At 64.5% G+C, this 57,671-nt stretch carries 49 protein-coding genes and 1 pseudogene (1 of these 50 running past the window's edge); 30 read left to right on the forward strand and 20 right to left on the reverse strand.

Annotated features, from left to right (window positions below):
- From ACP15R_RS14885 to ACP15R_RS14895, 3 genes and pseudogenes are all read left to right on the forward strand, one after another.
- Positions 1-788 (forward strand): IS3 family transposase (locus tag ACP15R_RS14885; protein ID WP_424987228.1); only part of this gene is annotated, 788 nt, incomplete at its 5' end.
- Between the two features lie 22 nt (positions 789-810).
- A pseudogene (locus ACP15R_RS14890) lies at positions 811-912 on the forward strand (IS5/IS1182 family transposase); the annotation flags it as partial.
- Positions 913-1,223: 311 nt separating this feature from the next.
- Entirely contained in the window at positions 1,224-3,092 is a 1,869-nt protein-coding gene (locus ACP15R_RS14895) for an EAL domain-containing protein (protein ID WP_424987230.1), read from the forward strand.
- 458 nt (positions 3,093-3,550) lie between these two features.
- Here the strand turns inward: ACP15R_RS14895 and ACP15R_RS14900 are convergent, their stop codons facing one another.
- Both ACP15R_RS14900 and truB read right to left on the reverse strand, forming a co-directional pair.
- On the reverse strand, positions 3,551-4,138 hold the full coding sequence (locus ACP15R_RS14900; protein ID WP_424987231.1) for a DUF1643 domain-containing protein: 588 nt from the start codon (positions 4,136-4,138) through the stop codon (positions 3,551-3,553).
- Between the two features lie 208 nt (positions 4,139-4,346).
- On the reverse strand, positions 4,347-5,255 hold the full coding sequence (gene truB / locus ACP15R_RS14905; protein ID WP_424987233.1) for a tRNA pseudouridine(55) synthase TruB: 909 nt from the start codon (positions 5,253-5,255) through the stop codon (positions 4,347-4,349).
- 195 nt (positions 5,256-5,450) lie between these two features.
- On the opposite strand from truB, the gene chrA reads away from it, so the two are divergent.
- Positions 5,451-6,668 (forward strand): chromate efflux transporter, encoded by a 1,218-nt coding sequence (chrA, locus tag ACP15R_RS14910; RefSeq protein ID WP_424987235.1) that lies wholly within the window; start codon positions 5,451-5,453, stop codon positions 6,666-6,668.
- Between the two features lie 5 nt (positions 6,669-6,673).
- Here chrA and ACP15R_RS14915 read toward each other — a convergent pair whose 3' ends face one another.
- Together ACP15R_RS14915 and rbfA are read right to left on the reverse strand one after the other, a co-directional pair.
- Positions 6,674-7,414 (reverse strand): phosphodiester glycosidase family protein, encoded by a 741-nt coding sequence (locus ACP15R_RS14915; RefSeq protein ID WP_424987236.1) that lies wholly within the window; start codon positions 7,412-7,414, stop codon positions 6,674-6,676.
- Complete coding sequence (gene rbfA / locus ACP15R_RS14920; protein ID WP_424987237.1) at positions 7,411-7,806, reverse strand: 30S ribosome-binding factor RbfA; 396 nt, start codon at positions 7,804-7,806, stop codon at positions 7,411-7,413. The genes ACP15R_RS14915 and rbfA overlap by 4 nt, the downstream gene beginning before the upstream one ends.
- Positions 7,807-7,889: 83 nt before the next feature.
- On the opposite strand from rbfA, the gene dapB reads away from it, so the two are divergent.
- Entirely contained in the window at positions 7,890-8,705 is an 816-nt protein-coding gene (gene dapB, locus ACP15R_RS14925) for a 4-hydroxy-tetrahydrodipicolinate reductase (protein WP_424987238.1), read from the forward strand.
- 459 nt (positions 8,706-9,164) lie between these two features.
- Here the strand turns inward: dapB and ACP15R_RS14930 are convergent, their stop codons facing one another.
- Complete coding sequence (locus ACP15R_RS14930; protein ID WP_424987239.1) at positions 9,165-9,758, reverse strand: hypothetical protein; 594 nt, start codon at positions 9,756-9,758, stop codon at positions 9,165-9,167.
- Positions 9,759-9,868: 110 nt separating this feature from the next.
- On the opposite strand from ACP15R_RS14930, the gene ACP15R_RS14935 reads away from it, so the two are divergent.
- The gene (locus ACP15R_RS14935; protein ID WP_424987240.1) at positions 9,869-10,213 is read left to right on the forward strand and encodes a hypothetical protein; all 345 of its coding nucleotides are present in this window, start codon (positions 9,869-9,871) and stop codon (positions 10,211-10,213) included.
- Positions 10,214-10,303: 90 nt separating this feature from the next.
- Here ACP15R_RS14935 and ACP15R_RS14940 read toward each other — a convergent pair whose 3' ends face one another.
- Positions 10,304-10,486 (reverse strand): DUF1674 domain-containing protein, encoded by a 183-nt coding sequence (locus tag ACP15R_RS14940; protein ID WP_424987241.1) that lies wholly within the window; start codon positions 10,484-10,486, stop codon positions 10,304-10,306.
- A gap of 84 nt (positions 10,487-10,570) precedes the next feature.
- Between ACP15R_RS14940 and ACP15R_RS14945 the strand changes: the two genes are divergently transcribed.
- The 7 genes from ACP15R_RS14945 (at position 10,571) to ACP15R_RS14975 (ending at position 19,227) form a co-directional block, all read left to right on the forward strand.
- The gene (locus ACP15R_RS14945; protein ID WP_424987242.1) at positions 10,571-11,842 is read left to right on the forward strand and encodes an RsmB/NOP family class I SAM-dependent RNA methyltransferase; all 1,272 of its coding nucleotides are present in this window, start codon (positions 10,571-10,573) and stop codon (positions 11,840-11,842) included.
- Between the two features lie 118 nt (positions 11,843-11,960).
- Complete coding sequence (locus ACP15R_RS14950) at positions 11,961-13,676, forward strand: heparinase II/III family protein (protein WP_424987243.1); 1,716 nt, start codon at positions 11,961-11,963, stop codon at positions 13,674-13,676.
- Positions 13,677-13,812: 136 nt separating this feature from the next.
- Positions 13,813-15,402, forward strand: coding sequence for a bifunctional phosphoribosylaminoimidazolecarboxamide formyltransferase/IMP cyclohydrolase (gene purH, locus ACP15R_RS14955; RefSeq protein ID WP_424987244.1), 1,590 nt, complete (start codon positions 13,813-13,815; stop codon positions 15,400-15,402).
- A 3-nt stretch (positions 15,403-15,405) separates the two neighbouring features.
- The gene (gene lspA, locus ACP15R_RS14960; RefSeq protein WP_424987245.1) at positions 15,406-15,906 is read left to right on the forward strand and encodes a signal peptidase II; all 501 of its coding nucleotides are present in this window, start codon (positions 15,406-15,408) and stop codon (positions 15,904-15,906) included.
- Positions 15,907-15,944: 38 nt separating this feature from the next.
- A complete protein-coding gene (locus ACP15R_RS14965) occupies positions 15,945-16,457 on the forward strand; it encodes a DUF3035 domain-containing protein (RefSeq protein WP_424987246.1) in 513 nt (170 codons plus the stop codon).
- Between the two features lie 104 nt (positions 16,458-16,561).
- Positions 16,562-17,917 (forward strand): M16 family metallopeptidase, encoded by a 1,356-nt coding sequence (locus tag ACP15R_RS14970; protein ID WP_424987247.1) that lies wholly within the window; start codon positions 16,562-16,564, stop codon positions 17,915-17,917.
- The gene (locus tag ACP15R_RS14975) at positions 17,917-19,227 is read left to right on the forward strand and encodes a M16 family metallopeptidase (protein WP_424987248.1); all 1,311 of its coding nucleotides are present in this window, start codon (positions 17,917-17,919) and stop codon (positions 19,225-19,227) included. Before ACP15R_RS14970 ends, ACP15R_RS14975 begins: the two co-directional genes overlap by 1 nt.
- A gap of 45 nt (positions 19,228-19,272) precedes the next feature.
- Here the strand turns inward: ACP15R_RS14975 and ACP15R_RS14980 are convergent, their stop codons facing one another.
- Entirely contained in the window at positions 19,273-21,609 is a 2,337-nt protein-coding gene (locus ACP15R_RS14980; protein WP_424987249.1) for an aldehyde dehydrogenase family protein, read from the reverse strand.
- A gap of 50 nt (positions 21,610-21,659) precedes the next feature.
- Positions 21,660-22,649 (reverse strand): deoxyribose-phosphate aldolase, encoded by a 990-nt coding sequence (gene deoC, locus ACP15R_RS14985; RefSeq protein ID WP_424987250.1) that lies wholly within the window; start codon positions 22,647-22,649, stop codon positions 21,660-21,662.
- A 309-nt stretch (positions 22,650-22,958) separates the two neighbouring features.
- On the opposite strand from deoC, the gene ACP15R_RS14990 reads away from it, so the two are divergent.
- The 4 genes from ACP15R_RS14990 to ACP15R_RS15005 are packed head-to-tail and all read left to right on the forward strand — an operon-like array spanning position 22,959 to position 26,867.
- The gene (locus ACP15R_RS14990; RefSeq protein ID WP_424987252.1) at positions 22,959-23,921 is read left to right on the forward strand and encodes a metal ABC transporter solute-binding protein, Zn/Mn family; all 963 of its coding nucleotides are present in this window, start codon (positions 22,959-22,961) and stop codon (positions 23,919-23,921) included.
- A gap of 1 nt (position 23,922) precedes the next feature.
- Positions 23,923-24,732, forward strand: a complete 810-nt coding sequence (locus ACP15R_RS14995; protein ID WP_424987253.1) for a metal ABC transporter ATP-binding protein — start codon at positions 23,923-23,925, stop codon at positions 24,730-24,732.
- A 3-nt stretch (positions 24,733-24,735) separates the two neighbouring features.
- A complete protein-coding gene (locus ACP15R_RS15000) occupies positions 24,736-25,941 on the forward strand; it encodes a metal ABC transporter permease (RefSeq protein WP_424987254.1) in 1,206 nt (401 codons plus the stop codon).
- Positions 25,938-26,867 carry a metal ABC transporter permease gene (locus ACP15R_RS15005; RefSeq protein ID WP_424987255.1) on the forward strand — a complete coding sequence of 310 codons (930 nt, stop codon included), beginning with the start codon at positions 25,938-25,940 and terminating at the stop codon, positions 26,865-26,867. Before ACP15R_RS15000 ends, ACP15R_RS15005 begins: the two co-directional genes overlap by 4 nt.
- 4 nt (positions 26,868-26,871) lie before the next feature.
- Here ACP15R_RS15005 and ACP15R_RS15010 read toward each other — a convergent pair whose 3' ends face one another.
- Positions 26,872-28,911 carry a DEAD/DEAH box helicase gene (locus ACP15R_RS15010; protein ID WP_424987256.1) on the reverse strand — a complete coding sequence of 680 codons (2,040 nt, stop codon included), beginning with the start codon at positions 28,909-28,911 and terminating at the stop codon, positions 26,872-26,874.
- 87 nt (positions 28,912-28,998) lie between these two features.
- Positions 28,999-32,574 carry a hydantoinase B/oxoprolinase family protein gene (locus tag ACP15R_RS15015; protein ID WP_424987257.1) on the reverse strand — a complete coding sequence of 1,192 codons (3,576 nt, stop codon included), beginning with the start codon at positions 32,572-32,574 and terminating at the stop codon, positions 28,999-29,001.
- A gap of 125 nt (positions 32,575-32,699) precedes the next feature.
- Between ACP15R_RS15015 and mutL the strand changes: the two genes are divergently transcribed.
- Together mutL and ACP15R_RS15025 are read left to right on the forward strand one after the other, a co-directional pair.
- Complete coding sequence (mutL, locus tag ACP15R_RS15020) at positions 32,700-34,544, forward strand: DNA mismatch repair endonuclease MutL (protein ID WP_424987258.1); 1,845 nt, start codon at positions 32,700-32,702, stop codon at positions 34,542-34,544.
- Positions 34,541-35,767 (forward strand): DNA recombination protein RmuC, encoded by a 1,227-nt coding sequence (locus tag ACP15R_RS15025; RefSeq protein WP_424987259.1) that lies wholly within the window; start codon positions 34,541-34,543, stop codon positions 35,765-35,767. The genes mutL and ACP15R_RS15025 overlap by 4 nt, the downstream gene beginning before the upstream one ends.
- A 55-nt stretch (positions 35,768-35,822) precedes the next feature.
- On the opposite strand, the gene ACP15R_RS15030 is transcribed toward ACP15R_RS15025, so the two are convergent.
- Positions 35,823-36,755, reverse strand: coding sequence for a ketopantoate reductase family protein (locus ACP15R_RS15030; protein ID WP_424987260.1), 933 nt, complete (start codon positions 36,753-36,755; stop codon positions 35,823-35,825).
- A gap of 244 nt (positions 36,756-36,999) precedes the next feature.
- On the opposite strand from ACP15R_RS15030, the gene ACP15R_RS15035 reads away from it, so the two are divergent.
- Positions 37,000-37,590: an outer membrane protein gene (locus ACP15R_RS15035; RefSeq protein ID WP_424987261.1), complete on the forward strand. Its 591-nt coding sequence runs from the start codon at positions 37,000-37,002 to the stop codon at positions 37,588-37,590.
- A gap of 70 nt (positions 37,591-37,660) precedes the next feature.
- Here the strand turns inward: ACP15R_RS15035 and ACP15R_RS15040 are convergent, their stop codons facing one another.
- Together ACP15R_RS15040 and ACP15R_RS15045 are read right to left on the reverse strand one after the other, a co-directional pair.
- On the reverse strand, positions 37,661-39,952 hold the full coding sequence (locus ACP15R_RS15040) for a heavy metal translocating P-type ATPase (protein WP_424987262.1): 2,292 nt from the start codon (positions 39,950-39,952) through the stop codon (positions 37,661-37,663).
- A 109-nt stretch (positions 39,953-40,061) separates the two neighbouring features.
- A complete protein-coding gene (locus ACP15R_RS15045) occupies positions 40,062-40,586 on the reverse strand; it encodes a glutathione peroxidase (protein ID WP_424987263.1) in 525 nt (174 codons plus the stop codon).
- 156 nt (positions 40,587-40,742) lie between these two features.
- Between ACP15R_RS15045 and msrB the strand changes: the two genes are divergently transcribed.
- Positions 40,743-41,192, forward strand: coding sequence for a peptide-methionine (R)-S-oxide reductase MsrB (gene msrB / locus ACP15R_RS15050; RefSeq protein WP_424987264.1), 450 nt, complete (start codon positions 40,743-40,745; stop codon positions 41,190-41,192).
- The gene (msrA, locus tag ACP15R_RS15055) at positions 41,189-41,695 is read left to right on the forward strand and encodes a peptide-methionine (S)-S-oxide reductase MsrA (protein WP_424987265.1); all 507 of its coding nucleotides are present in this window, start codon (positions 41,189-41,191) and stop codon (positions 41,693-41,695) included. The genes msrB and msrA overlap by 4 nt, the downstream gene beginning before the upstream one ends.
- Here the strand turns inward: msrA and ACP15R_RS15060 are convergent.
- The 4 genes from ACP15R_RS15060 to mtgA all read right to left on the reverse strand — a co-directional run bounded on the left by ACP15R_RS15060 (position 41,692) and on the right by mtgA (position 46,447).
- Positions 41,692-43,698, reverse strand: coding sequence for a hydantoinase/oxoprolinase N-terminal domain-containing protein (locus ACP15R_RS15060; protein WP_424987266.1), 2,007 nt, complete (start codon positions 43,696-43,698; stop codon positions 41,692-41,694). The genes msrA and ACP15R_RS15060 overlap by 4 nt on opposite strands.
- 68 nt (positions 43,699-43,766) lie before the next feature.
- On the reverse strand, positions 43,767-44,801 hold the full coding sequence (queG, locus tag ACP15R_RS15065; RefSeq protein WP_424987267.1) for a tRNA epoxyqueuosine(34) reductase QueG: 1,035 nt from the start codon (positions 44,799-44,801) through the stop codon (positions 43,767-43,769).
- 74 nt (positions 44,802-44,875) lie between these two features.
- The gene (locus ACP15R_RS15070) at positions 44,876-45,541 is read right to left on the reverse strand and encodes a glutathione S-transferase family protein (protein WP_424987268.1); all 666 of its coding nucleotides are present in this window, start codon (positions 45,539-45,541) and stop codon (positions 44,876-44,878) included.
- 153 nt (positions 45,542-45,694) lie between these two features.
- Complete coding sequence (mtgA, locus tag ACP15R_RS15075; protein WP_424987269.1) at positions 45,695-46,447, reverse strand: monofunctional biosynthetic peptidoglycan transglycosylase; 753 nt, start codon at positions 46,445-46,447, stop codon at positions 45,695-45,697.
- A gap of 151 nt (positions 46,448-46,598) precedes the next feature.
- Here mtgA and ACP15R_RS15080 point away from each other — a divergent pair, with 151 nt between their 5' ends.
- The 7 genes from ACP15R_RS15080 (at position 46,599) to ACP15R_RS15110 (ending at position 54,565) form a co-directional block, all read left to right on the forward strand.
- A complete protein-coding gene (locus ACP15R_RS15080) occupies positions 46,599-47,051 on the forward strand; it encodes a GAF domain-containing protein (protein ID WP_424987270.1) in 453 nt (150 codons plus the stop codon).
- A gap of 92 nt (positions 47,052-47,143) precedes the next feature.
- Complete coding sequence (locus ACP15R_RS15085) at positions 47,144-47,716, forward strand: helix-turn-helix domain-containing protein (RefSeq protein ID WP_424987271.1); 573 nt, start codon at positions 47,144-47,146, stop codon at positions 47,714-47,716.
- Positions 47,717-47,720: 4 nt separating this feature from the next.
- Positions 47,721-48,344 carry a LysE family translocator gene (locus ACP15R_RS15090; protein WP_424987272.1) on the forward strand — a complete coding sequence of 208 codons (624 nt, stop codon included), beginning with the start codon at positions 47,721-47,723 and terminating at the stop codon, positions 48,342-48,344.
- Positions 48,345-48,346: 2 nt separating this feature from the next.
- Positions 48,347-48,727 (forward strand): GFA family protein, encoded by a 381-nt coding sequence (locus tag ACP15R_RS15095; protein WP_424987273.1) that lies wholly within the window; start codon positions 48,347-48,349, stop codon positions 48,725-48,727.
- A 13-nt stretch (positions 48,728-48,740) separates the two neighbouring features.
- Entirely contained in the window at positions 48,741-51,188 is a 2,448-nt protein-coding gene (locus tag ACP15R_RS15100) for a GcvT family protein (protein ID WP_424987274.1), read from the forward strand.
- Positions 51,185-52,081 (forward strand): homocysteine S-methyltransferase family protein, encoded by an 897-nt coding sequence (locus ACP15R_RS15105; RefSeq protein WP_424987275.1) that lies wholly within the window; start codon positions 51,185-51,187, stop codon positions 52,079-52,081. Before ACP15R_RS15100 ends, ACP15R_RS15105 begins: the two co-directional genes overlap by 4 nt.
- A gap of 45 nt (positions 52,082-52,126) precedes the next feature.
- Positions 52,127-54,565 carry a GcvT family protein gene (locus tag ACP15R_RS15110; protein WP_424987277.1) on the forward strand — a complete coding sequence of 813 codons (2,439 nt, stop codon included), beginning with the start codon at positions 52,127-52,129 and terminating at the stop codon, positions 54,563-54,565.
- An 84-nt stretch (positions 54,566-54,649) separates the two neighbouring features.
- Here the strand turns inward: ACP15R_RS15110 and ACP15R_RS15115 are convergent, their stop codons facing one another.
- The gene (locus tag ACP15R_RS15115) at positions 54,650-55,060 is read right to left on the reverse strand and encodes a nuclear transport factor 2 family protein (protein WP_424987278.1); all 411 of its coding nucleotides are present in this window, start codon (positions 55,058-55,060) and stop codon (positions 54,650-54,652) included.
- A 109-nt stretch (positions 55,061-55,169) separates the two neighbouring features.
- On the opposite strand from ACP15R_RS15115, the gene ACP15R_RS15120 reads away from it, so the two are divergent.
- Positions 55,170-55,823, forward strand: a complete 654-nt coding sequence (locus ACP15R_RS15120; protein ID WP_424987279.1) for an RluA family pseudouridine synthase — start codon at positions 55,170-55,172, stop codon at positions 55,821-55,823.
- Between the two features lie 6 nt (positions 55,824-55,829).
- Here the strand turns inward: ACP15R_RS15120 and ACP15R_RS15125 are convergent, their stop codons facing one another.
- Both ACP15R_RS15125 and ACP15R_RS15130 read right to left on the reverse strand, forming a co-directional pair.
- Entirely contained in the window at positions 55,830-56,669 is an 840-nt protein-coding gene (locus ACP15R_RS15125) for an alpha-1,2-fucosyltransferase (protein WP_424987280.1), read from the reverse strand.
- Positions 56,670-56,735: 66 nt separating this feature from the next.
- On the reverse strand, positions 56,736-57,671 hold the 3' portion of the coding sequence (locus ACP15R_RS15130; protein ID WP_424987281.1) for an aldehyde dehydrogenase family protein. It continues 504 nt past the right edge of the window; 936 of the gene's 1,440 nt are visible here — the last part of the coding sequence; its start codon lies beyond the right edge, outside the window; the stop codon is at positions 56,736-56,738.

Here is a 57,671-nt window from a genome sequence, read left to right on the forward strand (position 1 = left end):
CATGGGTTAAAGAACGGTTAAGCCAGCGCGCGTTGGAGGATAAACGTCAAACCAAGCTGGTCAAAGACGCCTGGAACGAGAGCGGCAAGATTTATGGCTACCGCAAAATCTATGACGACCTGATCGACATGGGCGAGGCCGTGTCCGAGAACCGGGTTGCCCGTCTGGCGCGCCTTGCAGGTATTCAGGCGCAGATCGGCTACAAGAAGAAGCCTGGAGTGTACGGCAGTAAGCCATCCGTCGTGGTCGACAACACGCTGGATCGTCAGTTCACGGTCGTTGCGCCAGACAGGGCTTGGGTGACAGACATCACTTACCTGCGCACGCACGAAGGATTTGCGTATCTCTGTGTCGTCATTGATCTGTTCTCAAGGCGTGTCGTGGGTTGGGCCATCCAGTCTCGCCAGACCTCAGAACTGGCGGTGCAGGCTTTGCTCATGGCGATCTGGAGGAGAAAGCCCGGATCGGGCCTGTTGATCCACTCAGATCAAGGCGTCCAATTCACCAGCCGTGAATGGGCTGCCTTCCTGCGAGAACACAATCTGGAACATTCCATGAGCCGTCGCGGCAATTGCCATGACAACGCTGTTGCCGAGAGCTTCTTTCAGCTCCTGAAGCGGGAAAAGGTCAGACGGCGGAAATACCGGACACGCGAGGAAGCCCGGCGAGATGTCTTTGAATACATCGAGCTGTTCTACAACCCAAAGCGAAAGCATACGAATAACGGAATGCTGTCACCCGTTGACTTTGAAAAAAGACAGCTCAAACTGGGAAAGGCAGGTGTCTAGGAAACTAGGGGCACCTCAGGAGGGTCGAGATTTCGACCGCCAGGTCGCGGAGCTGCAGGTTTGTATCGCCGTACTCAACAGCTACACCGCGCTTGGCATACCCGTCACAGTGGCCGTAGGATAAGTCCGTCCGGGGAAAGGGGAACTCCGCTCAGAACCTGATTTATGCAACAAGGCCATCGCAACCTCTTCGAGAGCTACCCTTCCCGGTGTTTTTTCCAAACCGATCTCTACAGCACGTTTTTTGGCATACAGGTGAACGATGAGATTGAGCGGAAGCTCTTTGGCGATATCGATGCCGGTGGATCAAATGCTGTTCGAGCGTTTCTTGGAGACGACATCTCCGCGTGGCACGAAAACTTCCAGAACCTCTTCATATACCTTGTTTACACATTCCCAATTGTTTGAGTGCCATAAGGGAATGAACCTATGTAGATGATGCTCGTGATACCTGCCCAGATATACGATCAAATCAACGATAAGTGCACCGAAGGGCTCGCGCTTGCCCTGGCCTCGAATGAGGACGGGGCGATCATGGAGTTTCAGTGGTGCAACAAGGCGTTCACCAAGATTACCGGTTACGCAGTTTCCGAGGTTATTGGTCAACGCGGGACCATTCTGATAGGTCCTGACCTGGGGCAGGATATACACCTGTATATCATCGAAAAACTGATGAACTGGGAGAATTTTTCGACAAAGGCGCTCAATAACCGCAAGAACGGCGAAGTCTATTGGCAACGGATGAGCTGGATACATCTGTCCGATACCGAAACGGGCGATCACTGGTGGCTGTGCTCGATCATCGAAGAGGAGAACGAGCAGGCCAAGTCCGACAAGCCGGAGGTGGAGGAACCTACGACTTCCGACCAGGAAAGCTATGCCAGAGTTTTCGACAAGGTTCAGCGGCTAGAGAAAGAAAACACACGTCTGCACCAACTCGCCAAGTCGGTGGCCAAGGACGCCAATGAAGATGCGCTGACGGGCCTTTCAAACCGGCGGCATTTTGAGGTTGAAGTCAAGACCTGGATTGAAAATCTCAAGACCCGCGGGACAGAATTTGCCGTTCTCTATATCGACCTGGACCGTTTCAAGTTCGTGAACGACACGCTTGGTCATGAAGCGGGGGACCGGTTGTTGGTCTCGGTCGCCAACATGCTGCGCGAGATGACTTGCAAGACCGATCTGGTTGCGCGTCTCGGTGGAGACGAATTTGTCATTCTAAAACCTCTGGGCAAGAGCGCTCTCAACATCAGCAGCCTGGCAGACGAGATCGTTCGCCGAACGCGGGAAACTTTCACATGTGATGGCAAGTCGACATCCTGCAGCGCAAGTGTCGGGGTGGCAATCGCCAAGGCCGGCATGGAGGACCCGGAACAGATCGTCGCGGATTCCGACGAGGCTCTCTATCACGCGAAATCGCAGGGTAAGGGGCGCTGGTCTTTCTTTACCGAAGAGATGCACGCCAATTCCATTGCGGTCAAGCAATTGGCGTCGGACCTCTTGCTTGCCTGCGAAAGACGCGAGTTCCTGCCCTATTTTCAGCCCCTGATCGATGCCAAATCCGGAAACATCATTGGCGCCGAGATGCTGGTGAGGTGGGCACATCCAACCAAGGGCATTCTGCCACCGATTGCATTCCTCGATACCGCCGCAAACATGGGCATCCTGAACAGGGTCGACCAAATCATCTTTGCCTGCCTGCACGGGGCGATGTCACGTCTTGACCAGGCCGGTGCCAATCTGCCCCGCGTTGCGGTGAATGTCTCGGCTGCCCGTCTGGCGGACCCGACCTTTATTCATGACATCAAGAGCTCGGGCATCGATCCGCGGAGGCTGACGGTCGAGATTCTCGAGTCGGTCTATCTGGAGCAGATGGGTGAGGTGTTTCGCTGGACCATTGACGAACTTGATGAGCTGGGCGTGACGATTGCGCTGGACGACTTTGGAACAGGACACGCTTCGATACGAGGCCTGCTGGAGATCAGACCCGATATCCTGAAGATCGACCGCCACTTTATCCAACCTGTTGTTCAGGAGGCGTCGACGAGGCCGCTGGTTGCGTCCATCATCGAGATTGGCAAGGGCCTTGGCATGCGGGTGGTCGCCGAAGGCGTGGAATCCGAAGAGCACGCACAGCTTGTGAGCGATATGGGCTGCGATTATCTGCAAGGGTATTACTTTGGCAAACCGATGAGCGAAGACAATCTGCGCAAGAGGCTCATTGAAACAGGGGGGAATTTGTGGACGGGTCGTTCGTTGGAAAATGATCCCATCAAGGACCGTGGTATCGGTCAAGCGTGTTGATGGAGGGCATTGCCGGGTTATCTGACGCAGGTCGGAATACGCGTGAGACTGTGCAATCAGGCCGATCGTTCGGCGGCATGCCCGTCCCAAGATCTGAACGCATCGGATCTGGCATGGCAGCAGGAGAGAATGCAAAAGCGATAGCGCCAGAGACGAAAAATCGCATTGATTTGGTCGTACTGCCGGGGCCGGTGGCGTCGGATACAAGCCGCGAACCGAGTTTATTCAGAGACGAACCTATTCGCGGATGACGATGATGCCATGCGCTGTCGGGAGGTCTTTGATATTCGCCTTGCCGAGAGAAAACCGACGATAGGCCGACATCGCATGGCGATGATTGCGCGAGGAGCCCGGAGGCCGTTCCGCCGCGAAACAGAGCTCGGTTTGGTCATGATACCGCGCTGTCCGAATAGCACCCTGTGATCAACTTGGCGATGCTGCACCGGGAGCTGCGGGAGTCAGGTTTCTGGAAATGGAAAACGCTCGGTCGCACTGCTGATATACAGCGGGTGGCCAGCCGAGCCATCCTTGTTCAGTTTCAGGCAGGAGAGCGGTTTGCCGGTCATTCTGAGCGCGCGCAGGGTTGCATCGACAATTGGCGCAAAGCGTTTGTGCAGCTTGCCGTAAGCCAGCAGAACTTCCTCGGCGTCCTGCACTTCCCGAAGAATTGCCACAAGATTTTCCTGGCTGCATGCCAGCGCGGGATCTTGCGGAACATTCCTGGGTTCGGTGGCGCGCCAGTCCAGCATGTTGGTCTTGACATAACGCGTGAAGCCCCACCGTTTGGCGAACCCAACCTCCCTGTCACAGGTCGGGTCGGAGACGTCGGCGGTGGCGACGGAGGGGTTTTGACCGACGAACATGATGGTTCGCGGCTCGCTGCCCTCGGGCGTCCAATCGCGGGTCAGGATTTGGCGGTACCGGCCGCATGGGGAATAGGTCGCGCCACCGATCACACCATCGGGCAGCCGAATTCGAACTTTGCCGCCGGGGTCATGGCGCAAGTGCGCCTCGTCGCCGGTCTGTTCCGTCGTCATGTTCGTCATTTGCATCTCCAACGCGGGAATTCGGTCTATCGCACCCGGTTTTTCCCTTTATCCGCATGTTTTCTACGCAAGGAAACATGAAACAACGCGTTTCGCGGCGAACCTGCATCACGTGACGCCGACTGATGGTTCAGGCCCAACACGATACGCGACAGCGTAGGGAATGCGCCCGGTCGCAATCGGACCGGTTCCTGATCTCGTGCGGCTGTCAGCTCTGATTGAATACCCGCGCCGGGTGCAACTCGCCGGACTTGTAGATCCCGACCGCGACCGCCTTGCCGTCCTGCGAGGCCCATGCATCGTCGCCGTATTCAACATCCGATGCAATCACCATGCCGGGATTGCCGTTGCGCAGCCGCGTGGCACCCTCGGGCGTACAGCGCAGTTCGGGCAGTTCCGAAAGGCCGGTTTCGAGAGGTTGCAGATAGGCGTCGAGATCCGGCGTGCGGGCCAGGTCCTCGATCTGATCAAGCGTCAACCCGTCATCGGCGCTGAACGGTCCCGACCAGATTCGCCGCAGCGATACGACATGCCCGAGGCAACCGAGCGCCTTGCCCAGATCGCGGGCGATGCTGCGCACATAGCCGCCCTTGCCGCAGGTCATTTCCAGCGTGACGTGGTCGGCATCGGGGCGGTCGATCAGGATCAGTTCCTCGACCCAGAGCGGGCGGGCGGCAAGCTCTATGTCTTCGCCATCGCGGGCACGTTTATAGGCACGTTCCCCGTCGATCTTGACGGCCGAGAACTGCGGCGGCACCTGCTGGATATCGCCGACAAAGCCGTTCAGCGCGTCCTTGATCTCGTCGTCACTGGGCCGCTGGTCGCTCTGGGCGATGACTTCGCCCTCGGCGTCGTCGGTATTGGTGGCCTGTCCCAGCCGCACGGTAAAGGTATACGCCTTGAGCGCGTCGGTGATGTAGGGCACGGTTTTGGTCGCCTCGCCAAGTGCGATGGCGAGCACACCGGTCGCCGCCGGATCAAGGGTACCCGCATGTCCGGCCTTTTGCGCATTCATCGCCCAACGGACCTTGTTCACGATAGCGGTGGAGGTCGGCCCGGCGGGCTTGTCGATGATCAACCAGCCCGATATGTCGCGGCCTTTGCGTTTGCGTCCCATGGTGCCTCTGCGTGTTTCAGGATGCGGCGGCCTAGCCGAGACGGGCAGGGCTGTCAAACCCTGACTGGTTCTGGCCCGGGGCGGCCGTGGTCCACTGCGTGAAATTTGCCATCCGTCCGGTTGCGTCGGGGGTCGGGCAAATCTAGACCCAAAGCCAGAGACACCGAAAGGACCCGGATCGATGCGAGCGCGCCGATGACCCAAGAGACAGCAACCATGGCCGGGAAAATCTCTCCCCGGGGATCGGCGGGCGAGGTTTTCCTGGTGTTTCTCAAGCTGGGCCTGACCTCGTTCGGCGGGCCGATCGCGCATCTCGGGTATTTCCGCGACGAGCTGGTCGCCCGCCGCAGGTGGATCGATGAGGCCGGATATGCCGATCTCGTGGCCCTGTGCCAGTTTCTGCCCGGTCCCGCCAGCAGCCAGGTTGGCTTTGCCCTTGGCCTGTTGCGGGGCGGGCCGTTGGGGGCGCTGGCGGCCTGGGCGGCGTTCACACTGCCCTCTGCGCTGCTGCTGGTGCTGTTCGCGCTTGGGGCGGCGGTGTTTGACGGGCCGGTCGGTGCCGGGCTGATCCATGGTCTCAAGGTGGTTGCCGTTGCCGTCGTGGCGCAGGCTGTCTGGGGCATGGCACGCAGCCTCACGCCCGATGCGACACGGGCCGGGATCGCACTGGCGGCAGTGATGCTGGTGGTGTTCGTGGGCGGCTCGCCGGGGCAGATAGCCGCCATCGTTACCGGCGGCATCGCGGGGCTGGCGCTGTGCCGCGAGGCACAGGCACCGGTACAGGGGCATCTGGCCTTTGCCGTTTCAAAGCGCGCCGGGATTGTCGCGCTGGCCGTTTTTCTTGCGCTCCTGATCCTGTTGCCGCTCGTGGCGTCGGGCGCGCCGGGCCTTGCGCTGTTCGACGGATTCTATCGCGCCGGGTCGCTGGTGTTTGGCGGCGGGCACGTGGTGTTGCCGCTGTTGCAGGCCGAGGTCGTGACCGGCGGTGGCGTCACCAACGATGCGTTTCTGGCGGGGTACGGCGCGGCGCAGGCGGTTCCCGGGCCGCTCTTCACCTTTGCCGCCTATCTGGGCGCGGTGACGGGAATGCCGCCAAACGGGATCGTCGGGGCGGGCATCGCTCTGGTGGCGATCTTCCTGCCGGGGGTCCTGTTGCTGATCGGAGCCTTGCCGTTCTGGAACCTGTTTCGCGCGCGCCCGGCGGCACAGTCGGCCATGCGCGGGGCCAATGCGGCGGTGGTGGGCATCCTTGGCGCGGCGCTTTATGATCCGGTCTGGACCAGCGCTATCCTCGCGCCGCGCGACTTTGCGCTGGCGCTGGCGGGGTTCCTGTTGCTGACCGTCTGGAAGGTCGCCCCCTGGATCATCGTGGTGCTCATGGGGGCCGGCGGCATCCTGTTCGGACTGCTCTGACCGCGCTATTCGGCATCCTCGACCAGCCCGACAATCGGCCCAAGCCGAAAGCCCAGGTCATTGCGGCTGATGGAGGGGGCATAGAGCCGCGAGATATTGCCGTCGAAATACAGCGCGTTGGGCAGGGCCAGCGCATCGCGGAACAGGCTGCCGAATTCGTGAAACGTCACCGCGTTGCGCGAGATGACAAGCACCGCGCGGCTGCCATCGGCGCTGGTTCCGACACCGTTGCGGATATAGCGCGACGTGCTGTCGACCAGGAAACGCGGATGCAGGTCCCCGTCGATGACCAGCATCGGGCCGGATTGCGTGGCATATGTGCAGGCCGGTTGCGCCTCGACAAAGGCCAGCGTTTCGAACACGTCCGCCCGGTCATCGCGAATGCAAAACACGCCGTTCGGCAACAGGCCGAAATTTCCCGGCCCGGCATTGGTGACGACGCGCATCGCCTCGGTGCCGTTCTCGAGGTAATGACCCACCGGCGCGCGATCATCGTGATACATGCCGGCATTCATCGCGAAGGCGAGCCGCTTGCCGGATTTGGCAAGAGCGGCGTTGACGCTTGAGAAATGCCCGTACAACCCGCCGGTTTCATCATGGAGGAACAGGCGCAGATCGGCCCGGGTCATGTCGATGTCGCAAACCGTGTAACCGTTGCCGGCATGGTCGAGATCGCGGCATTCCTGCGCCGCCGCAGCCGCCGGGGCCAGCAACAGCGCCAGCAGGAAGGCGGCGGCCCGTTTCACCCGTCGATATCGCGGCGCACCGCGTCCTGGTTCAGCATCCGGCGGGTATCGTCCATCCGGTCGAACGTATCGTCCAGCTGGAAGCGCAGGTCAGGAGCGAATTTGAGCGCCAGCTTCTTGGACACCGCGCGCCGCAGCTCGCCCTTGTTGCGGGCCAGCAGTTTCAGAACCTCGTCCTGGCCCTGTCCGCCAAGCGGCAGCACATAGGCGGTCGCCACCCGCAGGTCGGGCGACGTGCGGACCTCGCCCACGGTGATCGACATGCGGTTGAGGTCGGGATCGTGGACATCGCCTCGGGCCAGCACTTCGGACAGGGTGCGCCGGATCAGTTCGCCAACGCGAAGTTGCCGCTGGGAGGGGCCGGGGCCATCGTGGAATTTGTTCTTAGCCATGATCCTGATCTAAGCGGTCGCAGAGGCTTTGCCAAGCGGGCCGCAACCGGATAACAGCACCTGACGCAATGGAGTGACGCGCAATGACACATAAGCCGGGTATTGTTGTAACGGGCGCATCGGGCCGCATGGGGCAGATGCTGGTGCGGATCATTACCGAAAGCGGCAAGGCACAGCTTGTCGGGGCCGTGGAACGCGCGGGCCACGACTGGGTGGGGCAGGATATCGGAACGGCAATGGGTGGCGCGGCGCTTGGTGTCACCGTCACCGATGATCCGCTCGAAGCCTTTGCCCAGGCGCAGGCGGTGATCGACTTTACCGCGCCCCAGGCAACGCTCGACTTTGCCGCCCTGGCCGCCCAGGCGCGGCTGGTGCATGTGATCGGAACCACCGGGATGACCGAAGCGCAGATCGCGGCGCTGACCCCGGCGTCGCGCCATGCGGTGATCGTGCGCGCCGGCAACATGAGCCTTGGGGTCAACCTGTTGACACAGTTGACGCGAAAGGTGGCCGCGGCGCTGGATGCGGATTTCGATATCGAGATCATCGAGTCGCATCATCGCCACAAGGTGGACGCGCCATCCGGCACCGCGCTGATGCTGGGCGAAGCGGCGGCCGAGGGGCGGGGCGTGGCCCTGGCCGAGGTCGCGGATCGTGGCCGGGACGGTATCACCGGCGCGCGTGAACGCGGGGCAATCGGGTTTACCGCGATTCGCGGCGGCGACATTGTCGGCGAACATGACGTGCTGTTTGCCGCTGAGGGCGAGCGGATCACGCTGCGCCATGTGGCCACCGACCGGGCGGTGTTCGCGCGCGGTGCCTTGCGTGCCGCGCTGTGGGGGCAGGGCAAGGCACCGGGGGCCTATGACATGCTGGATGTGCTTGGCCTGAACGATTGATCGGCGATTTTCCGCGCATCGGTTTCGCGGTGTGATTCTGAGCATCCGTTCGCGCCGGCATGTGGGGCTTTTGCCTGTCATTTTCCGGACCACGCGTGGCGTGCCGGCGATCTCCTGCCGGGGCTGACGAGTCTCGCCGCACCTACGGCATCTCTTGGCTGTCGCCGGGCCGGTGTCGCGTTTGGCGGCGGGATGGGGCCCGATGCAAAGCGCGCGCGCCCACCGGCCGAACCGTCGTGATGAAACCTGCGACAGCAAGACCGACAGACCCGCGAGTTACACCCCGCGGGGCCAGATTTTGACACCACCGCGCGGGTGCCCGGTTCGTGACCCCATATTGTGGTACTGCACCGTGCGCGACCCGCCGGGTTTCCCACCGGGCACATCGCGTCATCGCGGGCTTGATTGTCGCAACCAGGGGTTGCGGGGCGTCATGTCTGGCCGGGTCCGGACCGGGGGTCAGGCCGAACGCAACAGAACCTTGCTCGATCCGATGGCTTCGGCGATACGGCTGTATTGCTGGGTCTTGCTCTCGGAACCCGACGCGCTGCGCAGCAGCAGGGTTTCGGTATTGCTGAGGATGGCGCTTGCCTGCTGGTTGACCTGAGCCTGCGCCTGCGGGGCAACCGGGGTCAGCGGGCGCGAAGTGCGAATCTCGGGCGTGGTGTCGGTGGCCGGCCGTGTCGCGCGTCCGCGCACCTGCGATGGGTCGCGGTTCTGGCGGGCAAGGTTTTCCAGCTGATCCGACGTGTCCCGCAGGATGCTGCGCACCTCGTCATAATCGGTGCCCTGCGGGATGTCGTCGGCGATTTCGCCAAGGCGTTCGGCAAGACAGTCGACCTTGTAGGAGTCATTGTCGAGCTCGGCACAGAATTGCTGGGCCGAGGCGATGCTGCCGGTGACCACATCGGTGTAGTTGGTCGATCCGAACCCGTTCGCGGGCAGGATGACCGTATAGACCAGCGGCGGAATCGCCTGTGCAAACACCGGGAGCCCGGTTCCGGTTGCGGCGGCAAGGGTTGCGGCAATTCCCAGTTTCCGAAATGCGGTCATTTGAAATGGTCTCCTGCGGATAAATAGGTTGTTTTTCGCGCCCTGCGTTGCCCGTTGCGTCGCGTCGCGCTATCGTTAACCTTATTCTAACAGGATTCGAGTGTGAGGGCATGGCCAAATTTTCTAGCATCATGATCGCCGGTGCATTTGCCGCCGGACTCGCCGGGCAGGGACTGGCCCAGACGACCGCTCCGTTGACCCAGGCACAGGCGCGTCTGGCATGTGGAACCGGCGTTGTGCTGGGGGCCGTGACGCTGCCTGATGGCTCAATCGAAGTGACCTGCGAAGCGCAGGCCGCGGGACAGGTGCCGGCTGCGCTGGCGGGGGCGTTGACACCCGAAGCCGCTGCGGCGCTGGTGGTGACTGTTGTTCTGGTCGGCGCGCTTGTGGGCGATGGCGGATCGGGCACCACGACTACGGCCACCGCACCGGTTGTCGACGTCGAACTGCAATAACCGCCGGGGCAGGCGCCGTCATCGCACCGCCCGGTTTCAAAGGGCGGCTTTCGCGTGGCTGCTTTCACGGGGCGGATGCGTCAAACCGCATCAGAAATCGACGGCTAGGCCCTTTTTTTCCCAATCACCATAGCGAACGGGTTCCGGCCCGTCGCGACCGCCAAGCTCTTTGGGCAGGGGGGCTTCACTGGCGGCGCGCTTGCGGCGTTCTTCGGCCTCGGCAAGGGCGCGCTGTGCGGCGGGCGGCAGATCGGGGGTCGGGGTCTCGGTCATCGCGGGTTCCTTTATGCCTGATGCGTGATATACGCCCGGGTCCGTGTCTGACAAGGGACGCGGTGGATTTGCGGAGATGGACGGATGGCCGATACCCCCCTGGGCGCAAGGCGCAGCGCAGTGTATTTGCTCGATCAGGTGCTTGGCGAAGGTCGTTTGATGGCCGAATGCCTGTCGGCAGGGGCGCTGGATCGTCTGCCCCCCGAAGAGCGCGCGCGGGCGCAACGCCTTGCGCTTGAAACGCTGCGGGGGCTGGAACGCGCCGACCGCTTGTTGCAACGGCATCTGCGCAAGACCCCACCCTTGACCGTGCGCAATGCCCTGCGTCTGGGAACGGTCGAATTGTGCCGGGGCGAGGCCGCGCATGGGGTGGTGAACGCGATGGTGCAGATCGTCGGCACGCATAAACGGCATGGGCAGCTCAAGGGCATGGTCAATGCGGTTTTGCGCAAGATCGCCGCAGACGGGCCGGACGGCTGGGCCAAGCTGCGGGTGCCGCGATTGCCCAAGTGGCTGCGCGCACCGCTGGCGGCGGCATGGGGCGCACAATCGGTCACGATGATGGAGGCCGCGCATTTCGCGGGCGCACCGCTCGACATCACCGGCAAGCCGGGTGCCGACCTGTCGGCCCTCGGGGGCGAGGCGTTGCCCACCGGGTCGCTTCGGCTGATGGCACCGGGGCAGGTCACGGCGTTGCCGGGCTATGATGCGGGCGATTGGTGGGTTCAGGATGCCGCCGCCGCGTTGCCCGCGACACTGCTCGGGGTGCGTCCGGGCGAACGCGTGCTTGACCTCTGCGCGGCTCCGGGCGGCAAGACCTTGCAACTCGCCGCCGCCGGGGCGGATGTGGTTGCGGTGGACAGTTCGGCGCAACGGATGAAACGCCTGCAAGAGAACCTTGCGCGCACGGGATTGCAGGCGCAGACGCGGGTGTGCGACGCGCTGGAACTTGAAGGTCAGTATGACGCGATCCTGCTGGATGCGCCCTGTTCGGCGACCGGGACCATCCGCCGCCACCCGGATCTGCCCCATGCCAAGGACGGGGCCGAGTTTGGCGCGTTGATCGAGTTGCAGGCGCAGATGCTCGCCCATGCCTGGACCCTGCTGCGCCCCGGCGGGCGGATGGTGTTCTGTACCTGTAGCCTGTTGCCTGACGAAGGCGAGGTGCAGGTGGAAGAGGCGCTGGACATGTACGAGGACATGCAGACCGACCGTGCCGCCCTCGCGCGTGCGGGGATCGATCCGGACTGGATCACCCAGGAGGGTGGCCTGCGCCTGCGACCGGATTTCTGGCCCGAACGGGGCGGCATGGATGGGTTCTATATGGCGCTCCTGCGAAAAGACGGCGACGCCTGAACGCGCCCTGTTGACAAACGCCCGCCGCCGGTTGCGACTACGGTGACGAGATCGGGGCGCAACCCGTAAACACATCGCGGGGCGATCGGGGCGAAGCAGCATGGCAGGCGCGCACAGATTGGCAGACCGGGTCCTGAACCGGCTCTTTGCACGGCTGGCGCGTCGTCACGGGCAATTGCGCGGATTTGCAGCCGAGCCCGAGCCCCGGGGATTCGGGTCGATCGCGCGCGGGCGGCATATCCTCGCGGGCCAGTGCCTGTTGGCGGGGCAGCTTGTCAAAATCCGCGACGGCGATATCTGGGATGTGCCCGCGCCGGGTGCCGAGTTTGACGCCGCGCGGCAGGGATTTGGCTGGCTTGACGACCTCGCGGCGGTGGGAGATGCGCGGGCCCGGTCGCTGGCGCAGCAATGGCTGTGGAGTTGGATCGGCCGGTTCGATGACGGGCGCGGGCCGGGCTGGACCCCGCTGCTCACCGGTCGGCGGGTGCTTCGATGGGTCAACCACGCGGCATTCCTGTTGCACGGTCAGGGCGATCATGAACGCGATCTGTTCCTGCGCGCCCTGTGGCGGCAATGCTGGTTCCTGTCCAGGCGCGCGCATGGCGCGGCGCCCGGTGTGCCACGGTACGAGACGCTTGCAGGGTTGATCGTTGCCGCCCTGTCGCTTGAAGGGGGTGAGATGCTGGCCGAACCGGCGATTCCGCTATTGGCGCGGGATTGCGCGGCGGGGATCGGCCCGGACGGTGGCTTGCCCAGCCGCAATCCCGAGGCGGTGCTGGAAGTGTTCACCCTGTTGATCTGGGCCGCCACCGCGATGCGCGACGCCGGGCGCGCGCTGCCTGCGGGGCATCGGGATGCGATTGAACGCATCGCGCCGACCCTGCGCACGCTGCGTCACGTGGACGGATCGCTTGCCCGGTTTCACGGCGGCGGGCGCGGGCTGGACGGGCGGCTGGATCATGCGCTGGCGGCCAGCGGGGTTAAGCCGGCCCCCCTTGGCGGGCGGGCGATTGGCTATGCGCGGCTGTCCGCGGGCCGCACCAGCGTGATTGTCGATGCCGCGCCGCCACCGTCCGGCGCGGCGGCGATCACGGCACATGCATCGACGCTGGCCTTTGAACTGACTTCGGGACGGCGGCCGGTGATCGTGAACGGTGGCTCTGGCCTTGCCTTTGGCGATCCGTGGCGGCGCGCGGGGCGGGCGACGCCCTCGCATTCGACCCTTGGCCTGAGCGGGTATTCCAGTGCCCGGCTGGCCACCGGGGCGGGCGAAACCGGGCAGGACGCTTTGATCGAAGGGCCGCGCCACGTGCCCGTCGAGATGGCGGAACGTCCGGATGGTTTCCTGTTTCAGGGTGGCCATGACGGCTATGTGGCGCAGTTCGGCCTGACCCATGCGCGGCGTCTGGATCTGAGTTTCGACGGGCGACAGCTGACTGGCGAAGACCGGCTGCTGGCGATCGCGCCGGGGCACCGCGAGCAGTTTGACACCGCATTGCGCATGGCCCCGGCACCGGGCATCGGGTTCGACATCCGCCTGCATTTGCACCCGGAGGTCGGGGCGCGGCTTGATGCGGCTGCCTCGGTCGTGCTGCTGACCTTGCGCAGCGGCGAAACCTGGGAATTCCACTCCGGCGATGCGCTGCACCTGTCGCTGCAACCGGGTGTCTATTTCGACAGCACACAATTGCGCCCCGTGGAAACACGCCAGATCCTGTTGTCGGGCCATGTGACCCGGCCGGACACCCGAATCCGCTGGACATTGTCCAAGGCGCGGGACACGGCCATCGCGATACGCGATCTGCACCGAGATGCATCCGAAGGCGGCATCTGAGCGTTATTTGGTGCCGGTTTCCGCCCCGCTGGCGCGGCTTGGCGGCAGAAACGCCCCGGTGTCCAATTTCCACGGTTCTATCCCGCCGGAAATTGGATTATGCCGCGCCTAACAGTCATCATATTCAGGACCTGACATGACCGACCTTCGACCAATCCGCCGCGCCTTGCTCTCTGTGTCCGACAAATCCGGGCTTGTCGATCTGGGCAAGGCGCTGGTTGAGCGCGGAGTCGAACTGCTGAGCACCGGGGGCACCGCCCAGACGCTGCGCGATGCCGGGCTCGACGTGCTCGACGTATCCGAGGTGACGGGCTTTCCCGAGATGATGGACGGGCGGGTCAAGACGCTGCACCCGATGGTGCATGGCGGCCTGCTGGCCCTGCGGGACAACCCGGCACATGTGGCCGCGATGGAAGAGCACGTGATCAATCCGATCGACCTGCTGGTGGTGAACCTCTACCCGTTCGAAGCCACCGTTGCGGCGGGGGCCGATTATGACACCTGTATCGAGAATATCGACATCGGTGGACCCGCGATGATCCGGGCGGCGGCCAAGAACCACAAATTCGTCTCGGTGGTGGTCGATACCGAGGATTACGACGCGCTTCTGGCGGATATGGATGCCAATGGCGGCGCGGCAAGCGATGAGTTTCGCCGAAGGCTGGCTCAGACCGCCTATGCCCGCACCGGCGCCTATGACGCCGCCGTCAGCAGCTGGATGGCCGGGGCCGTCGGGGTCGAAACTCCGCGCCGCCGCGTGATCAAGGGCGAACTGGCGCAAACCCTGCGCTATGGCGAGAACCCGCATCAGAAGGCGGCATTCTATACCGACGGCAGCAACCGGCCCGGCGTTGCCAGCGCCGCCCAGCATCAGGGCAAGGAATTGTCCTATAACAACATCAACGACACCGATGCGGCGTTTGAACTGGTCAGCGAATTCGCGCCGGAAACCGGCCCGGCCTGCGCCATCATCAAACATGCCAACCCTTGTGGCGTGGCGCGGGGCGAGACCCTGAAACAGGCCTATCAGCGCGCCTTTGACTGCGACCGGACCAGCGCGTTTGGCGGTATCATTGCCCTGAACCAGACGCTGGATGCGGCAACCGCCGAAGAGATCACCAATATCTTCACCGAGGTTGTCATTGCGCCCGACGCGGATGATGCCGCCAAAGAGGTCTTTGCCGCGAAAAAGAACCTGCGCCTTTTGACCACCGGTGGCCTGGCCGATCCGCGCGCCGCCGCGCTGGCCTATAAACAGGTGTCCGGCGGGCTGCTGGTGCAGGACAAGGACACCGGCCATATCACCCGCGACGATCTGAAGGTGGTGACCCGGCGCGCCCCGAGCGAGCAGGAGCTGAACGACCTGATGTTCGCGTGGATCGTGGCCAAGCACGTCAAGTCAAACGCCATCATCTATGTCAAGGACGGGGCCACCGTGGGCGTCGGTGCCGGCCAGATGAGCCGCGTGGACAGCACCCGCATCGCCGCGCGCAAGGCGCAGGACATGGCCGATGTGCTGGGGATCGATGCGCCGCTGACCCAGGGGTCGGTGGTTGCCTCGGACGCGTTTTTCCCCTTTGCCGACGGGTTGATCACCGCCGCCGAGGCTGGGGCCACGGCCCTGATCCAGCCGGGCGGCTCGATGCGTGATGACGAGGTGATCGCGGCGGCGGACGAGGCCGGGCTTGCGATGGTCTTTACCGGCATGCGCCATTTCCGGCACTGACCCATGACACAGCGCCTGTTGATCGGGGCCGCGCTGCTGGCCTTTGCGGCCGACCAGGTCAGCAAATACGCCGTCGTGCATGGCATGGAGCTGGCGCGGCGGCTGGCGATCGACGTATTTCCGCCGCTGCTGAATTTTCGCTATGGCGAGAACACCGGCATCAATTTCGGCCTGTTCGAGGGCGAGTCCGACCTGGCGCGATGGATCCTGATCGTGTTCTCGGTGGCGGTGATGGCGGCGGTCTGGCTGTGGGTGCGGCGCAATCACGCGCGCAGCTTGCTCATGCAGGTCTTTGCCGGGCTGTTGATCGGCGGCGCGCTTGGCAATGTGTTCGACCGGCTGGCCTATGGGTATGTGCTTGATTTTCTGAACATGTCCTGCTGTGGCATCAACAACCCCTTTGTCTTCAACCTCGCGGATGTCTTTATCTTTGTCGGGGCCGTGGGGTTGGTCATGTTCGAGGGGCGCGGGCAGGGGAAATCATTGCGTGACCCCAAGAGATGAATGGGGTAGACACCAGTGAAACAGGCAGGAGATAACCGGTGCGGCTGGCGCAGGTTTTAGTATTGGGATTGAGTGTCGGCGTGCTGGGATGCAGCAACAAGCCGCTTCACGACATTCGGAGCAATTCGGATGGCCCGGATGAATTCATGGTGGTCCCGGTCAAACCCCTGACCGCGCCGCAGGATTATGATGTCCTGCCCGCCCCCACGCCCGGCGGCGGCAACCTTGTGGACCGGAACCCCGAAGCGGACGCGGTCGAGGCACTTGGCGGACGGCCCTCGGCACTGGATCCGGATGGTGGCATTCCGGCCTCGGACGGCGCGCTGGTGGCCAGTGCCAGCCGGTATGGCGTGGCACCCAACACCCGCGAGGAACTGGCCGAGCAGGACGCGGAGTTCCGCAAGCGGCAGGCCCGCTGGAGCGGGTTCAAGCTGTTCCCGGTGGACCGCTACAGCCAGGCCTATCGCCGCGAGGCAATCGATCCTTTCCCGGTCAATGAATCCTTCCGCCGCACCGGGCGTGAAACCCCGACGGCACCCGCCCCGGAGTAACCGCGCACGCGGACGGCCCGACGGGGCGCTCACTTTTTTGCAATGGCGTCTTGAACCGCGCCGTTCCGACCGTAGGTTGTGCCGTAAATCACGGAGGGTGCCTCATGGTGCGTCGTCTTTCTGTTCTGTCCGCCCTTTTGGCACTGACCGGTCTGGTTACCGGGCCGGGTGCCGCCGAGGGCATCACGGACGCGGTGACCAGTTTCGAGCTGGACAATGGCATGCAGGTGGTGGTGATCGAGGATCACCGCGCCCCGGTCCTGCAACACATGGTGTGGTACAAGGCGGGTTCGGCGGATGAACCGATCGGCGCATCGGGCGTCGCGCATTTTCTGGAACATCTGCTGTTCAAGGGCACCGAAACCCTGAAGCCGGGCGAGTTTTCCGCCGTGGTCGCCGCCAATGGCGGCCAGGACAACGCCTTTACTAGCTATGATTATACCGCCTATTTCCAACGGGTTGCGGCGGACCGGCTCGAGTTGATGATGCAGATGGAGGCCGACCGTATGGTCAACCTGCAACTGGCCGAGCAGGATATCCTGACCGAGCGCGACGTGATCCTTGAAGAGCGCAACATGCGGGTCGAAAACAATCCCGGCGCGCTGTTCAACGAACAGATGAACGCGGCGCAATACCTGAACCATCGCTATGGTGTGCCGGTGATCGGCTGGAAACACGAGATGGAAGAACTGGGTCTTGAGGATGCCCTGTCATTCTATCGCAGCCATTATGCGCCGAACAACGCGATTCTGGTGGTGTCGGGCGATGCCGATCCGGACGAGGTGCGGCAACTGGCCGAGACCTATTATGGTGTCATTCCCGCCAATCCCGACCTGCCCGAGCGCATCAGGTCACAGGAGCCGCCGCAAACATCGGAACGGCGCCTGACCTTCAAGGACGCGCGGGTGGCACAGCCCTATGTGTCGCGGTCCTATCTCGCGCCGGAGCGTGACAGCGGGGCGCAGGAGAGGGCGGCGGCGCTGGTGTTGCTGTCCGAGATTCTGGGCAGTGGCACCACGTCTTTCCTGACCGAAAAGCTGCAATTCGAACAGAAACTGGCGGTTTATACCGGGGCGTTCTATGGCGGCACATCGCTTGACGATACCACGTTCGACCTGGTGATCGTGCCGGCCAGCGGCGTATCGCTCGAGGATGCAGAAGCGGCTTTGGACGCCACTATCGCCGAGTTCATGCGCAGCGGTGTCGATGAGGCACAGCTTGACCGCATCAAGATGCAACTTCGCGCCGCCCAGGTCTATGCGCGCGACAATGTGGATGGCATCGCCAACCGCTATGGGCGCGGCCTGACCAGCGGGCTGACCGTCGCGGATATCCAGGCCTGGCCGGATATCCTGCAAGCGGTGACCGCAGACGAAATCATGGCCGCCGCCCGCGAGGTGTTTCGCCCCGAGGCATCGGTGACCGGCTGGTTGATGCAGAATGACGAGGTGACCCAATGATGCGCCTGTTTGCAGTCCTCTTTGCACTGGTTATCGCCCTGCCGGCCTGGGCCGAGGTCAAGGTTCAGGAGGTGACAAGCCCCGCCGGTATCAACGCCTGGCTGGTCGAAGATCACAGCATCCCGTTCACCGCGCTGGAACTGCGCTTTCGCGGCGGCACCTCGCTGGACGCGCCGGACAAGCGGGGGGCGGTCTATCTCATGACCGCGCTGATCGAGGAGGGCGCGGGCGATCTGGATGCGCGCGCCCATGCCCGCGCGGTCGAGGCATTGGCCGCATCGTTCCGATATGACGCGAGCGACGATGCGGTTTCGGTTTCGGCCCGTTTCCTGAGCGAGAATCGCGACGCGGCGCTGGCCCTGCTGCGCGATACCATCCATGCGCCGCGCTTTGATCCCGAGGCGATCGAACGCGTGCGCGCACAGGTCATCGCCGGCCGCGAATCGGCGGCCAAGGACCCGGACGATATCGCGCGCGCGGCGCTCAACGCGCTGATCTATGGGGATCACCCCTATGGATCGGATGGCGAAGGCACCGTCGAGTCGGTTACCGCGCTTGGCCGGGATGACATTCTTGCGGCCCATGCGGCGGTGTTTGCGCGCGACCGTCTTTATGTTTCCGCCGTGGGCGATATCACACCCGAGGAACTGGGCGCGCTTCTCGATACCCTGCTGGCCGACCTGCCGGAAACCGGCGCGCCGATTCCGGGCGCTGCCGATGTTACCATCCCCGGCGGCGTCAAGGTGGTCGAATTCGACACACCGCAATCGGTGGCCGTGTTCGCACAACACGGGATTGACCGCATGGACCCGGATTTCTTTGCCGCCTATGTGCTGAACGAAGTTCTGGGCAGCGGCTCGTTCGAGAGCCGGCTGATGCAGGAGGTGCGCGAAAAGCGCGGCCTGACCTATGGTGTCTATTCCTATCTCGCCCCGCGCGACCTTGCCTCGGTCTATCTGGGCAGCGTGGCGTCGGGCAATGACCGGATTGCCGAAGCCATCGAGGTAATCCGCGCCGAATGGGCCAAGGTCGCCGGCGAAGGCATCAGCGCGCAAGAGGTCGACGACGCCAAGACCTATCTGACCGGGGCCTATCCGCTGCGGTTTGACGGCAATGGTCCCATCGCACGGATCCTGACCGGCATGCAGATGGAGGGGTTGCCCGCCGACTATATCGCCACCCGCAACGATCAGATCAACGCCGTGACGGTCGAGGATGTGAACCGGGTTGCCGCCGAGCTCCTCGACCCTGAAGGCTTGCAATTCGTCGTGGTGGGGCAGCCCGTGGGCCTGAGCGACACGGTGAATTGATCGTTTCGCCGTTGGTCCGGGGCGGCCAGCCACCCCGGGCGCGACCTATTCGCCGTAAGGCACCCAGATTGTCTTGACCTCGGTTGCCTCTGACAGAAAGCGGGCGGTCTGCGGCGCAAACCAATCGGTCGCGCGCGCGTTGTTGACCCATGTGCGTTTCAGGTTCCCGGCGCTGGCCCGCTCGATCCCGGCGGACAGATCGCTTGAGGAAAAGCTCCACATCGCGTCCACGTTCAGATGCGCCGCCATATGGGGCGCAAGATCGCCGTGCCGCCCGGTCAGGATATTGACCACCCCGGCGGGCACATCGGAGGTATCCAGAACCTGGTAGAAATCGGTCGCCGCCAAGGGGTAGGGTTCGCTCGCCGCCAAAACCACGCGGTTGCCCATCGCAATCGCCGGTGCCATGATCGACACCAGCCCAAGCAGCGGTGCCTCATCGGCACAAAGCGCGGCGATCACCCCCACCGGTTCCTTCATCGCCAGCGCCACGCCGCGCATTGGCACCGCCTGCGTCTGGCCATCGAACTTGTCCGCCCAGGCCGCCGCCGAAAACAGCCGCTGGATGCTGGCCTCGACCTCTCTGGCACCCTGCCGCGCGCCGGTCATCGCATCGATGCGCTGGGCAAACTCTGCCGCGCGGGCCGACAGGTTCTCGCCGATGTAATACAGGATCTGCGCGCGCAGATGCGCCGTGCCTTTTGCCCAGCCCACCGCGCCACGGGCCGCCTCGACCGCATTACGCACGTCCTTGCGGCTGCCAAGTCCTACATGACCAAGCAAGGCCCCGGATTTGCCATGGATCGCCTGAGAATACCCGCTGTCGGGGCGCGCCTGCTTGCCGCCGACATACATCTTGGCGGTCCGGTCAACAGGATCGACGGGCGCGCCCTTGCCGTCATACGGTTTGATCGGCGCCAGCGCCTTGCTCTTGCCCATGGGCCGGGTATAGGCGCGCAGCCCCTCCCAACCGCCTTCGCGACCAAACCCGCTTTCCCGCACGCCGCCAAAGGGCGCTGCCGCGTCGAACAGGTTGGTGGCATTGATCCACACGACCCCGGCGGCCAGCTTCGGGGCGATGTCCAGCGCCAGGTTGACATTCTCGGTCCAGACCGTCGCCGCCAGCCCATAGCGCGTGTTATTGGCGATCATCACCGCCTCATCCGGGGTGCGAAACGTGGTCGCTGCCAGGACGGGGCCAAATATCTCTTCCTGCATCAGCGCATCCGACGGCGCGAGCCCCGAGATCAGCGTCGGCGGATAGAAACAACCCTGCGCCGGCATTTCGATCGCGGCAACATGGATGTCGCCCGCCCCGTTGGCATCGACCAGCCGCGAAATTGTCGCATGCTGTACCGGGTCCACCACCGCGCCGATGTCGATACATTTGTCCAGCGGATCACCGACGCGCAGCTTGTCCATCCGCGCCTTCAGCCGCTCAAGGAACAGGGCCGAAATGTTCTCCTGCACCAACAGCCGCGACCCGGCGCAACAGACCTGGCCCTGGTTGAACCATATCGCGTCCACCAGCCCCTCGATGGCGCTGTCCAGATCGGCATCGTCGAACACGATATACGGGCTCTTGCCACCCAGCTCCAGCGTCAGCGCCTTGCCCGACCCCGCCGTTGCCTCGCGGATGCGCCGCCCCACCACGGTTGACCCGGTAAAGGCGATCTTGTCGACCTCTGCCGCCACGATCATCTCGCCCACCGCCCCGTCGCCGGTAACAATGTTGACAACACCCTCGGGCAAGCCGGCCTGCTGGCAGATCTCGGCAAACAACAGCGCGGTCAGCGAAGTATACTCCGCCGGTTTCAGAACCACGGTATTGCCCATCGCCAGCGCCGGCGCGATCTTCCACGCCAGCATCAACAGGGGAAAGTTCCACGGGATGATCTGGCCGCACACGCCCAGCGGTTCGGCACCGGGCAATGCCTCTTCCATCACCTGCGCCATGCCCGCATGGTAATAGAAATGCCGCTGCGCCAGCGGAATGTCTATGTCGCGGCTTTCCCGGATCGGCTTGCCATTGTCCAGAGATTCCAGCACCGCGAACAGGCGGGCATGTTTCTGCAACAGCCGGGCAATGGCATAGAGATACCGCGCCCGCCCGGGCCCGTCCAACCGCGCCCACTTGCCCTGCGCCTTGCGGGCCGCCGCCACCGCGGCCTCCACATCCTCCTGCGTCGCCTGGCTCAGCGTCGCAAGACGCGCGCCGCTTGCCGGGTTGCGGCTCTCGAAACCGGCCGCCGCCGGGGTAAATGCACCGCCGATGAAATGCCCGAATGCGCCATCATGTCCGGCAATCCAGCTCAGCGCCTCGCTGGCACTTTCCGGCGCCGGCCCATAGTCCATGGTCTCGAAGATTTCCTTGACGGTCATCATTTCACCTTTGTTCAAATACTCATTGCACGACACATGCCGCGCGCGGCTTAGCCGATGGCATGGCGGTGGCCGGCCGAATAGGCCCCGGTCAAATGATGCTCCAGCTGGCGCTCGATATCGCCCAAAAGCGAACTTGCCCCGAACCGGAACAGGTCGGGTTGCAACCAGCGATCGCCCAGCTCATCCTTCATCAGCGACAGGTAGACCAGCGCATCCTTGGCCTTGGAAATCCCCCCGGCGGGTTTATAGCCCACCCGGTACCCCGTGCGCATATGATAGTCCCGGATGGCGCGGATCATCACCAGCGAAACCGGCAGCGTCGCGTTGACGCTTTCCTTGCCGGTCGAGGTCTTGATGAAATCCGCCCCCGCCATCATGCAGACCAGGCTGGCGCGCGCCACGTTGCGCAGCGTTCCCAATTCACCGGTCGCAAGGATCGCCTTGACATGCGCCTCGCCACAGGCCTCGCGAAAGGTCCTCATCTCATCATAGAGGGCCTGCCAGTCCCCCGACAGCACATGCCGCCGCGAGATCACGATATCGATCTCCTGCGCGCCGGCGGCGACGCTTTCCCCGATTTCCGCAACCCGCAGGTGAAACGGCGACAACCCGGCGGGAAAGCCGGTGCTGACCGCAGCGACAGGAATACCGGTTCCGGCGAGCGCCTGCACCGCGGTGGCAATCATGTCGTGATAGACACAGACCGCACCGGTTGTCAGACCCTGCATGTCAAGCGCCGCCAGCAGATCATGGCGCACCGGCTGGCGGGCCTTGGCGCACAACCTTTGTACCCGGCCCGCCGTATCATCCCCGGCCAATGTCGTCAGGTCGATACAGCTGATGGCGCGCAGCAGCCACGCGGCCTGGTGGTCTTTCTTGACCGACCGCCGCCCCGGCAAGGTCGCGGCGCGGCGCTCTATGGCGGAGGTATTGGCCTGTACCGAGCGGACCCATTGCATGTCCAGCGCGGTTCCCGGATTGCGCGGTTCGGGGGCCAGCGGCAGGAGCGCGTTTTGCGTGGTGGTTTCGGTCTGCATATCGCCCCCCTGTTCGGCTCAGGGCGCAAGGTGGCATGGGGGTGCTGGCTTGGCAAGCCGGGGGCGGATGCGGTTCACGCTCCGTCACCCGGCTCTTGGGTCACGTCCCATGCGCGGCTGCATCGGCAAGTGCCTGTGGCAGAGATACCATATCTTGTGGTTCTGTTGCCGCAACCCGGCCGGGTTGGCGAGATATTGCCCGGAAAACCGGCATTCCACGGTTTTAGTTGCAAGTAATTCGCAATAGCATTGACTTAGTTGCGAGTGACTCGCATATTCAACATGTTTCGAATGAAAAGGAATGCCTGGATGATTCTGCGCCGTACTTTGCTGATCGCGACCCTGTTTGCGCTGGCCCTGCCGCTGGCCGGCCGCGCCATCGCGCAGACGCCGCTCAAGGTGGTTGCGACCACCGGCATGATCGCCGACGCCGCGCGCCAGGTTGGCGGTGATCTGGTCGAGGTCCAGGCCCTGATGGGGCCGGGGGTCGATCCGCATTCCTATCGCCAGACCCGAACCGATATCGTCGCGATGACGCGGGCGGATCTGGTTCTGTGGCATGGCCTCTACCTTGAGGCGCAGATGGAAGATTTCTTTGGCGATCTCGCGCGCAAACGCAACGTGGTGGCGGTGGCCGATGGCCTGCCCCGCGACCTGCTGCGCGGTCATGACGATTACGAGAACAAGTTCGACCCGCATGTGTGGATGTCCCCGGACCTGTGGAAGCTTGTGGTCGAACAGGTCCAGGCGGCGCTGACCGCGACCCGCCCCGAGGCTGCCGGGGAGTTTGCCGCCAATGCCGCCGCGCATCTGGCCGGGCTTGACGCGCTGGCCAGCTATGCGGAACAGAACATGGCGCAGATTCCGGCGGACAATCGCGTCCTGCTGACCGCGCATGATGCCTTTGGCTATTTCGGTGAACGCTTTGATGTCGAGGTGCTCGGCATCCAGGGCATTTCGACCGAGAGCGAAGCCGGGTTGAACCGGATCAGCGCGCTGGTCGATCTTTTGGTCGCCCGCAAGATCAGCGCCGTCTTTGTTGAAAGCTCGGTCTCGGACCGCAACATGCGCGCATTGGTCGAAGGCGCGGCGGCACGCGGGCACGAGGTACTGGTCGGGGGCGAACTCTATAGCGACGCGATGGGGGCGGAGGGTACTTATGAAGGCACCTATATCGGCATGATCGATCACAACGTCACCATCATCGCCAGCGCCCTGGGTGCGGATGTGCCGGAACGCGGCATGTCCGGCAAGCTGTCGGCGGGGTTCTGAGATGAGCGTCGAACTGATCGCATCGCGGGGCGCGGTGATGCCCCGGACCCCACGCGTCGACAGCCCGCTGGCCATTCGTGGCCTGACCGTCTCGTATGGTCAGAAGCCGGCGGTGTTCTCGGTCGATATGACGGTCCGGCCCGGTGCCATGACCGCGATCATCGGTCCCAACGGGGCGGGGAAATCGACCCTGCTCAAGGCGGCGCTTGGTATCGTCACGCCGTTGTCGGGCCAGGTACAGGTCTTTGGCGCGCCGCTCGAACGACAGCGCGCGCGCATCGCCTATGTTCCCCAGCGGGCCAGCATCGACTGGGATTTCCCGACCCGTGTGATCGACGTGGTGCTGATGGGGCTCTATCGCCAGCTGGGCCTGTTGGGCCGCATCCGGGGTATGCACCGCAAACGGGCCTTGGACTGTCTGGATCGGGTTGGCATGCGCGACTTTGCCGACCGCCAGATCGGGCAACTCTCCGGTGGCCAGCAACAACGGGTGTTCCTTGCCCGCGCCCTGGCGCAGGACGCGGATCTGTATCTTCTGGACGAACCGTTCGCCGGGGTCGATGCGGCGACCGAAAAGGCAATCATCGCGGTTCTGAAATCGCTGCGCGCCGAGGGGAAAACCGTCGTGGTTGTGCATCATGACCTTGCCACCGTGCGGGATTATTTCGATCACGTGTTCCTGATCAACACCAGCAAGGTGGCCGAAGGGCCGGTGGCATCGACATTCACCGCCGAAACGCTGCAGGCGGCCTATGGCGGGCGGCTGGCCACCGCACAGGTTGACCAGCTGGCCGCGGCGGCGCTGGTTTGATCCATGCTGGCCGATGCGCTGCTGCTGCAACTGGGCTATAACGCCACGCTTGTCGCCATCGGCGCGACTCTGCTGGGCATTGCGGCAGGCAGCACCGGCACCTTCCTGTTCCTGCGCAAACGCGCGCTTGTCAGCGACGCGATCAGCCATGCGACCCTGCCCGGAGTCTGCCTGGCCTTCATGGTGATGGTGATGCTGGGCGGGGACGGGCGCAATCTCGTGGGGCTGCTTCTGGGCTCGGCGATTTCGGCCTGGGTCGGGCTGCTGTGCCTGACCTGGCTGGTTCAGCGTACACGCCTGGCCGAGGACGCGGCCATCGGCGCGGTCCTGTCGGTGTTCTTTGGCTTTGGCATCGTTCTCTTGACTGTCATCCAGACCATGGGTTCGGGGCGTCAGGCCGGGCTTGAGAGCTTCCTGCTCGGCTCCACCGCCGGGATGCTCTGGGCGGATGCGATGGTCATCGCAATTGGCGGCGCGGTGACGCTCGCGGTGATCCTGTTGTTGCGCCGTCCCATGACGTTGGTGGCGTTCGATCCGGATTACGCGTTGGCGCGCGGGTTGCCCGTGGCGCGGATCGATCTTGCCATGATGGCTCTGGTGATGGCGGTGACGGTGGTGGGGCTCAAGATTGTCGGGTTGATCCTGATTGTCGCCTTGCTGATCATCCCGCCGGTGACGGCGCGTTTCTGGACCGAACGCAGCGATCTGGTGGTTCTGCTCGCCGGTCTCGTGGGTGGCATTTCGGGATATCTCGGGGCGGCGATCTCGGCCTCCGCGCCAAACCTGCCCACCGGCCCCATCATCGTGCTGGTCAGCTTTGGGTGCTTTGCGCTGTCCCTGATGCTGGCGCCGGGGCGGGGGGCGCTGGCGGCGCTGTTGCGGCACCTGCGCTTTCAGAAACGCGTCCACCTGCGGCAGGGATTGCTGGCGCTGGCCCAGGGGCAGCCGATCTACGAAGCCCTGACCCTGCGCCTGTTGCGGCGTGCCGGGCTGGCGCGGGCGGATGGCGTCGCGACCGATCTTGGCCGTGCCCGTGCGGCCAAGGCGCTGCGCGACGAGCGGCGCTGGCAGGTGGTGCGCGCCGACCAGGCCTATGAAGCCGCCGCCGCGCTCTATGACGGGCTGCGCGACATCGAAACTGTTCTGACCCGCGACCAGATCGCCGAGGTCGACCGTGCCATCGGCGGCCCGCAGGGGGTGCCCGCATGAGCGGTGCCGAGTTTGTCCCCCTGTCGCTGCCGCCCCTGCTGATCGGGATCTGTGCGGCCATCGCCTGTGCCCTGCCGGGGAATTTCCTCGTGCTGCGGCGGCAGGCGCTGATCGGTGACGCGATCAGCCACGTGGTCCTGCCGGGGATCGTGGTGGCGTTCCTGGCAACCGGAGTCGTTGCGGCCTGGCCCATGATGCTGGGCGCGGCGGGGGCCGCGGTGATCGCGGTGGTCCTAATCGAGGTGATCCGCCGGCTGGGCCGGATCGAACCCGGTGCGGCCATGGGCGTGGTGTTTACCAGCATGTTCGCGGCGGGGGTTTTGCTGCTTGAACAATCGGACACTTCGGCGGTGCATCTTGATGTCGAACACGCGCTATATGGCAACCTCGAAAGCCTGATCTGGCTGGACGCCACCGGCTGGGCATCGCTTTGGGATGCCGAGGCGCTGCGCGGCCTGCCGGCCGAGCTGCCGCGCATGGCGATCACGCTGGTGGTGGTGGCGCTGTTCATCGCCCTGTTCTGGCGGCCGCTGAAACTCTCGACCTTTGACGAAGGGTTTGCCCGCACATTGGGTATTCGCACCGGCCTGCTGGGGCTGGCGCTGGTGATCACCGCCGCGATTGCGGCGGTCGCGGCCTTTGACGCGGTGGGTTCGATCATCGTGATCGCGATGTTCATCTGCCCGCCCGCCGCCGCGCGGTTGATGACCAACCGGCTTGAACATCAGGTGGCGTGGAGCGTGGTCTTTGCCACCGCCGCCGCCGTGATCGGCTATGTGCTGGCCGGGTATGGCCCGCTCTGGCTGGGTGGGCAGGATGCGGTCAGCGCGGCGGGGATGATCGCCACGGTGTCCGGGCTGATCCTGGCGCTGGCGGCGCTGTTCGGCCCCTGCCGCACGCGCAACGGTGCGCCGCAGCAGGGGTGACGTTTCAGGATTTCGGCATGCGCCGCTTGGGTGGCTTGTCGCCGCCGCGTGCCTTGGCCGCCGCCGCAGCGGCGCGGGCCTTGTTCTTCTTGCTGTTGGGCTTGCCGACGGGCGGGGCCTTGCCCGGTTCCGCGCTGCGCGATTTGCGTTTGCCAGCTGGCGGTTTGCCATGGGGCTTATAGGGGCGCGAGGTGTCCTTGGCCCTGGGATCGCGGGGTTTGCCCGCCGGTTTAGCGGCCCCCTTGGACTTTGAGGCCGGTTTGGGTTTGCGCAGGCGCGGCGTTGGGGCGTCGTTCCAGTCGATCGGTGTCGCGTCCGGCTTGGCAGGGGCGGGGGCCGGTGCGGGGGAGGGGGCCGGGGCAGGCGCGGGAGCAGAGGCACGTTCCGCCGGGGCAGAACCGCGATGCGGTTTCGCCCTGTTGCCATAGGGTTTGCCGCCGCCCGGTTTGCCGCCGGGGCGTGAGGTGCCACCCAGGTCGGGGGCCTTGTCCAGCCGCGTTACCCTGGCGTCCCCCTCGACGGTCATGTCCGGCCCGAGCGCCGCCGCAAAACCGTCGGCGCTGGCCTCGCGGATCTCGACAAAGCTCTCGTTGAACTGGATGCGGATCGCGCCGATATCGTCCTTGGTGATGCCACCCGCCTTGCACAGGATCGGCAGCAGGCGGCGGGTTTCGATGCCCGCCTTCTTGCCGCCCGCGACCGAGAACCAGACGCTGGGCCCAAAGGGCGCGCGCGGTTCGGGCTTGCCCGCCGGGCCGGGCGCCGAGAGCTCTTCGGGCGCGGAATGGCGGCTTTCATAGAGTGCGACATAGGCGGCGGCGATCTGTTCGGCGCTGAAGCGCAATACCAGCGCGGTTGCCGCGTCAGACAGTTCCACCGCTTCCTGCCAGACCGGGTCGGCCAGCATCCGCTCGCCGTCGCGCGCGCGCACGTCCTCGGCCGAGGGGGCCTCGCCCCAATCGGCGGTCAGCTTGGCAAAGCGCAGCAGGCGTTCGCATTTCTTGCGCGCGGCGGGGGGAACGATCAGCGCGCTGACCCCCTTGCGCCCGGCACGACCGGTGCGCCCGGAGCGGTGCAACAGCGTCTCGTGGCTGTTGGGCAATTCCGCATGTACCACCAGATCGAGGCTGGGCAGGTCGATGCCGCGCGCCGCGACATCTGTGGCCACGCATACCCGCGCGCGCCCGTCTCGCATCGCTTGCAGGGCGTGGCTGCGTTCGGATTGCGACAGCTCGCCCGACAACGCCACCACCGGGAACCCCCGGTTGGACAGCCGGGTGGTCAGCCGGTTCACCATCGCGCGGGTATTGGCAAAGACCAGCGCGTTGGGCGCCTCGTAATAGCGCAGGACGTTGATGATCGCATTCTCGGTATCGCGTGCGGCCACGGTCAGCGCGCGATACTCGATATCGGTGTGCTGGCTGGTTTCCGCGGCAGTGGTTATGCGGATCGCGTCGTTCTGATACTTGCCGGCAAGGTTGGCGATGCCGCGCGGCACCGTTGCCGAGAACATAAGAGTGCGGCGGCCCTGGGGGGTGTTGGCAAGGATGAATTCGAGATCCTCCTGGAAACCGAGGTCAAGCATTTCATCCGCCTCGTCCAGAACCACCGCCCGCAATGCGCCCAGATCGATGCTTTCGCGCATGATGTGATCGCGCAGACGGCCCGGTGTCGCCACCACGATATGCGCCCCGCGTGCCAGGGCGCGGCGTTCGTCGCGCATGTCCATGCCGCCCACGCATGAGGCCAGATGCGCGCCGGCCTTGCCATAGAGCCATCCCAGCTCGCGCTTGACCTGAAGCGCCAGCTCGCGGGTCGGCGCGATGATCAGGGCAAGGGGGGCGGCGGCCGCGTCGAACTGGTCGTCCGTGCCAAGGATGGTATCGGCGATGGCCAGGCCAAAGCCCACGGTCTTGCCCGACCCGGTCTGGGCCGAGACCAGCAGGTCGGAATGGCCAAGCGCGGGATCTGTCACCGCCTCCTGAACCTGTGTCAGGCTGTCATAGCCCTGCTGTTGCAGGGCATCTGCGATGGTTTGTTTCACGGGGCGACCTCTGGGTTGGCTGCACGCAATCCTGCGCGGGGATCAAGCGCTGCCACCTAGACCCTTGGCGGGGCAATGTATAGAGGGCTAAGTGCCCCAGCCCCCCCCGCCGGGCGTGAACATGCCAAAGATTGCGCCGGCGGGCAGGTCGATCTCGTCATTGCCCTTCAGGTCCACGCGACGGCCATCCGGCATCTCGGCCCAGTTCACCCCAACCGCACCCGGCGCGCCGCCATCGACGCCAAAGGGCGGGATCTCGCGATGCGAACACAATGTGGTCACGGTAACCGGGGTGAGGAACCGCAACAGGCGCGTCGCCCCGTTGCCCCCGGTCCAGCGCCCCTTGCCGCCAGACCCGTCGCGAATGCCAAAGGTTTCCAGTCGCACCGGAAAGCGTTTCTCGAGGATCTCGGGATCGGTCATGCGGGTGTTGGTCATATGGGTCTGGATCGCGTCGCAGCCATCAAACCCCGGACCGGCCCCGGTGCCGCCGGCAATGGTTTCATAATTCTGGAACGTATCATTGCCCCAGACGAAATTGTTCATTGTCGCCTGGCTGCCCGCGATCACATGCAGCGCCCCGTAGAGCGCATTGCACATGGCCTGGCTGACCTCGGTATTGCCCGCGATCACCGCCGCCGGATAGGTGGGGTTCAGCATCGACCCTTCGGGTGCAATGATCCTGAGCGGGTGCAGACAGCCTTCGTTGAGCGGAATATTGTCGCCGACCAGCGTGCGGAACACGTAAAGCACAACCGCCCGGCAGATCGAGAACGGCGCGTTGTAATTGCCCATGTGCTGCGCCGAGGTGCCGGTAAAGTCGATCACCGCCTCGCGCGCGGCCTGATCTACCGTGACCGAGACTTCGATCCTGGCACCGTGATCCATCGGATAGCTGAACCGCCCGCCGGGCAGCTTGCCCAGAACGCGGCGCACGCTTTCCTCGGCGTTGTCCTGAACGTGGCCCATATAGGCGGTTACCACGTCAAGCCCATAGCGTTCCGCAACCCTGAGCAACGCCTGCCGCCCGGTTTCGTTTGCCGCCACCTGTGCCTGAAGGTCGGCCATGTTCTGGGCGATGTTGCGACAGGGATAGCGGCCCGATCCCAGCACCTGTTCCGCCGTTTCGCGCTGGAATTCGCCACGGGACACAAGCCGGACATTGTCGATCAGCACGCCTTCCTCGTCGATATGGCTGCTGTCGGGGGGGGCGCTGCCGGGGGTGCGTCCACCGATATCCGCATGGTGCCCGCGACTGCCCAGCCAGAACACCGGCGCACCATCGGCAAAGACCGGGGTGATCACCGTCACATCCGGCAGATGCGTACCACCGTTATAGGGCGAATTCAGCATGAAGGCATCGCCCTCGTGAATGTCACCGGCGTTTTCGCGCATCACGGTCTTGACGCTGTCCGACATCGAGCCGAGATGCACCGGCACATGCGGCGCGTTGGCCACCAGATCGCCATTCACGTCAAAGATGGCACAGGAAAAATCAAGCCGTTCCTTGATGTTGACCGACCATGACGTGTTGGCCAGCGTTGCGCCCATCTGGTCGGCGACCGACATGAAGAGATTGCCCATCACTTCGAGCAACACCGGATCGGCCTCGGTCCCGGCGGCGCGGGCATGGGTCTTGGCGCTGGTCCGTTCCAGGATCAGGTTGCCCAGATCGTCCAGCCGCGCGGCCCAGCCGGGTTCGACGATATTGGTGCCGGTGGCCTCGGTGATGACGGCGGGGCCGGTGATGCGGGCGTCGCGGGGCAGGGTGTCACGCGCAAAGAGCGGTACGGTCTGCCAGGTGCCGTCGCAATGCATCGGGATATGCGCGCGCGGCGCGGCATCGGTGCCAAAGGGAACCGGACCGGGGGCCTGTCCGGTGTCGCCGATGGCCTCTGCGGCGACCATCTCGAACAGGATGGCGCGGTCGGCAGACACGAAACCGAACCGGCTGCGATGCGCCTCTTCAAAGGCCGCCTGCATCGTCTCGGGGTCGGCAAACGGCACCTCCAGCGCCTGATGCGAGCCGTCATAGCGCAGATGCGCGCGGCATTCGCTGCGGATCTGTGCCGCGCCCTGATTGCGGACCTCGGTTGTGGCCTCGGCCTCGATGGTCGCCAGCGCCGCCCTTGCGGTCTCGATCTCGGCCAGGGGCGCATCGACCTGAACCTCGCGCAGCGCGCGGATCTCGGCGAGCCCCATGCCATAGGCCGACAACACGCCCGCATAGGGATGGATGAACACCCGCGACATGCCAAGCGCGTCGGCCACCAGACAGGCATGTTGCCCCCCCGCGCCGCCAAAGCATTGCAGGGCATAGCCGGTCACGTCATGGCCGCGCTGTACGCTGATCTTCTTGATGGCGTTGGCCATGTTGTCGACGGCGATGTGCAGGAACCCGGTGGCGATGTCTTCGGGTGCGCGGGGGGCTTCGCCGGTTTCCTTGGCCACATCCTGCGCAAGGGCGGCGAACCTGGCGCGCACGGTTTCGGCATCCAGCGGCTGATCGCCGTCAGGGCCGAACACGTTGGGAAAGTGATCGGGGTTGAGCTTGCCCAGCATGACGTTGCAATCGGTCACCGTCAGCGGGCCGCCACGACGATAGCAGGCCGGGCCGGGATCGGCGCCCGCGCTCTCGGGGCCGACCTGAAAGCGGCCCTGCGCAAAGCTGCAAATCGATCCGCCGCCGGCGGCGACCGTGTGAATGTCCATCATCGGCGCGCGCATGCGCACACCGGCAACTTCGGTCTCGAACGAGCGTTCATAGGTGCCGGCATAATGGCTGACATCGGTTGACGTGCCGCCCATGTCAAAGCCGATCAGGTGGTCATGCCCCGCCGCCTCTGCGGTCTTGACCATGCCGACGATACCGCCCGCCGGCCCGGACAGGATCGCATCCTTGCCCTGAAACAGCCGCGCATCGGTCAAGCCGCCGCTGGATTGCATGAACAGCAACCGGTCACAGGCACGCCCCATGTCCAGCGCATCGGCCACCTGATCCACATAGCGGAGCAGGATCGGCGAAAGATAGGCATCGACAACCGTGGTGTCGCCGCGCCCGACCAGCTTGGCCAGTTTGCTGACTTCGTGGCTGGTCGAGACCTGGGTAAAGCCGATCTCGCGGGCCATGTCGGCAACCTGCTGTTCGTGTCCCGGGTTGAGATAGGCGTGCAGCCCGGCAATCGCCACCGCGCGCAGCCCGGTCTCATATGCAGATTGCAACGCCGCACGGGTTGCCGGTTGGTCCAGCGGGCGGATCACCGAACCATCGGCATCGAGCCGTTCGTCCATCTCGGCCACCGTGTGATAAAGCAGCTCGGGGCGGATGATATGCAGGTCAAACAGGCGCGGGCGGGTCTGGTAACCGATCTGCAAAAGGTCGCGAAACCCCTTGGTGATCATCAACAGGACCGGTTCGCCCTTGCGCTCAAGCAGCGCGTTGGTGGCAACGGTGGTGCCCATCTTGACCGCGCCGATGGCCCGGTCGGGAAAATCTCCATCCACCGCCATGATCTCGCGAATGCCCTGCACGGCGGCGTCGGCATAGCGTTCCGGGTTCTCCGACAACAGCTTGTGCGTGGCAAGCGACCCATCGGGCCTGCGCGCCACGAGATCGGTGAATGTGCCGCCCCGGTCGATCCAGAATTCCCACTGTCCGCTCATCGCTCGCCCCCGTCATGTTCCGTCCCAAGCCTTTGCGGGCCGCTGCGGATTTGTCAACGCAGGCGGGTGGAATTGCCGATCATTGCGGTGGCAGAATCGTTGTGTGTCATGCTAGGTATTGCGGCATGGCACAGGTAAACCCCAATATCGGCGAAGATCACCCCGTCATCCGGCAGCTGGACGAGGCCGCGATCAATCGCATCGCGGCGGGCGAGGTGGTCGAACGCCCGGCCTCGGCGGTCAAGGAACTGGTGGAAAACGCCATCGATGCGGGCGCGTTGCGCATCGGCATCGACATCGCCGATGGCGGCAAGACCCTGATCCGGGTGACGGATGATGGCTGTGGCATGGCGCCTGACGATCTGCCGCTGGCCCTGTCGCGCCACGCGACCTCCAAGATCGACGGCTCTGACCTGCTCAATATCCACACGTTCGGATTTCGCGGCGAGGCCCTGCCGTCGCTGGGCGCGGTGGGGCGGTTGACCATCACCAGCCGGGTGGCCGGGCTGGACGCGGCAGCGATCAAGGTCTCGGGCGGTGACATGGGGGCGGTGCGGCCCGCGGCGTTGAACAAGGGCACCGTGGTTGAACTGCGCGACCTGTTCTACGCGACGCCGGCGCGGCTCAAGTTCATGCGCACCGATCGCGCCGAGTCACAGGCGATCACCGATGTGGTCAAACGGCTGGCCATGGCGGAACCATCGGTCGGGTTTACCCTGCGTGATGTTTCCGGCGATGGCGAACCGCGCGTGGTGTTCCGGGCGGATCCGGAAAGCGGCGATCTGTTTGACGCGCTGCACGGGCGTCTGGCCCGTGTCCTGGGGCGTGAATTTGCCGAGAACGCCCTGCGCATCGACGCCACCCGCGAAGATATTCGCCTGTTCGGTTATGCCGCTCTGCCGACCTATTCGCGCGGCGCGGCGGTGGCGCAATATATCTTTGTCAATGGCCGCCCGGTGCGCGACAAGATGCTGGGCGGAGCCTTGCGCGCCGCCTATTTCGATTTTCTGAGCCGCGATCGTCATCCGGTGGCGGCGCTGTTTCTTGATTGTGACCCGACGCTGGTGGACGTGAATGTGCATCCTGCAAAATCGGAAGTACGGTTCCGCGATGCCGGTCTGCCGCGCGGGTTGATCGTGTCGGCGCTGCGCCATGCGCTGGCCGAGGCGGGGCACCGGGCCTCAACCACCGTTGCCCATGCCACGTTGGGCGCGATGCGGCCCGAACCATCGGGCGCGCGGGTCTACCAGATGGACCGCCCGTCACACGCCGCACGCACCGCCGCCTATGTGGCACAGTCGCCGGGGTTTTCCGAGATGGGCAACAGCTACAGCGCCCGCGTCGTGGACGCCCCGGAAACGCCGATTGCCGAGGAAACCGCCGCCGAATCCCTGCCTCTGGGCGCGGCGCGGGGGCAGGTGCATGAAAACTATATCATCGCGCAGACCGAAACCGGCATGGTCATCGTCGATCAGCACGCGGCGCATGAGCGGCTGGTTTATGAAAAACTGAAACGCCAGATGGCCGAAAACGGCGTGGCGGCTCAGGCGCTGCTGATCCCCGAGATCGTCGAACTGACAGAGGCGGAATGCGCCCAGCTGCTCGAACTGGCACCGGATCTGGCGCGTCTGGGGCTGACCATCGAACCCTTTGGTGGCGGCTCGGTCGCGGTGCGCGAAACACCGGCGATTCTGGGCATGGTGGACGCGGTCGCGATGATCCGGGATATCGTCGATGAACTGAGCGATCTTGGCAACAGCCAGACCGTGCAGGCCCGGATCGAAGCCATCCTGTCGCGGGTCGCCTGCCATGGCTCGATCCGCTCCGGCCGCCGCATGCGTGCCGAAGAGATGAACGCCCTGCTGCGCGAAATGGAGGCAACGCCCCATTCCGGGCAGTGCAACCACGGGCGGCCAACCTATGTGGAACTCAAACTGGCCGATATCGAACGGCTGTTCGGACGGACATGATACAGATCGGCGATACCACATTGGCGATGAACGATCCCGCGCTGCTGATCGGGGGCGGGGTGATCCTGCTGATCCTGATGCTGCTGGTCCTGTCGCTGCGCGCAAGCTCACGCTCGGCCCGCAATCTTGAACCGTTGCTCCGCCAGACGGCACAGCTGGCGCAGAATGTCCAGCAACTCGGCATGGGTCAGGAACAGCTGCGCGGCGGCCTGCAACACGCATCGGAAACCCAGGCCAATGCACAGGTCCAGATGATCCAGACGGTCGAATCCCGCCTGGCGGACGTACAGCAGCACATGAACGACCGGCTGGCCGACAACATGATGCGCCAGAACCGCGCCCTGACCGAAATGCAGGAGCGGATGAAGGAAACCCTGCACGGCAGCAGCAAACAGACCGCCACGTCGCTGACCCGTTTGCAGGAACGCCTCGCCACCATCGACAAGGCACAGGACAACATCACCAAGCTCTCGGGCGACGTGCTGTCGCTGCAGGACATTCTCAGCAACAAGCAGACACGCGGGGCCTTCGGGGAAATCCAGCTCAACGACATCCTGTCCAAGGCGCTGCCCAGGGACAGCTACGATCTGCAGGCCACGCTCAGCAACGGCAAACGCGCCGACTGCCTGATCCGCCTGCCCAACCCGCCCGGCCCCATCGTGATCGACAGCAAATTCCCGCTCGAAGCCTACGAAGCCCTGCGCGCCGCCGAAACGCAGGCACAGGCAACAGAGGCGGCGCGCATGATGCGCACGTCGGTCCGTGCCCATATCAAGGCGATCTCCGACCGCTATATTCTCGACGGCGAAACCGCCGATGGCGCGCTGATGTTCCTGCCGTCCGAAGCGGTCTATGCAGAACTGCACGCGAATTTTCCGGAACTGGTGCGCGAAGGCTTTGCCGCCCGCGTCTGGATCGTCTCGCCGACCACCTGCATGGCGACGCTCAACACTATGCGCGCGATTCTCAAGGACGCCCGCATGCGCGAACAGGCGGGGGCGATCCGCAAGGAGCTGAGCCTGCTGCACAAGGATGTCGACCGGCTCGGCGACCGGGTCGGCAATCTCGACCGGCATTTCTCCCAGGCGGCCAAGGATATTTCCGAAATCAAGATCAGCGCCGACAAGGCCGGTCGCCGCGCCCAGCGGCTCGACAATTTCGATTTCGAAGAAATCGCCAACGAACCGGGCAATGTGGTCAAACTGGGCCAGCCCGAGGGCTGATACCGCCACTTCATCTTTGGGAAAATACTCCGGGGTGTCTGAGGGGCAGCGCCCCTCAGCCCTGCTTGCCGTCCCGGTGCGGCAAGAGCACCGCGTAAAGGGCCGAATTCACCGGGGCCGGCACCCCGGCCTCCCGCGCCAGCCGCCGCACCGCACCCGAGACCCAATCGATTTCCAGCGGCCGGCCCGCTTCAAGGTCGATCGCCGTCGATGCGCGCATGTCCCTGGGCAATCCCTGCACGCTGCCCCAGGTGTCTTCCTCGACGGTCGGCGGCAGGGCGACTCCGCGTGCGCGGGCCACGGCGGCGGTTTCCGCCACCACGGTGCGGAACAGTTCGGACAGGGCGGGCTGTTCCAGAACGTCGCGGATGCGGCATCGCGCGGCGGCGGTAACGCCCGACATTGCCGAGAACATCACGAATTTCAGCCAAAGCTCGCGGTCGATATCCGTCGTGTCCGGTGCCGTGGCCCCGGCAGCGTTGAACGCTGCCCGCAGGGCGTCGATACGTGCCGAGGGGCGGCTGTCGCGTTCGGCGAATGCAAAGCGGTTAAAGCTGCCCACCTGCCCGATGACACCCGGTGCGGCGATGGTGGTCGAGATATGTGCAACCCCCTTGGCAACACAGTGTTCGGGCAGGATGCCAAGCAATCTATCGGCCGCCTCTACCCCGTTCAGGAAGGGCACGACCACCGTATCCGGGCCGATCATCGGCAGGCATGCCCTGGCGGCGCTTTCCAGCGCATTGCACTTGACGCCAAAGATGACCGCATCGACCGGGCCGGCCTCTGCCGGGTCGTCGGTGGCAATCCACGGGGTTACGGTTGTGTCGCCGTCGTCGCCATCTGGCGCGCTCAGCATGAGCCCGTTGCGCCGGATCGCTTGCAGATGCGCGCCCCGCGCGATGGTGGCGACCTGATGGCCAGCCTGCGTCAGGCGCACGGCGAGAAAGCCGCCGATGCCGCCTGTAGCCATGGTTGCGATCTTCATTGCGTCCCCCCTAGCTGTTGCCGCGTTACGCTAGGGGATCGCCGTGCAAATGCCCAGACCCGGTGCTGCGACCCGTCCGCGCCATCGCAACCGTCGCGCCCTTGGGCCAATAACCGCCGGTTGTATTCAGCCCGCTTGAAAATCCCTGTGGTAAACCTAGTTAATAGACTTGAGGTTCCTCCGCGGGACTGCGCCTCGTGGACATGGCTTCAGGCACTGAAATCATACCAACAGGAGGACTATCATGACGAAACGCACCACGACCGCTCTCCTACTTGCCACGGCCGCCACCGCGTCATTGGCCATGGCACCGGCACGGGCCGGTGATTTCGCGGGGGGATATGTCGGTGTCCAGCTGGGCTATGCCTATGGTGACTTCGACCTGGGCAGCGTTGGCGACACCCTCACCGATTTTGACAGCGACAGCGTCATTGGCGGTATCTCGGGCGGCTATCTCTGGGCCGTGGGCAATGGCTGGTATCTCGGGCCGGAATTCCAATATGACTGGGCCAACATCACCATCGACAATTCCGACACCGGCGAAACGGCGGATTTCGATGGCATCGCGCGGCTGAACGTGATCGCCGGGTACGAGCTGGGCGACGGGATGCTCTATGGCAGCCTTGGCTATGCCTATACCGATGTGAGCGGCGTCGGCGATTTCTTTGACGGCAGCAGCGACGGCTATGCCATTGGTCTTGGGTATGACTGGTGGGTGAATGATACCTGGACCGTCGGGGCCGAATATCTCTATCAGAGCTTTGACGGCATCGGCTCGGGCGGCGGAGACGTGGACCTGAGCACCATCTACCTGCGCACGGCATTCCGGTTCTGATCCGGGTTACTGGCGTTGTAACTGACCTTGCGCGAAACGGCCCGCATTCTCCGGAACGCGGGCCGTTTGCCTATGCGGGCTTGGCGGCCGGAGCCGGGGCCACGCCGCCGGACAGCGGCAAAAAGCGCGCGGGTTTCGCCCGGCGCAGGCGCAGGGCATTGCTCACCACAAAGACCGACGACATCGCCATCGCCGCCGCCGCCAGTACCGGCGACAGCATCCAGCCGAACATCGGGTAAAAGACGCCCGCCGCAACCGGGATCAGCAGCACGTTATAGCCAAAGGCCCAGAACAGGTTCTGGCGGATATTACGCATGGTGCGCGACGAGATGTCGAACGCATGGGCCACCCCGGTCAGGTCGCCCGAGATCAACACCACGTCGGCGGCTTCGATGGCAATATCGGTTCCGCTGCCCACCGCGATGCCCACATCGGCCGAGGCGAGGGCAGGGGCGTCATTGATGCCGTCGCCGACAAAAGCCAGCTTGCCCATGCCCCGAAGTCGCTCAAGCGCCGCGACCTTGCCATCCGGCAGCACCCCGGCCACGACCGTGTCGATGCCCAGCTGATCGGCAATGGCCTGGGCGGTTGCCTGATTGTCACCGGAAATCATCGCGACCCCAAGGCCCATGTCGTGAAACGCCTTGATCGCCGCCGGCGTGGTCGGCTTGATCGGGTCCGCAACACCGATCACCGCCGCAACCTTGCCGTCAATGGCGGCAAACAGGGCGGTGCGCCCGTTCCGGGCCAGGGTTGAAGCGGTCTCGGCCAGGTCGCCAAGGTCGATGTGGTTTTGCGACATGAACCGGTCCGAGCCGACCTGAACAAGTTGCCCGTCAACCCGCGCCTGTGCGCCAAGGCCGGTCAGCGATTGGAAATCGCCCGCCTCGGCGCGGGGCAATCCGGCCTGATCCGCGGCGCGGGTGATGGCCTCGGCAATGGGATGTTCGGACTGGGCCTCGACCGCCGCGATCAGGCCCAGGATGCGGGTCTTGTCCTGCCCCTGGGTCGCGATCAGGTCGGTCAGGGCGGGTTGCCCCGTGGTCAGGGTGCCGGTCTTGTCAAGCGCGACGGTCTCTACCTCTTGCAGCAATTGCAGCGCGTCGCCCTTGCGAAAGAACACACCCATCTCTGCGGCGCGCCCGGTGCCCACCATGATCGAAGTCGGCGTGGCCAGCCCCATCGCGCAGGGGCAGGCGATGATCAGCACCGACACCCCCGCCACCAGCGCAAAGGACAGCGCGGGATCGGGGCCGAAGGCCAGCCAGACCAGGATTGTCGCGGTGGCGGCGGCCATCACCGCCGGCACGAACCAGGCGGTGATGCGGTCAACCAGCCCCTGAATGGGCAGCTTGGCCGCCTGTGCCTGTTCCACCATGTCGATGATCCGGGCCAACATGGTATCCGCGCCGACGCGGGTCGCGCGGAAACGGAACGCGCCGGTGCCGTTCATGGTGCCACCGATCACGGCGGCATCGGCGGATTTGGCCACCGGGATCGACTCGCCGGTGATCATGCTTTCATTGACAAAAGAGCTGCCGGTCAAAACCACGCCATCCACCGCGACGCGTTCGCCGGGGCGGACCTGTATCACGTCTCCGACGGCGATTTCCTCGATCGGCAGGTCGCGTGTCTGCTCGCCGCGCTCGATGCGGGCCACACCGCTGCGCAGCTTGATCAGCTTGCGGATCGCGTCACCGGTGCGCCCCTTGGCCCGCGCCTCGAGATACCGGCCCAGCAGGATCAGAACGACGATGACGGCGGCGGCCTCGTAATAGACATTCGCGGTGCCCGTGGGCAACAGGCCGGGTGCAAAGGTCGCGACAACCGAAAACCCATAGGCCGCGAGCGTGCCGATTGCCACCAGCGAATTCATGTCCGGGGCGCGTCGGAGCAATGCCGGAAACCCCTTGGCAAAGAACCGCAGGCCGGGGCCGAACAGGATGACAGTGGTAAGCAGGAATTGCAGGATATGGCTGTTTTGCGTGCCGATGGTGTCGGCGATCAGGCGGTGGATGCCGGGAATGAAATGCGATCCCATCTCGAGCAGGAAAACCGGCAGCGCCAGCACCGCCGCAACCAGCGTCACACGCCCCAGCCGCGCAATATCCCGGGACTTGTCCGCCGGTGCCGCATCGGGTGCCTTGGGCGTGGCGGGATAGCCGGCCTTGGTGACCGCCTCGGCGAGCCGTGCCGGCGTGGTCAGCGCCCTGTCGAAATCCACCGTGGCGGTTTCGGTGGCGAGGTTGACCGCCGCCGTGACAACGCCGGGGGCGGTTTGCAACGCCCGCTCGGCGCGCCCGACGCAGGACGCGCAGGACAGGCCGGACACCTGTAGCTGAATGGTTTGGTTCTGGGGCATGGGACTCGTTCGCGTTACGTCCCCCGAGAATAAGTGTCGCAATGTCGGATTGAAAGGTCAGCGCCGGAAAATGCGCCCCGCAAAGCGTCGCACCCGCGACGAACCGGCACTATTGCCCGAGCAGCGTTTCGATTTCGCCGGTGATCTTGCGCGACATCGGCTTGACCGATGCGCCCCACGTGGCCCTGACGCTGCCATCGGGTGCGATCAGCACCTTGTTGAAATTCCATGCGGGGGCAAAGCCGGTGGCCTCGTGCACGGCCTGGTAGAACGGGTGCGCGCCCGATCCCCTGACGCTGCTGATATCGGTCATCGGCAGGTCCAGATCATAGTTCAGCTCGCAGAAATCCCTGACCTCGGCAGCGGTCGCGAGTTCCTGGTTGAAATCGTCGGATGGCACGGCGAGCACCACGAGCCCGCGATCGCGATACTGCTCATACAGGGTCTGAAGCCCGGCATATTGCCCGGTAAACCCGCATTGCGATGCGGTGTTCACCACCAACACCGGCTGACCCCGCCAGTCTTCGAGCGACAATGTGCCCCCGTCGATGGACGCAAAGCTGCCCGTGATGCCACGTGCCAGCCCGGACTGGGCAAGGATCGCCAGCGCGACCACGAGAAGCAGCTGTTTCATGTTGTCCTCCTGTCCTGTGACCTATACGTCGCGGGTGGCGTGCCGGATCAATCCTGGCAACTCCCTAGCACGTCCGCGCGAGCGGGATGAAACAAACCTTTGATTTCCGCCGCCACAGACCAAATACTGATCCTGACACCATGGCGGAGGACCAATATGCCGACCTATTCCAAAGACCCGGACCGCATCGCCGCGCTCAGCCCCGAGGAATTCCACGTCACGCAGGAAAGCGGCACCGAGCGCCCGGGCACCGGCGCGTTGCTGCACAACAAGGAACCGGGCATTTATGTCGACATCGTGTCGGGCGAACCGCTGTTTGCATCGGCGGACAAGTACGAATCCGGTTGTGGCTGGCCCAGTTTCACCAAGCCCATCGAACCGGCGCTGATCAGCGAGATCGAGGATCGCTCGCTTGGCATGATCCGCACCGAAGTGCGCAGCGTGCATGGCGACAGCCATCTGGGCCACGTGTTTCCGGATGGCCCGCGCGACCGGGGCGGCATGCGCTATTGCATCAATTCGGCCAGCCTGCGGTTCATTCATCGCAACGACATGGAGGCCCAGGGATACGCGGCCTATCTTGACCAGGTGGAGGATTTACAATGACCGAACGCGCCGTATTGGCCGGGGGATGTTTCTGGGGGATGCAGGACCTGATCCGCAAGAAGCCCGGCGTCATGCAGACCCGCGTGGGATATACCGGCGGCGACGTGCCCAACGCGACCTATCGGGATCACGGCACACATGCCGAGGGGATCGAGATTCTGTTTGACCCGTCCCGGATCAGCTTTCGCGACTTGTTGGAGTTCTTTTTCCAGATCCACGACCCGACCACGCCCAACCAGCAAGGCAATGACCGCGGCCTGAGCTATCGGTCGGCGATCTATTATGTCGACGAAGACCAGAAGGCGACCGCGCTGGACACCATCGCCGATGTCGAGGCATCCGGCCTGTGGCCCGGCAAGGTGGTGACCGAGGTCGAACCGGTCGGCGCGTTCTGGGAGGCCGAGCCCGAGCATCAGGATTATCTCGAGCGGATACCGCACGGCTATACCTGTCACTTTGCTCGCCCGGACTGGGTGTTGCCCAAACGCGCCAAGGCGTCCTAGCCGATCGCGTCGCGGGGGCGGCCGCTGGCTTCGACGGTCAGGGTCGCCTCGACGAAAACCTCGCGGGCTTCGGCGCGCACGGTCCTGACATCCCTGGCCACGGTGATCTGGATCCCTTCGGCCCCGGCGTTGAGCGCCTCCTGGCGCGCGTCGGCCCGCAACACCGCTTCAAGCCGCTCCATGGCGTCGTCAGCGGCGGAGAAATCCTCGGGTCCGGTCTCAAGATGCACGCGAAACCGGCCCTCTGCGGGCGCGGTGACGGTGCCGGTCCGCCGCATGGTGATGCGCCCGACAACCGCCCCGATGGCATTGGCAACCCCCGCATGTTCGGGCAGGATCATCCGGCAATGCAGCCGCTCTCCCACCGCCGGGTAATAGGTCGGCGCCGAGGCCCCGAGCCCGACCACCTCCACATTCAGCGCGGCGTCCAGCGCCAGCAGGCCGCGATGCCGCCCAAGCCCCTTGTGCAACAACACGTGCCGCGCCAACTGGTCCGGCGGCAGGCCGAATACCGTCGCCTCCTCGGCAAAGGCGGTTTCCAACAGGGTGACGGCGGTCTGTTCGGTCAATTGCGCCACGATCATCCGCGCCAGGTCAGGCGCGGATGCGGCCAGGCGGTCGCCCGAACCGGTCCTGCGCCGGGCCATCAGGGTCAGCGCCTTGGCCGCCGCCTCGCCATCCCACGCGGCAAGCAGGCCCAGGACATGGCTGGCATCCGAGGGCGTCACGCCAGACACCTGCACCAGACCACGGTCAATCAACCGGCCCAATGCACCACTTTCCATGCGGCTGCGCAGGATACGCCCCAAGGGATGTACCCCCGCCCCGATCCGCTCCAGCAGCCCGGCCTCGCGCGCGGCCAGGTCGCCCCGGGCCATACCGGGCAGGGCACGCACAAAGCGGCCGTCATGTTCGCCGGGTGCCGTGCTGCGCAGCTGCGTGTCAAGGGCGGCATGCACCTCTTCGGGTGCATCCCGCGCCATCAGCGAAACCGGCACCACCCGGAGCGGCCCCAGAAACACGCCGCCCGCCAGCCCCTCGGATTGCACATGCACCTGGCTGTCGCCGCCAAGCCCGCTGGTGCGCATGGCAACTGCCTCGACCATGGTACGAAACCCGCCGGCGCGCGCGCCCTGCGGATCGATGGCAGGCCGGCCGCCCCGCAACACCGCGACATCGGTGGTCGTGCCGCCGATATCCGAGACCAGCGCATCCTGCGCCCCGGTCAGCCAGCGCGCCCCGACAATCGACGCCGCCGGACCGCTGAGAATGGTTTCGATGGGCCGCGCGCGGGCCTGTTCGGCCGACATCAATGCCCCGTCGCCACGAACCACCATCATCGGCGCATCGATGCCGAGTTCCCCAAGCACGTCCTGCGCCCGCCCGATCAGCCGGTCGATCATCCCGATCAGCCGCGCATTCAAAACCGCCGTCACCGCGCGCTTGGGTCCGTTCAGCCTGGCCGACAGGTGATGCGAGCAGGTGACCGGCGCCCCGGTCCGCTCGGCGATGCGGCGGGCGATGGCCAGCTCATGCGCCGGATTGCGGGTGGCGAACTGGGCCGCCACCGCATATCCGCTGACCGTACCGGCATGGGCATCAAGAAACGCCTCCAGCCCCGCCAGGTCAAGCGGCGCGGCCTCGCCCCCCGCGTGGTTGTGCCCGCCGCCCAGAAGCGCAACCGGGTCCCCCCTGAGCGCATCGCGCAAACCGTGCTGCTCCAGATCCGCGGGCCGAAACCCCACGAACACCAGCCCCACGCGCTCGCCCTGGCCCTCGACCAGCGCATTGGTGGCAAGCGTCGTCGACAGCGAGGCCAGCGAAACATCCCCGGGCGCGACCCCCGACTGCGCCAGCACCGCGCGAATGGCCGCGCCGATCCCAACCGCCAGATCCGCGCGCGTGGTCAGCGCCTTGGCACTGGCGATCACCTCGGTCTCGTCGCGCAGCAATACCGCATCCGTATAGGTGCCGCCCGTGTCCACCCCCAACAGCAGCGCCATCCGGGCCTCCTTCGCAAATCATCCCGTCCGGTGTAGTGGCAATCTGCGCCGCGTCCAGCTGGAATTTCTCAGCCGCGCAACCGCCGTACCGCCCATTGCGCCGCATCTGCCACCGCCGGATCGGGATCATCGGCCAACGACGCGGCCACGTCCCGCAGCGCGGTCTCGCCGGAATTACCGATGGCATATAACACGTTGCGCACGAACCGATCGCGCCCGATCCGCTTGATCGGCGACCCCGAGAACAGGCTGCGAAACCCCGCGTCATCCAGCATCGCCAATTCCGCCAGGTACGGGCTGTTCAATTCCGGACGCGCTGCATACCGCATGTCGCTGGCGGCAACGGCAAACTTGTTCCAAGGGCAGGCGGCAAGACAATCATCGCAGCCATAGATACGGTTGCCCATGCGCGCGCGCAGCTCCTCGTCCACCGGGCCGCGATGCTCGATGGTCAGGTATGAAATGCAACGGCGCGCATCCAGCTGATAGGGTGCGGGAAAGGCATCGGTCGGACAGGCCGCGAGACAGGACCGGCACGATCCGCAATGATCCCGCTCCCGCCCGTCCGGTGCCAGGTCGAGCGTCGTGAACACCGACCCCAGAAACGCCCAGTTGCCCCAGTCGCGGCTCACCAGGTTGGTATGCTTGCCCTGCCATCCCAGCCCCGCCGCCTGCCCAAGCGCCTTTTCCGGCACGGGGGCGGTGTCGACAAACACTTTCACCTCGCCGCCCGCCTCTGCAATCAGCCAGCGGGCCAGCCGCTTCAACCGCTTCTTGACCATGTCGTGATAGTCGCGATTGCGCGCATAGACCGAGATCGCCCCGCGATCCGGCATGCCCACAACCGCCATCGGGTCCGCCGCCGGAGCATAGCTCTCCGCCAGCATGATGACAGACCGCGCCTCGGGCCACAGCGCCGCCGGATCGCCGCGCCAATGCATGCGCTCGGCCATCCATCCCATCTGCCCATGATACCCGGCCTCGACAAACGCCGCGAGACGCTCTGGAACGTCCGGAACATCCCAGGGTCGGCAAACCCGACAAGACACGAACCCCTCTGAGAGGGCCTGTGCAATCACCTGGCCTTTCAGAGCCTCAGACATGCTTCATCTTTGCAAAATACTCCGGGGGAGTCGCGCATGCGACGGGGGCAGCGCCCCCTATCCGCCGGGCATTTTCAGAAATCCAGGTCGGCATAATGCGGCGGCGGACGGAAGCCGGGAACCTGGTCAACCAGGATCGAGCGAAACGCCGGGCGGGACTTGATCTTGGCATACCAATCCTTGACGACAGAGGACCGGTTCCAGTCGACATCGGAAATGTAATCCAGCGCCGACAGATGCGCGGCGGCGGCGAAATCCGCCAGGGTCATGACATCCCCCGCCAGCCAGCGGCGGTGATCCAGCAGCCAGGTCATGTAATCGAGGTGATACTTGATGGCCTTGGCCCCGGCCTTGACATTGCGGCTGTCGGGATAGCCTTGCCCCGTGACCTTCTTGTTGATGCGCTCATAGAGCAGTTTTGACGTTACCTCGTGATGAAACTTGTCGTCGAACCACCCCACCAGCCGGCGCACTTCATAGCGGTCCTCGGGTGATGTCGGCAACAGGGCCGGTTCCGGGCGGGTTTCCTCGAGATATTCACAGATCGCGGCGCTTTCGGCCATCATCCGCCCGTCCAGCTTGAGAACCGGCACCTTGGCGGCGGGATTGCGGCGCAGGAAATCCGCATCCGCCTCCCAATACCGCTCTTCAACCAGTTCGACTTCGATCTTCTTTTCGGCCAGCGACAGCCGGACCTTGCGACAAAACGGGGACAGGGGAACGTGAAAGAGGCGAGCCATGGTGATCCGGTTGGTGGGGGGTGTTTGCCATCTCAATGCCTCGCCCGGGCGGGATTTTCAATCCTTCTCGCGCGGCTTGACCGCTTCGGCGCGTCGCGGTGGCACGAATTGGCTTGCCATGCGCCCGGATGATCCCGGCGTTCCGCGGTCGCGCTATTGGAAACAGTCGGCCCGGCCATCGGCGCGGATGGTGGCGGCACCGTCGGCGATCTGCGCGGCGCGGCGGCGCAGACCGGACGAGGGCTTGCCCGCCGAGCGTGTCCTGGGCGAGGGCAGCACCGCCGCCAGCCTTGCGGATTGCGTCGCACCCAGCCCGGCCGGCTCGACGCCGAAATACCGCGCCGATGCGGCGCCGACGCCAAACACGCCTTCATCCATTTCCGCGATGTTCAGATAGACTTCGAGAATCCGCTTCTTGGACCAGATCGCTTCGACGGCGGGGGTGATTGCCGCTTCTAGCGCCTTGCGCAGCCAGCTGCGCTCCTGCCAGAGGAACACGTTCTTGACCACCTGTTGCGTGATGGTCGATCCGCCGCGTCTGCTGCCTTCGGAAATTGCCGCGCGGATCGCGGTAACGTCAAACCCCCAATGCAGGCAGAAATTGGCATCCTCCGCCGCAACCGCCGAGCGGGCCATCACCGGGGCGATCTCTTCGAGCGGCACCCAGCTTTGCCTGACCGGCTGTCCCAGCCTGCGCCCCTCGCTCCACATCGTCTGGGTGGTTGGCGGGTTCACAAAGGCAAAGAGCAGCACGAGGAGCAGAATCACCGCCACCACGAACAATGCCGCGCGCAGCAGCAGCCCGCGCAGCGCCGCCAGTGGGTGCATGCGCAATTGCGTCAGCGCCGCGCGCACCCGTCCCGGGTTCCTGCTCTTGGTCTTTTTCCTGCCCGGTGCCTTTGCCATGGGCGCAGCTATACCATTCCGGGCGCGGCGCAACAGCGCCCGCATGGCATTTGCGCGAAATTCCTGTGGACCTGTGGCAAGGGCTTCGGGTTGACAATGCCGCGCGGTGTTGTTGCATCGGGCAGCATCATTGGTGGGGGACCGAACGGCCATGGCACTGGATTACGACGCACTCGCAAGAACGATCGACGCGCTGACAAGCGGCGAAACCGACGAGATCGCCCTCATGGCAACCGTGGCCTGCGAGGTGCATCACGCGGATGATCGCTTTGACTGGACCGGTTTCTATCGCGTGGTCGCGCCGGAACTGCTCAAGATCGGTCCCTACCAGGGGGGGCATGGCTGTCTGGTCATTCCGTTTTCCCGCGGCGTCTGTGGCGCGGCGGCCCGCACGGGCGAGGTACAGCTGGTGGCGGATGTCGATGCCTTTCCGGGCCATATCGCCTGCGCGACCTCGACCCGATCGGAACTGGTGATTCCGGTTCGGGATGGCGCGGGCCGGCTGATCGGCGTTTTTGACATCGACAGCGACCGGCCCGACGCCTTTACGCAGCAGGATGCCACGGAAATGAGCCGGATTCTGGCGGCCGTATTTGCGCGGTGAGCGCAATTTGCGATCTGTCGTGAAATTTTTGTTGATTTTTTCATTCGTCCGGCGCACCGTGAAAAACACGAGGATAATTTCACGGCGGGCCGATGCTGCAATCCGATACCACTCGTCTACAGACCCTGGGTGCCGATTTGCGGGCGCTGCGCAAGGCGCGCGGCATCACGCTCGCCGATCTGGCCGAGTCGCTGGGGCGGTCGGTCGGATGGTTGTCGCAGGTCGAACGTGACCTGTCCGAACCCTCGGTCACCGATCTGCGCCATATCGCGGCGCGTCTGGACGTGCCGGTTTCGATGCTGTTCGGCCATGCGCCGGCGCCCGTCGAGGAATCGGGTTACGTGGTGCGCGCAGGGGCGCGGCGCACCATCGGTTCGGATGCGGCGGGATTGGTCGAGGAACTGCTGTCGCCCGATCTGACCGACGATTTCGAAATGGTGCATTCCACGTTCGAGCCACAGTCGCGCATCGGCGAAACCGTTATGCGCGCCACGCAAGAGGTGGGCTATGTCGTGTCGGGCAAGCTGGACCTGGTGATTTCGGGGCGCGCCTTTACGGTGAACCCCGGCGACAGTTTCCGCATCCGGGGCGAGCCGTTTGAATGGATCAACCCTTATGATGAACCCGCCGTCGTGATCTGGGTGATCGCGCCGCCGGTCTATTGACGCCATGAGTTTCCAGGCCTGGACCATATTCGCGCTGTTCTGGGTGGTTTTCGTGACCACGCCTGGCCCCAACGCGGTCAATTGCATCACCAATGGCATGAACCTGCCGTTTCGCCGCGCAATGATCGGGGTGCTGGCGATCCTCACCCAGGCGAGCCTGTTCCTGATCCTGTCGGCCCTGGGGGTCACGGCCCTGATCGCGGCCTCGCCCACCGGGTTTTTCATTGCCAAGCTGGTCGGGGCAGGGTTCCTGATCTGGCTGGGCATCCGCGGCTGGCTCCGCGCCAGGCTGCCGGTGAACGCGGACGAGCGACCTGCCCGGCGGGTTTATTTGCACGCACTGGCCATTGCCACGATCAACCCCAAAAGCGTCGCGGGCTATCTCGCCGCGTTCTCGCAATTCGTACAGCCCGACGTGCCGATCTGGCAGCAGATGATCGTGATCATGCCGACCGCGCTGACGATCACCGCACTCAGCTATACGGGATTCACCGTGCTTGGTGCAGTGCTTGGCCGGGCTGCCCTTGGGGCGGTGTTCAATGTCTGGGTGCGCCGGGTGATGGCGATTTGCTTCATTGTCTACGGCGTCTTGCTGGGCACCAGCGCCACGCCGCAAGCGGGGAGGTAACGATGCACAAGGGGTCCTGCAACTGTGGCGGTGTCGCCTTTGAAATCAGCGGGCCGATGCGCCCGCCAAGCGTCTGTCATTGCGGGCAATGCCGCAAGCAATCGGGCCATGTCTGGGCCTCGGCGGTGATGCGGCAGGCGGATCTGAAGCTTACGGCACAGGATACATTGCGCTGGTATCGCGCCAGCGACAGCGCGCGGCGCGGGTTTTGCGGAACCTGCGGGGCTTTCCTGTTCTGGCAACATAACGCCGAAGACACGATTTCCGTGGCCATGGGGGCGCTTGAGGCTCCGACCGGCCTGCACCTGTCACGGCACATATTTGTCGCCGACAAGGGCGATTACTACGACATAACCGACGATCTGCCGCAAAGCGCGCAATAGGGGAGAATACGACATGGCAGAGTTTCCGACACAGGCCCGCGTGGTCATCATCGGCGGTGGCGCGATCGGCACATCGTCGCTGTATCACCTGGCCAAGGCGGGGTGGACCGATTGCGTTCTGCTGGAAAAGAACGAGCTGACCGCCGGGTCGACCTGGCATGCGGCGGGCAACGTGCCGACCTTTTCCACCAGCTGGTCGATCATGAACATGCAGCGCTATTCGACCGAGCTTTATCGCGGGCTGGCCCAAGAGGTCGATTACCCGATGAACTACCATGTCACCGGCTCGATCCGGCTGGCGCACAGCAAGGAGCGGGTACAGGAATTCGAACGGGCCAAGGGCATGGGCCGGTATCAGGGCATGGATATCGAGATGATGTCGCCCCAGGAGGCGCGGGATATCTATCCGTTCCTCGAACTGCATGACCTGCAAGGTGTCCTGTACGATCCCAATGATGGCGACATCGACCCCAGCCAGCTGACTCAGGCGCTGGCCAAGGGGGCGCGCGACATGGGGGCCCGCATCGAACGGTTCTGCCCCGCCACCGGCGTCAGCCGCGAGAACGGCGAATGGATCGTGCATACCGACAAGGGCGACATCCGGTGCGAATACGTGGTCAACGCCGCCGGCTATTACGCCCAGAAGGTGGGCGAGTGGTTCAAACCCCATGGCGGGCGCACCGTGCCGATGATGGTGATGAGCCATCAATACATGCTGACCGACGAGATCCCCGAGATCGAGGCGTTCACCAAGGAGCATGGCAAGCTGCCGCTGCTGCGTGACGTGGACAGCTCCTATTACCTGCGGCAGGAGAAAACCGGCCTGAACCTTGGCCCCTACGAGCGCAACTGCAAGGCGCATTGGATCACGCCGGACGATCCGTTCCCCGAGGATTTCAGCTTCCAGCTCTATCCCGACGATCTGGAGCGGCTGGAATGGTATATCGAGGACGCCATGGCGCGGGTGCCGCTCCTGGGGCAGGTGGGTGTGAACAAGGTCATCAACGGCCCGATCCCCTATGCGCCGGACGGCTTGCCGCTGATCGGGCCGATGCCGGGCGTGCCCAATGCGTTCGAGGCCTGTGTGTTCACCTTTGGCATCGCGCAATCCGGTGGCGCGGGCAAGGTGCTGGCCGAATGGATCACCGAAGGGCAGACCGAATGGGACATGTGGGCCGTCGATCCGCGCCGCTATACGGATTATGCCGACAGCGATTTCTGCATCGCCAAGGGCATGGAGACCTATGGCCACGAATACGGGATGCATTTCCCGTGGAAGGCCTGGCCCGCGGGGCGCGACAAGAAGCAATCGGCATTGCACAGTCGGCTGCAAGACGCCGGCGCGGTGTTTGGGGCCTACAACGGTTGGGAACGGGCCAACTGGTTCGCACAGCAGGGCGATGATACTTCGCTTGAGACAACCGAGACCTGGGGCCGTGCCGGCCCGTGGGAGCCGCGCATCCGTGAAGAGGTCGAGGCCGTGCGCGATCACTGTGGGATGTTGCCGATCACCGGGTTTTCGCGGATCAAGGTCGAAGGGCCGGGTGCGCGCGACTATGTCGACAGCCTGACCGCCAGCCGCTTGCCTGCGCCGGGACGGGTTTCGCTGGCCTATTTCCCCGACAGCCGCGGGCGTTGCCTGACCGAAATGTCGGTGATGGTGCATTCCGAGGATGAGGTTGGCCTGATCACCGCCGCCGTGGCGCAATGGCATGACGCCGAGATCCTGTCGCGTAACGCGCCGCAAGGCATCACCGTCACCGACCATACGCACGAGGTTGAATGCCTGCTGATCACCGGCCCGAAGGCGCGCGAGATCCTCGCCCCGATTACCCAGGGGCACGATCTGTCCGCCGGTTGGTTGCGGGCGAGCTTTGAGGGGACGGTCGCGGGGCAGGAGGCCGCCCTGCTGCGGGTCAGCTTTGCAGGCGAACTGGGTTGGGAAATCCACGCCGCGCCAGATGCGATGCCGGCGATCTGGGATGCGTTGCAAGAGGCCGGGGTGAAACCCTTTGGCATGTGGGCGCTGAATTCGATGCGGATCGAGAAAGGCTACAAGGCGTGGAAAGGCGACCTTTCCACCGACTATTCCCTGCTGGAGCTGGGGCTGGATCGGTTTGTCAAACTGGACAAGCCGCAGGATTTTCCCGGCAAGGCGGCGTTGCAGGCGGAAAAACAGCAGGGCAGCGCCAAACGGTTTGTCACCCTGCTGGTCGATGCCGGCGAGGCGGACGCGCCCTATATGTCGACGCTGTGGCATGACGGGCAGGTGGTTGGCGAAACCACCTCCGGGGCCTGGGGCTATCGGGTTGATGGTTCGGTCGCGCTCGGCATGCTGCGCAGCGACCTGGCGGAGCCGGGCACGCAGGTCGAGGTCGAGATCTATGGCGAGCGTCGGTCCGCCACCGTGCAACCGGATCAACCGCTCTGGGATCCGCGGAACGAACGGCTGCGCGCATGAGCGAGATCACCCTGCTGGATGGTTCGATCGGTCAGGAACTGGTGCGGCGCAGCGGAGATCGCGCGACGCCGCTCTGGTCCACGCGGGTCATGATCGACCGGCCCGCGCTGGTCGAAGAGGTGCATCGCGGCTATTTCGACGCCGGGGCGACCGTGGCCACCACCAACACCTATGCCGTACATCGCAGCCGTCTTGAGCGGGTGGGCCTGCAGGACCAGGTTCTGTCGCTGATCGACGTGGCCCTGACCCGGGCGGAAGCGGCGCGCGCGGCCCATGGTGGCGGGCGCATCGCGGGGGCGCTTGGCCCGTTGTTGGCGACCTACCGGCCCGATCTGCAACCCGACCCCGACGAGGCGCAGGAGAAATTCGGCGAGTTGATCGGCGCGATGGAAGCACGGGTCGACCTGTTCCTGATCGAAACCGTGTCATCCTTGCTCGAGGCCGAGGGGATCCTGCGGGCGACGGCGCGTTCCGCCAAGCCCACATGGCTGGCGATGACGGTAGACGATGATGACGGCACCCGCCTGCGATCCGGCGAGCCGCTGGCCGATATCGCGCCGCTGCTCGACCGGTTTCAGCCCGAGGCCGTGCTGCTCAATTGTTCCCGCCCCGAGGCCATGACCACGGGGATGGAGATATTGGCCGGGTTCGGCCGTCCGTTCGGGGGCTATGCCAACGGGTTCACCCGGATTTCCGAGGGGTTTCTCAAGGACGCCCCCACCGTTGACGCACTTGAACAGCGGGTCGATCTCGGCCCCGGGGCCTATGCGGATCACGTCATGGGATGGGTCGATCTGGGGGCCAGCATCGTCGGCGGCTGCTGTGAAGTCGGACCGGCCCATATCGCGGAACTGGCCCGCCGCCTGCGCGCGGCCGGCCATAACATCGTCTGACCCGGAGCCGTCCGGGCGCATATCATCGAATTGGGGAACCAAGACATGACCAATCTTCCTGACAAGGCCCGCGTCGTCATCATTGGCGGCGGTGTCATTGGCTGTTCCGTCGCTTACCACCTGGCCAAGCTGGGTTGGAAAGACGTGGTGCTGCTGGAACGTAAGCAATTGACCAGCGGCACCACATGGCACGCCGCCGGGCTGATCGCGCAGTTGCGGGCCACGGCGAACATGACGCGGCTGGCCAAGTACAGCCAGGAACTTTATGGCGATCTCGAAGCCGAGACCGGCGTGGCCACCGGTTTCAAGCGGGTCGGCTCGATCACCGTCGCGCTGACCGAAGAGCGGCGCGAAGAGCTTTACCGCTCGGCGGCGATGGCGCGGGCCTTTGGCGTGGATATCGAAGAGATCAGCCCCAAGGAGGTCGGCGAGCGCTATCCGCATCTGAACCTCGATGGTGTTGTGGCCGGGGTGTATCTCGACAAGGACGGTCAGGGCGATCCGGGCAATATCGCGCTGGCACTGGCCAAGGGCGCGCGCCAGCGCGGGGCGGTGGTCGCGGAACACACAAAGGTCACCGGGGTGCGCCGCGACGGGCGGCGGATCACCGCGGTCGACTATGAAACCGCAACCGGTGCCGGGCAGATCGAATGCGACCACGTGGTGAACTGTGCCGGTATGTGGGGGCATGACGTGGGCCGGATGCTGGGTGTCAACGTGCCGCTTCAGGCCTGCGAGCATTTCTATATCGTATCCGAGCCGGTTGACGGGCTGACGCAATTGCCGGTGCTGCGGGTGCCGGATGAATGCGCGTATTACAAGGAAGACGCCGGCAAGATGATGCTGGGCGCGTTTGAACCGGTGTCAAAACCCTGGGGCCCGATTCCTGACAATTTCGAGTTTGACCAGCTGCCCGAGGATTTCGACCATTTCGAGCCGATCCTTGAAATGGCGGTGAACCGGCTGCCCTTGCTGGGCAATGCGGGCATTCACACGTTTTTCAACGGCCCGGAGAGCTTTACCCCGGACGATGCCTATCACCTGGGACAGGCACCCGAGATGGACAATGTCTGGGTCGCGGCCGGGTTCAACTCGGTTGGCATCCAGTCGGCCGGCGGCGCGGGCATGGCGCTGGCGCAGTGGATGGAGGACCGGGAAAAGCCCTTTGACCTGGGCGATGTGGACATTTCGCGGATGCAGCCCTTTCAGGGCAACAAGCGGTACCTGATGGACCGTTCGACCGAAACGCTGGGGCTGCTCTATGCCGATCACTTCCCGTATCGGCAAAAGGCAACCGCGCGCGGGGTGCGGCGCACACCTTTCCACCACCACCTTGCGCAAAATGGCGCGGTGTTTGGTGAGCTGGCCGGCTGGGAGCGGGCCAACTGGATCGCGCGGGACGGCCAGGCGCCGGAATATGACTATACATGGAAACGCCAGAATTTCTTTGACAATGTCCGCGAGGAACATCTGGCGATCCGCGAGAATGTCGGCATGTACGACATGTCCTCTTTTGGCAAAATCCGTGTCGAAGGGCGGGACGCGACCGCGTTTCTGAATCATGTCGCGGGCGGCGAATATGACGTGCCCGTGGGCAAGATCGTCTACTCGCAATTCCTCAATCCGCGCGGCGGGATCGAAGCGGACGTCACCATCACCCGGCTGTCCGAAACCGCCTATCTCGTGGTTACGCCCGCCGCGACACGGCTGGCGGACCAGACGTGGATGCAGCGCCACAAGGGCGATTTCAACGTGGTCATCACCGATGTCACCGCAGGCGAAGGCGTTCTCGCGGTAATGGGGCCGAATGCGCGCAAACTGCTGCAGGCGGTGTCTCCGGCGGATTTCTCGAACGAGGTGAACCCGTTCGGAACCGCGCAGGAGATCGAAATCGGCATGGGGCTGGCCCGTGTCCACCGCGTCACCTATGTGGGCGAACTGGGCTGGGAGGTCTATGTTTCGGCGGATATGGCCGGCCACGTTTTTGAAACCCTGCACGAGGCGGGGCAAGGCATGGGGCTCAAGCTGTGCGGGATGCACATGATGGACACCTGCCGGATCGAAAAGGGATTCCGCCATTTCGGCCATGACATCACCTGCGAGGATCATGTGCTTGAGGCGGGGCTGGGCTTTGCCGTCAAGACCGCCAAGCCCGACTTTATCGGTCGCGACGCGGTGCTGGCCAGAAAGGAAGCAGGGCTGGAGCGGCGGATGCTGCAGTTCAAACTGCGGGAAGCCGAGCCGCTATTGTATCACAACGAGCCGATCCTGCGCGATGGCGAGATCGTCGGCTACCTGTCTTCGGGGGCCTATGGGCATCACCTGGGGGCGGCGATGGGGCTGGGCTATGTGCCGTGCCGTGGAGAATCCGCGGCGGATGTGCTGGCTTCATCCTATGAGATCGACGTGGCCGGGGTGCGCGTCGCGGCGGAGGCGTCGCTCAAGCCGATCTATGATCCCAAGTCCGAGCGGGTGCGGATTTAACCGCCCCGAGTCTTTTACGGCCCGGCGTTCAGGGAACGCCGGACGGCCTCCGGCGGGGATATTTTCAGCAGGAAAAAGGCCGGATCAGGACAGGGCCTTGCGAAATTCCAGAAAGCGCGGGTCGCTCGTGACGCGGGCATTCATGGCTTCGCGCAGGGCGCTGACGCTCTTGAGGGGGCGCATGGCGACCTCGAAGGTCTGGATCAGGCCGTTCTCGTTCAGGGTGATCAGGTCGACGCCGACCGCGTCGAGATCGCCGATCCTGCATTGAAACTCGAGCGCCCAGTCCCTGTCGGCCCCCATGACGCGGCGATAGCGGAAATCGCTGAACACCTGGCCCACATGGCCGAGCACGGCGGCAACCGGCGCGCGTCCGGTCCAGGTGGCGAAATAGGTCGGCGGCATGAACCGGACGTCTTCGGCCAGAAGGTCGGCGATCAGGCTGTCGTCGCCCTTGGCAACGACCTCCTGCATGCGGGTGATGGTCGGGTGCATGGTCTTGCTCCTTGGTCTTGGTCGCTTCACCGTTGCCGATGCCCGCAGAGCGTGCAAGCCGGACGTTGCGGGAGCTTGTTCTTGGCGCACGTCGGCGATAGGCAGGCGCATGGCCGTTTCCAGTGAATACAACCCGCCCGATACCCCGCTTGAGGTGTTGCACGACGATGCGCAGCTGCTGGTGGTGAACAAGCCCGCGGGGCTGCTCAGCGTGCCGGGGAAAGGGGAACATCTTGCCGATTGCCTGTTGGCGCGGCTTCGGGCGGTGTTTCCCGAGACGCTGTTGGTGCATCGGCTGGATCGGGACACCTCCGGGGTCATGGTTTTTGCATTGACCCCGCATGCGCAGCGCCACTTGGGCCTGCAATTCGAGAAGCGCCAGACGCGCAAGACCTATGTCGCGCGGCTTGATGGCCGGCTGGAGCCCAGGACTGGCAGCGTCGATCTGCCCCTGATCGTCGATTGGGAGAACCGGCCGCGCCAGAAAGTGTGCCATGACACCGGGCGGCAGGCACAGACCGATTGGCGGGTGTTGCGCCATGACGGCGATTCCACGCGGGTGCGGTTGATGCCCCGAACCGGGCGCAGTCACCAGCTGCGGGTGCATATGCTGGCCCTGGGGCATCCGATCCTGGGGGATCCGCTCTATGCCACGGGGGCGGCGGCGGAGCATCCGCGCATGTACCTGCATTCCGAGGAATTGCGGCTCAAGCATCCGGATGGCGGAGCATCGATGAAGTTTCGCGCGCCGGCAGAGTTCTGAGCGCGGTCAGGCGGCGATTTTCAGCCAGCGATCCGGCAGGATATCGGGATTCACCAGCTTGGGATCTCCGAACCAGCGGGCCGGTCCCGCCACCCGTTTGCCGGGATTGGTGTTCAGCCATGCGCCCCACCACGAGAACGAGGAATTGCCGATGATGTTGTGGTCGCACAGGCTCATCAGGCGCATGTCTTCGAAATCGGTATCGGCACCGTTGAGATCGACCACCACCCGCGCACAGGGCAGGCGCAGGTTATCGCGCACCCATGCAGGATCGTCGGAAAAGACAAACACGGTCGGGGTTTCGGTCAGACCGTCCAGAATCCGCGCAAGGGCGGCGTCGTAATAGGCCTGATCGCACAGCGTATGCGCCCCAAGAGACAGGTAGTCGCCGCGGCGCACGTGCAGGGCGATCGCCAGCCCGTCGCCGATCCGTGCGGCCATGTCGGCGTTTTCGGGGGTGCTGAAGGGGGGAAAGGTGAAATCGCGGCGAATATCCGCCGCGATGTCGGCGAAATAGCGTTCGGTCTGCCAATAGCCATGCAGATAGCTGTTGTCGCTGAAGCTCGCGAACTCGGGGTTATAGCCCAGCCCTTTTTCCCTGCGGAAACGGGGGCTTGTCGCGCGCCAGGCCGCATAGCGCAGCGGCGCTTCGGATTTCAGCGGCGGCAGGTTCGCGGGATCAGTCAGCGGCAGTTCAAAGACCCGTGTCAGCACCCCTTCGCCGCGTGACCGCGCCAGGCGCGTATCGAGTGCCACACCGGTGCCCAGCCGCGCCGCCAGCCCGCGCGCGGCCGCGTATTGAAACATCTGGTTGCCAAGACGGCCGTGCAGTCGGGTGGTGATCATGCTCTCTGTCTAGGCAGAAATCGCGGACAGCGCCAGCGGCTTTGCCGGGCGGCGCTGTCCGTTGCCCTATGCGGGGGTCCAGCCGCTGACGGCCTTGACCTCGAGGAAATCCTCGATGCCATAGACGCCGCCCTCGCGGCCATTGCCCGATTGCTTCATGCCGCCAAAGGGCGATCCGGCGGCGCGCGCGGTGCCGTTCATCTCGACCATGCCGGCGCGCAGGGCGCGGGCCATGCGATTGGCGCGGGCGCTGTCCTGGGTCTGGACATAATCGGTCAGCCCATAGGGCGTGTCATTGGCGATTTCGATGGCTTCGTCCTCGGTGTCGAACGGGATCATCGACAGCACCGGGCCAAAGATTTCCTCGCGCGCGATGGTCATCTGGTTGGTGACGTCGGCAAATACCGTCGGTTTGACATAATAGCCCTTGTTGAACCCGTCGGGCCGTCCGGTGCCACCGGCTACCAGGCGGGCACCCTCGTCGATGCCTTTCTGGATCAGGTCCTGGATCTTGGTCCACTGGATCTCGTTCACCACGGGGCCGATATGGCGGCCCTCGTCATGGGCATTGCCGACACTGACCTTTTGCGCCACCGCGATGGCGGTTTCGACGGCCTGGTCATAGATTTCGCGCTGGACCAGCATCCGGCTGGGCGCGTTGCAGGACTGGCCGGTATTGTTCATCATGTGCAGCACACCGCGTTTCACCGCCTTGTCGTCGGCATCGGCAAAGACCACGTTGGCCCCCTTGCCGCCCAGTTCCAGATGTACCTTCTTGAGTGTGTCGGCCGCGGATTTGGAAATGGCGGTGCCGGCGCGGGTCGAGCCGGTAAAGCTTACCATGTCCACATCAGGATGCGCCGATAGCTGGCTGCCCACGCCCGCGCCATCCCCGTTCACGAGGTTGAACACACCGGCGGGGAAACCCGCCTCATCCATCATCTCGGCAAAGATCATCGCGTTGAGCGGACTTTGTTCGGACGGTTTCAGCACCATCGTGCA

Source organism: Microbulbifer sp. S227A, assembly GCF_049800935.1.

Coding starts and splice junctions, on each gene's coding strand:
- ACP15R_RS14895 (WP_424987230.1), top strand. CDS start 1,224: ATGATGCTCGTGATACCTGCCCAGATATACGATCAAATCAACGATAAG.
- ACP15R_RS14900 (WP_424987231.1), bottom strand. CDS start 4,138: ATGACGAACATGACGACGGAACAGACCGGCGACGAGGCGCACTTGCGC.
- truB (WP_424987233.1), bottom strand. CDS start 5,255: ATGGGACGCAAACGCAAAGGCCGCGACATATCGGGCTGGTTGATCATC.
- chrA (WP_424987235.1), top strand. CDS start 5,451: ATGACCCAAGAGACAGCAACCATGGCCGGGAAAATCTCTCCCCGGGGA.
- rbfA (WP_424987237.1), bottom strand. CDS start 7,806: ATGGCTAAGAACAAATTCCACGATGGCCCCGGCCCCTCCCAGCGGCAA.
- dapB (WP_424987238.1), top strand. CDS start 7,890: ATGACACATAAGCCGGGTATTGTTGTAACGGGCGCATCGGGCCGCATG.
- ACP15R_RS14930 (WP_424987239.1), bottom strand. CDS start 9,758: ATGACCGCATTTCGGAAACTGGGAATTGCCGCAACCCTTGCCGCCGCA.
- ACP15R_RS14935 (WP_424987240.1), top strand. CDS start 9,869: ATGGCCAAATTTTCTAGCATCATGATCGCCGGTGCATTTGCCGCCGGA.
- ACP15R_RS14940 (WP_424987241.1), bottom strand. CDS start 10,486: ATGACCGAGACCCCGACCCCCGATCTGCCGCCCGCCGCACAGCGCGCC.
- ACP15R_RS14945 (WP_424987242.1), top strand. CDS start 10,571: ATGGCCGATACCCCCCTGGGCGCAAGGCGCAGCGCAGTGTATTTGCTC.
- purH (WP_424987244.1), top strand. CDS start 13,813: ATGACCGACCTTCGACCAATCCGCCGCGCCTTGCTCTCTGTGTCCGAC.
- lspA (WP_424987245.1), top strand. CDS start 15,406: ATGACACAGCGCCTGTTGATCGGGGCCGCGCTGCTGGCCTTTGCGGCC.
- ACP15R_RS14970 (WP_424987247.1), top strand. CDS start 16,562: ATGGTGCGTCGTCTTTCTGTTCTGTCCGCCCTTTTGGCACTGACCGGT.
- ACP15R_RS14975 (WP_424987248.1), top strand. CDS start 17,917: ATGCGCCTGTTTGCAGTCCTCTTTGCACTGGTTATCGCCCTGCCGGCC.
- ACP15R_RS14980 (WP_424987249.1), bottom strand. CDS start 21,609: ATGACCGTCAAGGAAATCTTCGAGACCATGGACTATGGGCCGGCGCCG.
- deoC (WP_424987250.1), bottom strand. CDS start 22,649: ATGCAGACCGAAACCACCACGCAAAACGCGCTCCTGCCGCTGGCCCCC.
- ACP15R_RS14990 (WP_424987252.1), top strand. CDS start 22,959: ATGATTCTGCGCCGTACTTTGCTGATCGCGACCCTGTTTGCGCTGGCC.
- ACP15R_RS14995 (WP_424987253.1), top strand. CDS start 23,923: ATGAGCGTCGAACTGATCGCATCGCGGGGCGCGGTGATGCCCCGGACC.
- ACP15R_RS15000 (WP_424987254.1), top strand. CDS start 24,736: ATGCTGGCCGATGCGCTGCTGCTGCAACTGGGCTATAACGCCACGCTT.
- ACP15R_RS15005 (WP_424987255.1), top strand. CDS start 25,938: ATGAGCGGTGCCGAGTTTGTCCCCCTGTCGCTGCCGCCCCTGCTGATC.
- ACP15R_RS15015 (WP_424987257.1), bottom strand. CDS start 32,574: ATGAGCGGACAGTGGGAATTCTGGATCGACCGGGGCGGCACATTCACC.
- mutL (WP_424987258.1), top strand. CDS start 32,700: ATGGCACAGGTAAACCCCAATATCGGCGAAGATCACCCCGTCATCCGG.
- ACP15R_RS15025 (WP_424987259.1), top strand. CDS start 34,541: ATGATACAGATCGGCGATACCACATTGGCGATGAACGATCCCGCGCTG.
- ACP15R_RS15030 (WP_424987260.1), bottom strand. CDS start 36,755: ATGAAGATCGCAACCATGGCTACAGGCGGCATCGGCGGCTTTCTCGCC.
- ACP15R_RS15035 (WP_424987261.1), top strand. CDS start 37,000: ATGACGAAACGCACCACGACCGCTCTCCTACTTGCCACGGCCGCCACC.
- ACP15R_RS15040 (WP_424987262.1), bottom strand. CDS start 39,952: ATGCCCCAGAACCAAACCATTCAGCTACAGGTGTCCGGCCTGTCCTGC.
- ACP15R_RS15045 (WP_424987263.1), bottom strand. CDS start 40,586: ATGAAACAGCTGCTTCTCGTGGTCGCGCTGGCGATCCTTGCCCAGTCC.
- msrB (WP_424987264.1), top strand. CDS start 40,743: ATGCCGACCTATTCCAAAGACCCGGACCGCATCGCCGCGCTCAGCCCC.
- msrA (WP_424987265.1), top strand. CDS start 41,189: ATGACCGAACGCGCCGTATTGGCCGGGGGATGTTTCTGGGGGATGCAG.
- ACP15R_RS15060 (WP_424987266.1), bottom strand. CDS start 43,698: ATGGCGCTGCTGTTGGGGGTGGACACGGGCGGCACCTATACGGATGCG.
- queG (WP_424987267.1), bottom strand. CDS start 44,801: ATGTCTGAGGCTCTGAAAGGCCAGGTGATTGCACAGGCCCTCTCAGAG.
- ACP15R_RS15070 (WP_424987268.1), bottom strand. CDS start 45,541: ATGGCTCGCCTCTTTCACGTTCCCCTGTCCCCGTTTTGTCGCAAGGTC.
- mtgA (WP_424987269.1), bottom strand. CDS start 46,447: ATGGCAAAGGCACCGGGCAGGAAAAAGACCAAGAGCAGGAACCCGGGA.
- ACP15R_RS15080 (WP_424987270.1), top strand. CDS start 46,599: ATGGCACTGGATTACGACGCACTCGCAAGAACGATCGACGCGCTGACA.
- ACP15R_RS15085 (WP_424987271.1), top strand. CDS start 47,144: ATGCTGCAATCCGATACCACTCGTCTACAGACCCTGGGTGCCGATTTG.
- ACP15R_RS15090 (WP_424987272.1), top strand. CDS start 47,721: ATGAGTTTCCAGGCCTGGACCATATTCGCGCTGTTCTGGGTGGTTTTC.
- ACP15R_RS15095 (WP_424987273.1), top strand. CDS start 48,347: ATGCACAAGGGGTCCTGCAACTGTGGCGGTGTCGCCTTTGAAATCAGC.
- ACP15R_RS15100 (WP_424987274.1), top strand. CDS start 48,741: ATGGCAGAGTTTCCGACACAGGCCCGCGTGGTCATCATCGGCGGTGGC.
- ACP15R_RS15105 (WP_424987275.1), top strand. CDS start 51,185: ATGAGCGAGATCACCCTGCTGGATGGTTCGATCGGTCAGGAACTGGTG.
- ACP15R_RS15110 (WP_424987277.1), top strand. CDS start 52,127: ATGACCAATCTTCCTGACAAGGCCCGCGTCGTCATCATTGGCGGCGGT.
- ACP15R_RS15115 (WP_424987278.1), bottom strand. CDS start 55,060: ATGCACCCGACCATCACCCGCATGCAGGAGGTCGTTGCCAAGGGCGAC.
- ACP15R_RS15120 (WP_424987279.1), top strand. CDS start 55,170: ATGGCCGTTTCCAGTGAATACAACCCGCCCGATACCCCGCTTGAGGTG.
- ACP15R_RS15125 (WP_424987280.1), bottom strand. CDS start 56,669: ATGATCACCACCCGACTGCACGGCCGTCTTGGCAACCAGATGTTTCAA.